This is a genomic window from Kitasatospora sp. NPDC057198 (assembly GCF_042670125.1).
Classification (GTDB): domain Bacteria; phylum Actinomycetota; class Actinomycetes; order Streptomycetales; family Streptomycetaceae; genus Kitasatospora.
In genome coordinates this window covers 1-55,798 of record NZ_JBHUWH010000004.1, presented here as the reverse complement: position 1 = coordinate 55,798, position 55,798 = coordinate 1, and the positions used below count along the sequence as shown (strand labels likewise).

The following is a 55,798-nucleotide window of genomic DNA, read 5'->3' as shown; positions in this document are numbered from 1 at the left end:
AGACCGTCGCGCTGATCGCCGGCGGCCACACCTTCGGCAAGACCCACGGCGCGGGCCCGGCCGACAACGTCGGCGACGACCCCGAGGGCGCGGCACTGGAGGAGCAGGGCCTCGGCTGGAAGAGCACGTACGGCTCCGGCAAGGGCGCCGACGCGATCACCTCCGGCCTGGAGGTCACCTGGACCGACACCCCCACCGCCTGGGACAACTCCTTCTTCGAGATCCTGTTCGGCCACGAGTGGGAGCTGACGAAGTCCCCGGCGGGCGCGCACCAGTGGAAGCCGAAGGACGGCGCCGGCGAGGGCACCGTGCCGGACGCCTTCGACCCGGCGAAGAAGCACGCCCCGCAGATGCTCACCACCGACCTGTCGCTGCGCTTCGACCCGGTGTACGAGCAGATCTCCCGCCGCTTCCTGAACGACCCGGCGGCCTTCGCGGACGCCTTCGCCCGCGCCTGGTTCAAGCTGACCCACCGCGACATGGGCCCGGTCGTCCGCTACCTCGGCCCCGAGGTGCCCACCGAGGAGCTGCTCTGGCAGGACCCGCTGCCGGCCGCCCAGGGCGAGCCGATCGACGCGGCGGACGTGGCGGCGCTCAAGGCGAAGCTGCTGGACTCCGGCCTGACCACCGCCCAGCTGGTGTCCACCGCGTGGGCCTCGGCGGCGTCCTTCCGCGGCAGTGACAAGCGCGGCGGCGCGAACGGCGCCCGCGTCCGGCTGGAGCCGCAGCGCGGCTGGGAGGCCAACGACCCGGAGCAGCTCGCGCAGGTGCTGCGGGTGCTGGAGGGCGTGCAGCAGGAGTTCAACGCGCGGGGCGGCCGGCAGGTCTCGCTGGCCGACCTGATCGTGCTCGGCGGCACCGCGGCGGTCGAGCGGGCCGCGAAGGAGGGCGGCGTCGAGGTCGAGGTGGGCTTCCGGCCGGGCCGGGTGGACGCCACCCAGGAGAAGACCGACGTCGAGTCCTTCGCCGCGCTGGAGCCGCAGGCCGACGGGTTCCGCAACTACCAGGGCAAGGGCACCCGGCTCCCCGCCGAGTACCTGCTGGTGGACAAGGCCAACCTGCTGAACCTGTCCGCCCCCGAGCTGACCGTGCTGGTCGGCGGCCTGCGGGTGCTGGGCGCCAACACCGGCGGCTCGCAGCACGGTGTGTTCACCGACCGCCCCGGCACCCTGTCCAACGACTTCTTCACCAACCTGCTGGACCTGGGCACCAGCTGGGCCCCGGTCGCCTCCGACAACACGGTCTACGAGGGCCGGGACGCCTCCGGCGCGGTCAAGTGGACCGGCACCCGGGCCGACCTGGTGTTCGGCTCCAACTCGGAGCTGCGGGCGCTGGCCGAGGTGTACGCCTCGGCCGACGCCGGGGAGAAGTTCGTCAAGGACTTCGCCGCCGCCTGGACGAAGGTCATGGAGCTGGACCGCTTCGACCTGGTGTGAGCGTGAAGCGCTGAGGAGGGCCCGGACTCGTGCGAGTCCGGGCCCTCCCGTTCCGCGGGGTCAGTGGCGCAGTTCCAGGGTGCAGCACTTGACGGCGCCGCCGGCCCGGAGCAGCTCGGTCAGGTCGACGCCGATCGGGGTGAAGCCGCGCTCGCGCAGCCGCTCGGCGAGGCCGACCGCGGCCTCCGGGAGGACCACGTTGGCGCCGTCGGAGACCGCGTTCAGGCCGAACACCCGGGCGTCGTCGGCGTCGGCGAGCAGCGCGTCCGGGTAGAGGCGCTCCAGGGTCGCCCGGGAGGCGGCGTCGAAGGCCGGCGGGTGGTACATCACCTCGGTGTCGCCGAGCACGGCGAGCGCGGTGTCCAGGTGGTAGTAGCGCGGGTCGACCAGCCGCAGGGTGACCACCTCGCGGCCGAGGAACTCCGCCGCCTCGGCGTGCGCGGCCGCCCCGGTGCGGAAACCGGTGCCGGCCAGGATCCGCTCCCCCGCCACCAGCAGGTCGCCCTCGCCCTCGTTGACGTGCTCGGCGTCCCTGACCTCCCAGCCGCGCTCGCGGAACCAGTCCGCGTACGCGGGGCCCTCGGCGGCCCGCTCGGGGTGCCGGAAGCGGGCGCCGAGCACCCGGCCGTCCAGCGTGGTGGCGCCGTTGGCGGCGAACACCATGTCCGGCAGGCCGGGCAGCGGGTCGATCAACTCCACGGTGTGGCCCAGGCGTTGGAACAGCGCGTAGAGCTGGTCCCACTGGGCGAGGGCGGTGCCGGTGTCGGTGGGCTTCGCCGGGTCCATCCACGGGTTGATGGAGTAGTCGACGGTGAAGTGCGCGGGCCGGCACATCAGGTAGTGGCGGGGGGTGGCGGTTCGCGGCGACACGGTGGTGTCTCCTTCCGGGCACGGAGAAGGGACTGACGGTCGGTCAGTCACCTTTCTGGGAGCGGGAGTTGGCGTCGGTCAGCTGCCGATGGACTGCGGGAAGGCGAAGAGTCCGTCCGGGTCGTGGCGGCGCTTGGTGGCGACCAGCCGCGGGTAGTTCGCACCGTAGTAGGCGCTGCGCCAGCTCCGCAGGTCCGGGTCGGTGAAGTTCAGGTAGGCGCCGCCGGTCGCGTGCGGGGCGATCAGGTGGTCGAGGCCGGCCAGGTGGGCCAGGTGCGGGGCCGGGTCCTCGCCGGGCAGCCAGGAGGTGTCCAGGCTGACCAGGTACTGGGCGTCGCGGTGCACGAAGGCGGTGGCCGCCGGGTCGACCCGGTTGATCGCGCCGCCCCAGCCGAACAGTGCCAGGCCGCAGCCGTCGCTGTTGCCGCTGGGCGGCGCGGCCGCGAGGTGCGCCAGGGCGGCGGCCAGCGCCTCGGGCGGCAGCGGACGGGCCGCGAAGTGGGTGCGGACGGCGAACGCCCCGCCGCTGGTCTCGTGCTGGAGGTGGTCCATCGCGTCCCAGAAGTCCCGGTCGGCGATCTCCGCGCGCAGCGGCGCACCGGCCGCGAACGCCGGGGCGAGCAGCTCGCGCAGCTCGGCGGCCGGGCCGAGGTGCAGGCCGACGGTGGAGACCAGGGTGCGGCCGCCGGTGCGGGCCACGCCGAGGCGGAGCGAGGTCTCCTCGGGGGCGGTGAGCATCAACTGCTGGACGGCGCAGAGGACTTCGAGGGCACGGGCACCCTCCCAGAGCAGCACGCAGGTGGACGCGGCGGGGGCCGCCACGGCCTGGAAGGTCAGCTCCAGGTTGATGCCGAAGTTGCCGCCGCCACCGCCCCGGCAGGCCCAGTACAGGTCCGCGTTCTGCTCGGCGTCGCAGGTCAGGACGGTGCCCGCGGCGGTGGCCAGGGTGGTAGAGCGCAGCGTGTCCGCCGTCAGGCCGAACCGGCGGGAGGTCGCGGCGGAGCCCCCGCCGAGCGCCAGGCCGGCGATCCCGACGCCCGCGCCGTTGCCCAGCGGCAGCGCGAGGCCGTACGGGCGCAGCGCCGCGTACAGCGCGCCGGTCAGGACGCCGCCGCCGACGGCGACCCGGGCGGTGGCGGGGTCGACGGCGATCGCGTCCAGCGCCCGCAGGTCCACCACCAGGCCGGAGTTGACGCAGTGCCCGGCGTACGAGTGCCCTCCCCCGCGCGGGACGATCGGCACCCCGTGGTCCCGCGCCCAGTCGACGGCCCGCAGCACGTCGGCGGCGTCGGCGGCGCGCAGCACGGCGGCGGGCGCGCGGTGCGCCCAGCGCTCGTTGAACGCGGCGGAGGAGTCGCGGAAGCCGCCGTCCCCGGGGCGCAGCAGCGGGCCGGTGGTGTGCTTGTCTAGCAGCGCCCAGTCGGCGGAGGGCGCGGGACCGGCGGAGGGCGCGGGACCGGCGGGGGGCACGGGGTCGGCGGGAGTCACGGGGTGACCTCTTCGATGGTGGAGGTGCCGGTGTCGGGGTGGGGGCCGTAGCGTTCCCAGGTCTCGTGGAGGCGGATGCGGCCGTCGGGGGTGAGGGCGGGGGTGTTGCGGGTGCGGCCGCAGACGACCTGGCCGTCGGTGAGGACGAAGGTGTAGCCCATGGCGAGGGTGCCGTCGGGCTGGCGGGTGCCGGCGGTCCAGCCGCGCTGGACGGTGCCGCCGGTGATCTCGCCCCAGACCAGGTCGCCCTGCTGGTGGTAGACGGCGACGGTGCGCCGGTCGCCGTCGGGGGCGTGGAAGCGGCGGCCCTCGTAGTCGAGGCGGTGGAGGTCGGCGGGGGTCATGCCTGCCACCAGATGGCGTAGTAGGCGAAGTCGGTGTCGTGCGGGTTGCCGACGGCGTGGTCGGTGTCGGCGGGGAGCAGGACGAGGTCTCCGGCGGCGACGGGGTGGCGCCGGCCGTCGGGGGTGCGGACCTCGCCGCGGCCGCTGATGCAGATGAAGAGCTCGCGTTCGGTGTGCTGGTGGGTGTCGGTGAGGTCGCCGGGGCGCAGGACGCACCAGGCGCCGTGGAAGGGGGCGGTCAGCTCGCCCCAGGGGTGCAGGAGTCGGAGGTCGAGGCCGTGGGCGCGTTCGAGGTGGTCGGGTTCCTGGCGGCGGATCACCAGGCCGGGCGGCGGGCCGGTTTCGGGCATGGCGGGGCTCCGTTCGAGGAGGGGGCGGTCGCGTCAGCGGGCGGCGGCGGCGTGGCCGAGGCCGGCGTCGCGGGCGAGGACGAGGGCCTGGGCCCGGTCGGCGACGCCGAGTTTGCCGAGGATGTTGGAGACGCGGTTGCTGACGGTCTTGGAGGCGAGGGCGAGTTCCCGGGCGATGACGGTGTTGGAGCGGCCGGCGGCGAGGTGTTCGAGGACTTCGCGTTCGCGGTCGCTGAGCTGCGGGAACGGGTAGCTGCGCGGGCGGTGGCCGGTGCCGATCAGGGTGCCGAGCCGGGCCGCGATGGTGCGGTCGAGGATGGCCTCGCCGGCGCCGACGGCGTGGATGCCGCGGACGATCTGGTCGGCGGTGGCGCGTTTGACCAGGTAGCCGCGGGCTCCGGCGTGGAAGGCGGCGGCGACGGCCTTGTCGTCGTCGAGGGTGCTGAACACCAGGACGCCGGTCTCGGGGGTGAGGCGGACGATCTGGCTGATCATCCGCATCCCGGTGCCCTCGTCCAACTGCGGGTCGAGGACCAGGACGGCGGGCCGGTGCCGGGAGGTGGCGGCGAGCACTTCGCCGGTGGTGCCGGCCTCGCCGACCACCGTGGCGTCCCCGCTGGCCTCGACCATGGAGCGGACGCCCTGCCGGACGGCGGGCTGGGCGTCGGCGAGCAGCACGGTCAGCGGCGTGGTGATCCCGTGCTGGTTCATCGTCCCCTCGCGGCGTGTGGTGGTGCGGCGGTGGTGCGGTGCTGTGCAGTGCGGTGCGGCGCTGTGCGACGCGGTGCGGCGCGCGGAATCGATCACCGGTAGTGATGATTCCGTTACCTCATCATGATCCGATCGATCCCCTGCCTCAAGTGTGCGATGTCATACAGAAGTTGGCAGATGTGACGGTTGAGCCGCCGCTTCCCGGGCTTTGCGCATGATCTCCTCGCGGCCGCGCCAGTGCGACCAGAACGCGCCGGTGTAGCCGAGGCCGCCCAGGCTGGTGAGGAACGGGTTGTCGGCGTAGTTGTTGTCGTGCTCGCTCATGCCCTCGACGGTGGGCAGCATGACCCGGTGGTGGTCGGCCGGGTCGATCAGCGCCCACAGGTCGGTGACGGCGCCGTGCCAGCGCTCGGCGGGGTCGGCGGCGCGGGCCGGGTCGGGCAGCAGGCCGGGCGAGAAGTAGCAGACCAGCCGGAAGTTGCCGTGCTCGTCGAACATGAACTGCCGCTCGTACTCGGCCGGGGAGGAGCACATCCGCAGCGGCTTGAGCACGATCGGGCCGTCGGCGGTGTTGGACTGCAGGCCGGGGACGGTGCGCACGCCCGCGCACTGCTCGGCGATGTCGATGCCCATCGGGGTGTACGGGAACAGCCGCAGGCCGAGCGAGAAGCCGGTGACGGTGGCGTCCAGCGCCATGAAGGCGTCCACGCAGGCGCGGACCGTCTCGGGGGTCTCGCCCGGCATGCCGAACAGCGCCTCGACCATGGTGAGGATGCCGCGTTCGTGGCACAGCCGGACCAGCCGCTCGGTGTCGGCGAAGGTGTAGTAGGTGCCGCCCTTCTCGGTGACCTTCCAGCCGCTGAGCACCTCGGGGCGGATGTGGTCGCTGCCGACGTTGACGCCCCGGCAGCCGGCCTCGGCCAGCAGGTCGGCGAACTCCTCGTCGAACGGGCTGGGTTGGCAGTAGACCCAGAGCCGCAGCCCGTTCAGCGGGTTGGCCGGGTCGGCGTGCCGGCGGCGGACGATCTCCCGCAGCAGGTTCTTGGCGTGCGCGATCGAGAGGTTGAACTCGCTGTCGGTGGTGTGCTGGTCGAGGATGCCCTGCGCCGCCAGCGACTCCATCTCGTCGACCACGGAGGCGAGTTCGCGCTGCCCGTAGCGGGTGCCCTTGGCGTCCGGTTCGACGCAGTGCGAGCAGCGGTAGGCGCAGCCGTTCTTGGTCAGGATGGAGCCGAGGCCGCCGCGCCGGTAGTACTCCAGGTTGTCGACCCGGCGCGGCACGCCGGAGCGCCGCCGGTACACCGAGAGCCGGTCGACCTGCCACACCCTGGGCTCGAACTGCCCGGTGGCCTCCGCGAGTTGGGGCTGTCCGTGGCGGACGGTGAGCACCGCGGGCGGGACCCGGACGGCGCCGCGGGCGGTGTTGCGGATCAGGCCGGGGATGCTGCCGGTGTCGCGGCCCTCGGCGACCGCGGCGGCCAGCTCGCAGAGGATCTTCTCGCCGGGGCCCTTCACGCCGTAGTCGATGCCGAAGTACTCGACCAGCGCGAACGGCATGGTGGAGAAGCCGATCCCGCCGCCGACCACGGGCGCGTCGGTGAGCCGCCGGATCTCGGTGATGATCTCCAGGTGCTCGCCGACGAACGGGCGCTGCTCGAAGGCGTACACGGTGTCGGTGTTGCGGACGGTCACCCCCACCAGCATCGGGGAGCGTTCGGCGAAGTACTCGTGCAGGCAGGTCTTCCAGTCGTCGCGGCGGAAGGTCAGGTCGAGCACCTCCACCTCGAAGCCGTCGTCCTCCAGTGCGGTGGTGAGCACGTCGAGGGCGTACGGGGCGATCGGCGGATGCACCTTGTTCGGGTTGACCAGCAGGACGAGTCTGCTCATCGGGGTTGCCTCCCTTGGGGGTTCGGGGTTGGTGGGGTCAGACCAGGCCGAGGCTGATGCCGAACTCGGGCTCGGAGCCCAGCAGGTAGGCCCCGGCGGACTGCAGGATGCGGTCCTGGGCGACCAGGTGCTGGGCGAGCACGGCGGTGTCGCGCAGCCAGCGGTCCATCGGCGAGCTGCGGTAGATCGACCAGGTCTGCAGCAGGTCGTAGGAGCGCGAGACGATCTCCCGGGAGCTGCGGAAGGCGTGCAGCCAGGACAGCGGGGAGGCGGCGCGCTCGACCGGGGCGAGGTCGTCCAGGGTGCCGCCGGCCGCCAGCACCTCCCACTGGCGGCGCATCGCGCCGTAGACGCCCTCCCGGGTGGCGTTGAACTGGCCCTCCAGCCGGGAGATCTCGGTCTGCACCCGCCAGCTGTCGGCCCAACTGCGGCCGGCCATCCGGTCGTAGCGGGTGCTCGCCACCTCGCGGACGTGGTCGAGGGCGGCCCGGGCCACGCCCAGCGGGACGCCGCACATCGCCCGGGTGAAGGAGTCCGGCTGGGTGAGCGGGCCGGGGCGGCCCTGCGGGGTGGCGAAGGTGTAGGTGTGCTCCTCGGGGACGAACACCCCGTCCATGGTGTAGTCGCAACTGCCGCTGCCGCGCAGGCCGGTGGTGTTCCAGTTGTCGATCACCCCGACCTGCTCGCGGCGCACCAGGAACTGCCGGGAGTCGTGCCGGTGCTTGCTGCCGGGCGCGGCCCAGGGCTCGCCGCCGTCGTAGATGAACGCGCCGGAGGTCACCCAGTCGGCGTGCTTGATCCCGGAGCCGAACGACCAGCGGCCGCTGAGCCGGAAGCCGCCGGGGACGCGCTCGGCCCGGCCGGAGGGCTGGAGCAGGCCGGCCACCACCAGGTCGAGGCGCGGAAAGACCTCCTTGGCCACGGTCCGGTCCAGGAAGTTGGCGTAGATGCCGGTGTTGGCGCCGATCACGGCGCACCAGGCGGCCGAGGCGTCGCCGTACGCGAGCGCCTCCACCACCTCGGTCTGCTCCATCGAGGTCAGGCCGGGGCCGCCCCACTCGGGGCCGAAGCACATGCCGAACACCCCGGTGGCGCGCAGCAGTTCGAGGACGTCGGCGGGCAGCGTGCGGTTGGCCTCGATCTCCGCGGCCTTCTCCCGCAGCAGCGGCGCCAACTCCCGGGCGCGGCGCAGGATCTCCGTCGTCATGCTGGTCATTTCTCCTTCTGCTGGGGGTGGTTGGCGGTGCTCAGTGGAGGCCGAGGCCGATCCGGACCTTCGGCGGGCGGCCGAGCAGGTAGGCGCCGACCGACTCCAGGACCACGTCGTGGCCGATCTGGCCCTGGCTCAGCACCGCGGTGTCGCGCAGCCAGCGGTCCATCGGGGAGTCGTGGTTGATCGACCAGGTCTGCAGGAGGTCGTAGAGCCGGTTCACCACCGAGCGGGCCACGTGCACGGCGTGCAGGCCGGACAGCGGGACGGCGCCGCGCTCGGTCGGGCTGAGGTCGTCCAGCGTGCCGCCGGCCGCCAGCACCTCCCACTGGCGGCGGGTCGCCCCGTACACGCCCTCCCGGGCGGCGTTGAACTCGGCCTCGCAGCTGGCCAGTTCGGTCTGCACCCGCCAGCTGTCGGCCCAACTGCGGCCGGCCATCCGGTCGTAGCGGGTGCTCGCCACCTCGCGGGCGTGGTCGAGCGCGGCCCGGGTGAGGCCGAGCGGGACGCCGGGCAGGGCGCGCATGAAGGAGTCGGACCAGGCCATCGGGTTGGGCGCGACCCGCGGTTCGAAGAAGGAGAAGGTGTGGCCCTCGGGGACGAACACGTCGGTGAGGGTGTAGTCGCTGCTGCCGGTGCCGCACAGGCCGGTGGTGTCCCAGTTGTCGACCGGCTCGGCGGCGGAGGCCCGGACGACGAACTGCATCGAGTCGTGCTCGTGCGGGCTGTCGGGGGCGGCCCAGGGCTTGCCGTCCTGGTAGACGAACGCGCCGGAGGTCAGCAGGTCGGCGTGCCGGACGCCGGAGCCGAACGGCCAGTGGCCGCTGAGCAGGTAGCCGCCGGGGACGCGCTCGGCCCGGCCGGCCGGGACCAGCGAGCCCGCGGTGATCAGGTCGGGGCCGGTGTAGAGGGCCCGGGTCGCCTCCGGGGTGAGGAAGTTGGTGATCGCGCCGCCCATCGCGCCGATCCCGGCGCACCAGCCGGCCGAGGCGTCGCCGTACGCGAGCGCCTCCACCACCTCCAGTTGCTCCGGCGAGGTCAGGCCGGGGCCGCCGGTCGCCGGGCCGTGGCCGATCCGGAACACGCCGGTGGCGCGCAGCAGTTCGGTGACGTCGGCGGGCAGCGTGCGGTTGTCCTCGATCTCGGCGGCCCGCTTGCGCAGGACGGGCGCCAGCTCGCGGGCGCGGCGCAGGATCTCGGCGCCGTCGAGCGGGGTGTCCAGCGGGGCGTCCAGCGGGCTGCCGCTCGGGGCGTCGTTCGGGGTGTCGGTGGTCATCGGTCCACATCCAGGAGTCCGGCGGGCATGGCGAAGGGGGCCTGCGGGTCGGCGGGCGCGACCTCGGAGGTGACGGTGCGGACCAGCGCGGCGGCGGCGGCCAGGCGCTGTTCGCAGGCGGTGACGCTGTCGGCCTCGCAGACCACGAAGGAGTGCCGGGCCAGGTAGCCGCCGGGCGGCAGCCGCAGCACGGTGCCGGGCGGGGCCATCGGGGCGGCGTGCAGCAGGCCGGGCGCGTCGCCGGGCGCGGGGAGGGTCAACTCCTCGAGCCGGCAGTCCTGTTCGGGGCAGCCGAAGCGGATCCCGGCGACTGCGGCGCGGGTCGGGGCGATCTCCGGGCGGCGGCCGGTGGCGACGTCGAACAGCACCTCGCCGGGCTCCAGGCCGGTGGCGATCCGCCCGAGCAGCGGGATCAGGTCGCCGCCGAGCCGGCCGTTGACCTCGACGATCAGCGGGCCGCGCGGGGTGAGCCGCAGCTCGGTGTGGGTGATGCCGTCCTCGACGCCGAGCGCCCGGTGCGCGTCGGCCAGGTGGGCCAGCAGGGCGGGGTCGGCGAGCAGCGGGTCGGCGGCGTCGACGACGTGGCCGACCTCCTCGAAGTACGGCTCGTCACTGCTGTACTTGCGGGCCAGGAACAGCGGCAGGTACTCGCCCTTGTGGACGGCGCCGTCCACGCTGATCTCCGGGCCGCCCGCGTACTCCTCGACGATCACGCTGGCCCGGTACGGCCCGGGGTCGACCTCGCTCGCGGAGAGCGCGGTGCGGAACGCCTCGTCGAGCTCGTGCTCGTCGGCGGCGAAGACCACGCCGATGCTGGCGCCCATGGCGCGCGGCTTGAGCACCACCGGGTAGCCGATCCGGGCGGCGGCGGCGCGGGCCTCGGCGAGGTCGGTGGTGAGCGCGAAGCCGGGCTGGCGCAGGCCGGCGGCGGTGAGCACGGTGCGGGTGCGCTCCTTGTCGCGCACGCCGCGCACGCCGCGTTCGGACAGGCCGGGGACGCCGAGTTCGGCGGCCAGCAGTCCGGCGTCCAGCACCAGCGGCTCGTCCCAGCAGAGCAGGCCGACGACGTGCTTGCGGGCGGCGATCTCCCGGACGGTGGCGTTCATGGTGGCGGTGTCGAAGACGTCGGCGACCACGATCTCGTCGAAGTACTCGCGCTGCCAGGTCGGCCGCAGGTTGTTGACCAGCAGTAGTTCCAGCCCGGCGGCGCGGGCCCGGCGGCTCATCGGGCCGACCAGGTACTCGCGGTACTCCTTCAGTCCGCTGCCGATCACCAGCAGGGTTCCCGGTGTTGGTTCCTGACGTTCCGTCATGATTCCTCCTCCGCTCGGGGGTCGATGTCGAACCGGACCAGCGCGGCGGCGGCGGCGGCGAGCCGGCGGGCCTCGGCGGGGGTGTCGGCCAGGGTGGTGACGATGCCGACCCGGTCCCAGGAGCTGCGCAGGCCGGCGGCGCGGTGGCCGGGGGCGATGCCGACGACGGCGAGTTGCACGCCCTCGGCGGCGGCGGCCGCGTCCAGGCCGTGCACGGCGGTGACGGTGCCGGGCCGGTCGGGGGCCAGGAAGGCGGCGGCGGTGGCGCGTTCGGCCTTGGCCGGCAGCGGGCCGGGGCTCTCGCCGCGCATCAGGGCGTAGTAGGCGCGGGTGAGGTCGACCGGGTAGGCGGCCTCGATCAGGTCGGTGATGGAGTCGCCGGGCAACCGTCCGGCGCACTCGACCAGCACCGGGACGCCGTCGGCGAGGATCCACTCGCAGTGCAGCACGCCGGTGCCGAAGCCGACCGCGGCGGCCAGCCGTTCGGTCTCGGCGGCCAGCAACTCGTGTGTCTCCACCGGGATTTCGGCCGGGACGGTGTGTCCGGCCTCGATCGGGTACCGGCCGGGGTAGAGCAGTTTGCCGGTGGTGTTGGCGAACACCGGGCGGCCGTCGGCGACCAGCATCTCGACGCTGAACTCCGGCCCGGAGACGTACCGTTCGGCCAGCATGGCGGGGGTGATCGGCCGGTCGGGGACGAACACGCCCTCGTCCTGGGCCTGTCCGAACGCCCAGGCGGCCTCGGCCTCCTCGGGGCCGCGGACCACCAGGGTGCCGACCGACGCCTGCCGGTTGGTGGGCTTGAGCACCGCCGGGCCGGGGTGCCGGGCCAGGAAGGCGGCCAGTTCGGCGGCGCTCGCGACCGGCTCGGAGGCCGGGTTGGCGATTCCGGCGGCGGCCGCGACCACCCGCAACTGGTGCTTGTCGCGCAGCAGTTGGGCGGCGCCCAGGCCGGCCCCGGGCAGCCCGTAGCGTTCGGCGAGCCGGGCCGCGAACGGCACCGCGTACTCGACGGCGGGGATCACCGCGACCGGGTCGAGCCCGGGGTGGGCGGCGAAGAACGCGTCGGCGCGGCCCGGCAGGTGGTACTCCCACTCGATCAACTCGCGGGCGTAGTCGATGCCTTCGACCGCCTCGGCGAGGTGCCGCTTGCGGGCGACGTCCGGCTCCTCGACGTAGACCACCGAGCCGGCCGGCTGGAAGGCGGCCAGCGCGGGCACCGCGAAGGCGACGTAGCCGACCACCAGCACGGGGCGCCCGCTCGCGCCCTGCCCGCCCGTGCCGTCCCCGCTCATGCCTTCCCTCCGACCGGCTCGACCAGGTCGTCGGCGGGGGCGGCCCCGGCGGCCCGCCGGTCCGCGTCCCGCTTGATGCCGTACACCGCGAGCGCGCCGGCCGCGGCGGCCGTCAGACCGGCCATCACCCAGAAGCCCTGGCCGAACCGCTCCCACAGGTAGACGCCGAACAGCGGGGCGACCGCCCCGGCCAGGCCGGTGACGGCGTGCATGGCGGCCAGGTAGCGGGCCTTGAGGTGGGACGGGAAGGTCGCCGGGTGGGCGAACATGCTGGGCGCCGCCGTCATCAGCCCGGCGACGTAGACCACCGCGCCGAGCAGCACGAACGCCCCGGAGTGCACCGCCAGCCCGTACACCGCCAGCCCGACCGCGTTCAGCCCGTGGCCCAGGCCGACCGCCAGGTAGGTGGGGATCCGGGTGATGTACGCGGTGATCTTCAGCTCGCAGGTGATCAGGATGACCGAGGAGGTGGCCAGCACCGCGCTGTACAGCCAGGTCGGGTAGCCGTCGTCGACGATCTCCAGCGGCAGCGAGACCGAGGACTGCACGTAGGTGAGCGTGCCGAGGGTGATCGCGGCCAGGTACGCCAGGTAGGCCCGGTCGCGGAGCATCGCCGCGTACGCGGCCCGGCCGGTCGCCCGGCGCTCGGTGCTGCTCACCGCCTCCGGTTCGGGCACGGCGTGCCGCGGCAGCAGCCGGTAGGCGAGGGCCGCGTAGAGCAGGGTGGTGGCGCCGTCGATCCAGAACAGCAGGTCCCAGTCGAGCAGGATCACCCCGGCGGCGATCAGCGGGGCGAGCGCGGCGCCGACGTTGAGGGCGATCCGCATCATCGAGAACGCCATCACGTGGTAGCGGTCCGGCATCAGGTCGCTGAGCAGCACCGACGCGGCGGGCCGGTACGCCTGGGCGAACAGTCCGGCCCCGGCGACGGCGAGCAGCAGCGGCGCCAGCAGCCCGGGGCGGGCCAGCAGCGGCAGCACGGCGACCAGCGGCGCCGAGCCGGCCATCGCGATCACGATGGTGGTGCGGGCGCCGAGCCGGTGGGTGGCCTCGCCGCCGAGCACGGTGCCGACGGCGGTGCCCAGGCTGTAGGCGCCGAGCGCGAGGCCCGCGGTGCCGTCCGACATGTTCTTGTGCGTCAGGTAGAGCACCAGGAAGGTCTGGACGAAGGCGCCGAGCTGGTTGACCAGGACGCCGCCGAGCAGGTACCGGACGGTGGCCGGGGTGGCCCGGAGCGTGTCGAGGACGCCGATGGGTGGCCTGTCGTCGTCGGTCATGCCGCCTCCTTCACTGCTTCGGCGATGCGCTCCGCGACCAGCGGAGCGGTGGAGAACCCGCTGCCGCCGCAGGCGGCGCGGGTCCACAGGCCCGGGGAGACCCGGGTGAGCAGCGGGCCGCCGGTGGCGGTGTCCGCGGTGTAGTGGCAGACCCGGACGCCGGCCACGGGGTAGCGCTCGAGGTCGGGCAGGATGCCCTCGGCGGCGAGCCGCTCCAGGTGGGGACGCTGGTCCTCGCCGCTGCTGTCGGTGTCCGCGACGGGGCGGCACACCGTGTCGGAGCTGAGCTTGAGCAGCGTCCCGGCGCCGGGCGGCAGCACCCAGCCGCGGCCCGCCCGGCCGAGGCCGCCGGCGGCGGGTGCCTCGTCCCAGCGGTCCGCGCGGTCGTCCCCGGCGGGGCGGCCCAGGTAGAGCATGGTCTGCCGGTACAGGGTGACCGGGCTGTCGGCGAGCCGCCGCGTCCACGGGCCGCCGGCCAGCAGGGCGAGGTCGCCGCGGAGCACCTCGCCGGTGTCCAGCACGATCCGGCCGGAGCCGGTGAACACCGAGCGGACGGTGCTGTGCAGGCGCAGCGCCACGCCGGGCCGGGCGGCCAGCCAGCGGGTGGCGGCGTGCAGCACCCGGTCGGCGAGCAGGACGCCGCCGGTGAGTTCGCGCACCCCGACGGTGCCGGGCGGCAGCCCCAGCGGCGGGAGGGCGTCCGCCGCGGGCAGGTCGACCGGGACGCCCGCCTTGTCGGCCTCGGCGAGCAGGTCGTCGAGCCGGTCGGCGGGGTGGGCGGTGAGCGTGCCGACCCGGCGGTACAGCGGGGTGCCGAACAGGGCCTCCAGGCCCTGCCAGTGGCGGTGCGCGTCGAGCCGGCGGGCGGTGCCGCCGGGGTCGCCGGGCAGCAGGGTGCGGATGGCGCGGTGCTGGTCGTGCGAGGTGGCGTCGGGGTTGGGCAGCGGGCCGCGCTCCAGGACGGTGACCCGGTGCCCGGCCCGCGCGCAGGCGACGGCGGTGAGCAGGCCGGTGACGCCCGCGCCGACCACCAGCACGTGCGCGGCGGCGCTGCCCGTCGCCCGTGCGGGGGCGGTCGGCGCGAGCCCGGTGGTGCTGCTCACCGTCCGCCGCCGCGGGCGCGGGTCGCCAGCCGGGGCAGCGGGCGGGGGGTGACGGTGGTGGCGGTGTGCTCGGCGGGGATGCCGGTGTCGGGCAGGGCCTCGGCGGCGAGGTCGACCAGCAGCGGGGCGGCGCAGCGCAGGAACAGGTCGAGTTCGTGCCAGAAGTCGCCCGCGTCGGTGTCGGTGACCTCCCAGCGGTCGAGCCGGCCGAGCTGTTCGGTGAGGGTGGCGGCGGCGGCGCTGAGGCTGAAGCGGCGCGGGCGCAGGGCGGCGGCGAAGCGTTCGGCGATCAGCGCGGCGGCGTGCCGGGAGCGGGCGCCGACCGGCAGCGGGCCGCGGTCGAGGTACGCCTCGGCCTTGGCGGCGACCCGGTTCCAGGGTTCGACCAGGCGCTGGCCGCAGACCCGGTCCATGGCGGCGCGGGTGAAGTTGGTGCGCTGGAAGTCGGGGCCGGTGGCGGCCAGGTAGTAGCGGGCGAGGTCGCGCGGGACTTCGGCGGTGAGCTGGCGTCCGGTGACGACGTGGCCGCGGCTGGTGGAGAACTTGTCGCTGTCGAGTTCGTAGAACTCGTTGGTGACGAAGTGCGCGGGCAGGGCGAGTCCGCCGAGGGCGAGCAGCATGGCGGTGCCGGCCAGCGCGAAGGCGAAGCTGGCGTCGGAGCCGAAGAAGTAGGCGACCTCGGGGCCGTTCTCCAGCGCCCAGTGCCGTTCCTCGTCGCCGGGGACTTCGCCGCGGGCCTCGGCGGCCAGCGCGACGGCGTGCAGGCTCCAGGCGACGGTCTCGGTGTCGGAGTACAGCACCTGACCGGGGGTCTCGGCGAACGGGGCGGGGATGCCCCAGTCGATAGGCAGGGTGATCGGGTAGTCGGGCAGCCGCCGGGCGGTCAACTCCTCGACGAGCTGGGCGAGTCGGGGCCGCATGGTGGGGGCGAGCCGGGCGAAGTAGCTGGCCAGGGCGGCCCGGTGCTCCTCCAGCGGGAGCACCAGGACCTCCTTCTCCCGCAGTTCGACCGGGAGTTCGGGGTGCCGGGTGGAGCGCGGGTCGATCAGTTCGCCGGAGGCGATCCAGTGGCCGCAGCTCTCGCACAGCCCGGCGCAGCCCTCGGCCAGGCAGACCGGGCAGCCGCCGCGGACGTAGGCGTCGGTGAGGTACTCGCCGGTGGCGGGCAGGTACGGGAACTTGACCTTGCGCAGCCTCAAGTGCCCTTCGACGTACAGCCGTTCGAAGAAGGTGCGGACGGTCTTGAGGTAGCGCTCGTCGAACCGGACGAAGCCGTCGGGGACGATCCCGGCCGCGGCGAGGGTGGCCTCGACCTGTTCGGCGGCGCGCTGCCGCAGCTCCTCGGGCTGTTCGCCGAGCCGGCGGGCGGTGGTGACGATGTAGTTCTGGGTGAAGTGGACGCCGGTGCCGAACAGGGTGTCGCGGCCGGTGGCGCGGGCGTAGCGGGCGCACACGTCGGCGGACAGGAACGGCCCGGCCAGGTGGCCCAGGTGCAGGTCGCCGTTGGCGGTGGGGCCGGGGGCGATCACCAGCAGCGCGGCCATCAGCGACCGCCCGCCGCGCCGGCGGCCAGGCCGTGCCGGGCCAGCAGGTCGCCGGTGATGTCGCGGGCCCGGTGGGCGAGCACGCTGATCAGCGAGTCGGCGATGCCGTGGGTGGCCTCGTTGACGCCCTGGAGGTACAGCGCGGCCTCGGTGCCGGCGCCCAGGTCGACCCGGTAGTCGCGGCTGACGGTGATCTCGGGCAGCCCGGCCTTCTCGGTCAACTCCCGTACCAGGGACGGCATCCGGCTGTCGTAGCCGGTGCCGAGCAGGACGAGGTCGCAGCGCTGCTCGGTGACCTTGCCGGTGCGCCGGTCGCGCAGGTCGAGGACGACCTCGCCGTCCTCCTCGCGGGCGGCGAGCACCTCGGTCATCGGGCGGACCTCGGCCCGGCCGGTGCCGATCATCTTCTCCCGGTACAGCAGCATGTACAGCTCGTCGAGGAACGGCGGGGCGAGCGCCGCGTAGTTGGTGAACCGCATCTCGTCGAGGAGCTGGGCCCGGGTCTCGGCGGGGGCGTCGAAGAACTCGTCGACGAAGGACGGGTAGAACAGCTCGTTGACGAACTTGCTGGTCTGGTAGTTCTGCAGGCCGATCGAGCGGACCAGCATGGTGACGGTGGAGTTCGGCAGGTTCTCGTACAGCGCCATGAACATCTCGGCGGCGCTCTGCGCGCCGCCGATCACCACGGCGCGCAGCGGGGCGTTCTTGTCGACGGTGCTGATCCGGCCGCGGAAGCGGGCGCTGTGGATGACCTTCTCGGCGGGCAGGTCGGCGAAGACCGCGGGGATGTGCATGTCGCGGCCGGCGCCGACGACCAGGTCGCGGCAGCGGATGGTGTCGCCGTCGGCGAGGGTGACCTGCCAGCCGACCAGCTTGCCGTCGGCGTCGTAGCGCGGCTCGGTGGCGGTGGCCTTGGCGTCGTAGCGGATCCGCACCTTCTCCAGCGAGCGGGCCACCCACTGCAGGTAGTCGGAGAACTCCCAGCGGTGCGGGTGGAAGGTGCCCAGGTTGATGAACTGGTCCAGACGGTCGTGCTGGTGCAGGAAGTTGAGGAACGAGAAGCGGCTGCGCGGGTCGCGCAGCGTCACCAGGTCCTTCAGGAAGGACACTTGGCTGCGGGCCCAGGGCATCAGCAGGTCGCGCTGCCACTTGATGTCCGGGGCCTGCTCCAACAGCAGGGTGTGCTCGGCCAGTTCGGCCGATCCGCTCTCCTCGATCGCGGCGGCGAGGGCCAGGTTCGCCGGTCCGGCGCCGATCGCCAGTACGCCCACCTCTAGGTCAGCCACGCTTTCCCCCTCGGGAACTCGGTTTCTTCCAGGGCCGGTTGTCGCGACGAGGAATCTAGGAAGCCGGTGTTCCCGGCCGGTAGGGCGTGCTTCCCGGCGGCGGGGGAATTTCCGGACGGGCTGCGTGCGAAGGGCCCCGGGGGAGGTTCCCCCGGGGCCCTTCCTGCCGTGCGGCCGCTACTTCTCGGTGATCCGCAGCACCCCGGTCTCGGTGCCCTGGTAGAGGGTGCCGTCGGGGGCGGTGGTGCCGGTCATCTGCAGCGGGTTGTAGAGCAGGCCGATGCCGAAGGAGCTCCCGGCGACCTTGGCGCCGGTGTTCGGGTCGATCACCGCGTGCGCGTAGGTGGCGAAGGTCTGGGCGCCCACCGGGTCGGTCGGGCCGCTGACGGTGACGGTGTAGATCAGGTCGTCGCCGAGCGAGAGCCGGGGCAGCGCGGCGGACTTGACGTCGCTCTCCCAGACGGTGCTGCAACCGGTGCCGGTCGCGTTCAGGTCGATCCGGGCCAGGCCGCCCTGGAAGGAGGCCGAGGACGGGACGCCGGCGGGCGCGCCCTCGGGCAGCGCCGGGTACGGGTAGCCGTAGGTGTTGGTGACGAAGACGCTGCGGCCGGAGGCGATCACCGCGTCCTCGGTGCCGCTGGCGGCCCACTTGGTGAGCACGGGCGTGGCGCAGACCGGGGCCGGCCCGGCGTCGACCCGGTAGACCAGCAGGTTCTCGTGCGGGGCGGCGTTGTCGGTGATGGTGACATACTCGGTGCCGTCGCCGGGGCCGAAGAAGCTGGGCGTGGCGCCGGTGCCCCAGCTGAGCTGGCCGGGCTTGCGGCCGGGGCCGCGGTCGTAGGGGGCGCGCCACTGCACGACGGGGGTGCCGTCGGCGGCCTGGCCGAGCAGGTAGAGGGCGTGGTCGGTGGCGACGGCGGTGTGGCCGGGAACGGTGGAGATGCTGTTGGCGACGCCCTCGCCGGTGGCCAGGGTGCGCACCGCGCCGGTGGTGGTGTCGGCGGTGCCGACGACGCCGCCGCCGGTGGCGAACCACACCTTGCCGTCCCAGCCCGGACTGAGACCGACGATGTTGTCGCCGGCCGGCACCGAGGCGGCCAGCGGGGTGCTCTCGTCGACGGTCAGCTGCCAGGCCCCGGAGCTGTTGCGGTGGTGGCCTATCCGCAGCAGGTTGTCGTCGCCGTCGACGCCGACCAGCCGGTCGTTCTGGTCCAGGTAGGCGTACACGCCGCCGAACAGGGCGCCCTTGGGGAGTTCCAGCGAGGCCAGGTCGTCGCCGTCGGCGGGGTCGAGCAGGTGCACGGTCGGGGTCCGGCCGAAGATCGTGGTGCACAGCGCGACCGGGTAGCCGTCCTGCCCGACGGTGACGGTGGGGCAGGCCGAGGCGAGCGCGGTGCGGCTCCAGTTGACGGCGCCGGTGCCGGGCCCCGCGTACGGGGTGGTGTCGCTGGAGGCGGAGTCGCCGTGCATGCCGGCGTTGCCGTTCGGGGCGGTGGCCGGGTTCTGCGGGGGCAGCGGCCCGAAGGCGGTGGCGGCGAGCGCCGCGGCCAGGGCGAGGGCGGGGAGCAGCGGCCGGGTGCGCATGGCGGGGTCCTGTTCCGGGAGGCGGAATCCTTCCGCGGCGAGCGGAAGGAAGGGACGCCGAACGGCAGGCGGCACCGGGGACGGGGAAGCGCGCGGGGCCGCTCGGCGGGAGTGCGTGAGCGGCCCTCGACGGGAGGGGTACGGGCCGCGTCAGCCGACGCGGCGACAACCCGTCGTGGTGGCACGGCCATGGTCGACATGGCGGCGGCTCACCAGCAGGGTCATGCCACGCACCTTAACGACCGCGCCCCGCGTTCCGCTGCCCCTTTCCCACTCCTCGGACGGAATTCCTGACCCGCTGTCACCACCCGGGCCGGGGCCCGGCGGCCGACGTGCGGTCAGTCGGCAGTCAACTCCTCGAGATCGGCGAGGAATTCGGAGGCGGTGACCGGGTCAAGGTCGCCGAGGCGCTCGCGGTACTCGTGGCTGTTCGGCCAGTAGCGCTCCAGCCTGTCGTCCAGCCAGACCGCCTCGATGGTCTGTTCGTCGTACTCGGCGGGGAGGCCGGTGTAGATGCCCGGCGCGATCTGGACCACCAGGTGGCGGCCGTTCGGGAGCGGCTTGTGGAACCACCATTCCAGGCCCGCGTCCTGCGGTTCGCCGCGCCGCCAGCCGCGCTTGGTCATCGCGAGTATCCGGCCCGCCTGGACGGTGTGCTCTTCGAACCGGTGCAGCCGGTGGCCGTCGGCCTCCTCCTCGGTCAACCTTGCTGTCGGGCGGCCGAGTTGGCGGAAGGGCTGGAGGATCTCGTAGTCCGCGAAGAGCTCCGCCCAGGCGGCCAGGTCGGCGGGCGCCAGGTGCAGCGGGTGGACGAGTCGGACGGTGGCGTCGCCGGGAAGGGCGAAGGGCTCGTCGCGGACGTCGGTGAGGCTGCGGTCCTCGGCGACCCGGAAGGCGGTGGTGCCGGCCGTCCAGACCAGGCGGCGCACCAGCTGGCCGAGCAATGGGTGGGAGACCAGCAGGTCGGTGAACTCGCCGGCGCTCCACGTCCGTTCGGCGACCATCGCGGCCTCCAGACGGGCGCTCTGGTCGGCGAACAGGGTGCGGGCCTCCTTCTTCAGCGCGGCGAAGCGCTTGCGCTCGGCGGGGGCGAGCTCCTGGTCGTCACGGGCGCCGGGCGCGGGCAGGTCCTTGCGCCGCTTGCCGTCGGCGTCCAGCACGTACGGGCGCAGCTCCTGGTCGAAGCCGACGGTGAAGGTCCGCGGGCCGTAGTCGATCACCGTGCTGCCGTCCGGGTCCAGGCCGAGGTCCGGTACCAGACGGTCGGCGAGCTGCTCGGCCGTCAGGCCCAGTGCCTCGGCGATCTCGGCGATCTTCTCCTGGGCGCGGCTCTTGAGCGCCTTGAACTTCACCCGCTGGGCGATGCCCTGGAGTTGCATCAACGCGGTGTCGGTGCCGATCGCGGCCAGCACGTCCAGGCCCTCCACCGCGCGGTGGTGGGCGTTCTGGCCCGGCCACTCGCGCAGCAGCGGCGCCAGTCGGCGGGCGGTGTCGTCGTCGCCGAACTCGCCGAGCGCGTACAGCGTCCAGCTGTCCGGCCCCGGCATCCCGCCCTGCCGCCACTCCTCCAGCAGCGCCCAGCAGAACTCCCGTACCGTGTCGGCCCGCAGCGCCGGTGCGACCAGCGCCAGGCCCGGGTACGGGTCGCGCAGCTTCCCCAACTGCAGCACGGTCAGCAGGTGGCGCACCGCCGGCTGGGGCAGGGCGCCGCTCCCGTCGGCCAGTTGGACCTGCGGCAGCACCTCCGGCCGCAGCCAGGAGGGGAGTTCGGGCAGCGTCGCGGGCAGCAAGGTCTCCAGCGGATCGGTGCCCAGCGCGTCCGCGACCACCGCCGCCGCCTGCTCGCCGTACCGCTCCGCCACCGCCGCCGTCAGCACCTCCGTCCCCTGCTGGGCGGCCACCAGTCGCAGCGCGTGCTCCGCCGCGGTCCGCTCCCGACCGGCCTTGCCGACCGCCGCCGGCACCAGCAGCAGCGCACCCGCCACCCCGTGCCGGGCGAACCACGAACGGGCCACCGAACGAACGGACTTGAGGCGCAGCAGGGCGTCCGCCATCACGCCCGCCGCGACCGCGCCGCGCACCGGCAGCAGCACCGGCGCGACCTGGGCCGGCCGGGCCACTGCCGCGCCGAGCACCAGCCGCAGCGCGGCCGGGCCGAACCTGGCCAGTACCGGTGCCAACTGCTCGCCGCAGGAGGCCAGTTCGCGCGGGTTCCAGGACTCCAGGTACGGCGCCATCAGCTCCGCCGGGGCGATGGCCAGCAGCCGGCAGCACTGGCCGGTCCAGCCGTTCTCCTCGGAGTTCCGCACCTTCTCCGCCCAGCCGATGTTCGCCGTGTACTCCCAGGAGCGGTAGGGGGTGGCCGCGAACGCCGCCGACTCGCCCTCCTCCCAGAGCAGTTGGACCTCCTGGTCGGCCACCTGGCCGGTCAGCACCCGCGGCCTGCCGACGGCCCGCCGCCGCGTCCACGGCGGGTCGACCAGCAGCGCGGGCAGCCGCTCCGGCGCCGCCTCGGGCAGCGGCTCCCGCGCCCCCGCCAGGCCCCGGACGTACGCGGAGCTCTCCTCGTCCAGGGTCGGCAGGATCTCCGGCAGCCGCGAACGCAGCACCGCCACGTGCCCGTCGAGCAGCTGCCGGACCGCCGCCGCGTCGGGGCCGCCGCGTCGCGCCGCCGCCGACAGGACCCGCACCGCCCGTACCGGGAAGCGCTCCACCATCGTCAGCAGCACCAGCCGGAAAGTCTTGTCGGCGACCCGGTCGACCAGCTCGACCATCGCCTCGTCGGTCGGGAACCGAGCCACGTACTCGGCGCACTCGCGTGCCCAGTCGTCGTCCCACCGGCACTGCTCCAGTGCCCCCGCGACCAGCGGCGCCGCGGCCGACCCCACCCCGTCGGTGACGGTGGCCACCAACTGGGGCTCCCAGTACGTCCACGCCCCGCGGTCCGCCGCGCCGAACCGCCGCGCCTGCTCGGCGCTGCCGAGCGCGGGCAGCAGCAGCGCGCGCAGCAGGCCGCCCGTCTCACGCGAGTGTCCGAACATCTCGGCCAGACACTCGTCGACCCACTCCGCCCGCTCCGGCACCAGGAACGCGGTGACCGCCCGGCGCAGCAGGGTGCCCCGCAGCTCGGCCAACTCCGCCACCACGGCGGCGTACTCGGGCTCCGGTGCGGCGGCCAGCGCCCGGCGGGCGGCCGCCAGCAGCCGGAGGTCGAACCTCGCATCGGAGAACTGCGGGGAGTCCAGGTCGCGGACGGTCACCCTGGCCCGCCCGTAGGACACCCGCAGCTCGGAGGTGTCCACCTCCCGGGAGACCAGCGCGGCCCGCACCGCGAGGCTCAGGCCGAAGCGCGCCACCCAGCCGGCGAACGACCGCTCGGCCCAGTCGGGATCGTCCCACTCCCGGACCATCGCGGTGACCGCCACCAGCCCCACCGGGTCCGGCGCCCCGGCCCGGTACGCCCTGACGGCGGCCACCACCCCGGGGTCGGACTCCGGGGCGGTCAGCACCTGCTCGATCGCCCGGTGCGGCCGGGTCATGTGGAGGTCCTCCGCCTCGGCCACCGCCGCCGCGTCCACCACCGGCCACCAGTCGGGCAGCGGCACCGGCACCCCGCCCCGGCGGCGGGGCAGCACGTGCTCGCGCCACGCCTCGGGCAGCACGAACGCGTCCTCGTCCGGGAACCCGGCGGCGGGGGCGGGCACGTCGGGGACGGGCACGGCGAGGCCGGGCACCTCGGGGGCGGGCACGGCGAGGCCGGGCACCTCGGGGGCGGGCACGTCGGCCTCCCGGTACTTCGCCGAACCGCCGTCGACCGACTCCCGGTGCTGCACTTCGCCCCTCCGACCCGAACCGGCCGACCACGAACCGGTCGACCGCCTGGCGGCACCCTAGCGAGCGGTCCGGACACCCCGGCCCGGGGAGGTCAGTGCATCCGCTGCGCGGTCGCGGCCTTCGCCAGCAGGGCCTCGGCCTCGGCGGTGCGGCCCTGGGCGGTGAGCAGGCGGGCCCGGTACTCCATGGCGTAGGCGTCGCCCAGTTCCTCGGCGCGGCGGAAGGCGTGCACGGCCCGGTCGAGGTCGCCGTTGTCGCGGAAGGCGACGCCGAGGGCGGTGATCGGGAACGCCTCGTCCTGGGCGAGGATGCCGGGCGCCCAGCGGTCCACCGTGGTCGCGTCACCGCGCTCCAGGCCCTGCCTGACCAGGCCCAGCATGGCGTCGGCGTCACCGAGGGCGGCGACCTGCTCCCAGACCACCTGGGCCCGGTGGGGGTCCCCGGCGGCCGAGTGGTACATGCCCAGGTTGTACCCGGCCACGGTGTTGCCGGCCGCCCAGGAGCGTTCCCACCAGTGCAGCGCGGCGGCCGGCTCGCCGTTCGAGTGGAACACCGCCCCCAGGTTGCTCATCGCGACGTCGTCCCCGGCCTCGGCGGCGGCCAGCATCTCGACCAGTTCGCCGTCCGGCGGCCGGTAGGACGCCCTCTCCACCAGCCGCGCCTCCACCTCGTCCTGCTGCCCGCGCCGCTTCCCGCGCGACCACCACCTGCCCACCGCCACCACTCCCACCTGTGCACGAACCCGCACCCGCACTCCATGACCCGGCGATGATGCCACCCCGCCTCGAACGCCTGCGCACCGGACGCCCGCGCACCGGGCCGGTTGGTTCCCCGGGGCCGGGGCGGGGCATGGCTTGGAGGGACACCGGCCTGCGGTGCGGTGCGGGACGGCTGACGGTTGACGGCTGACGGTTGGGGACGAGAGGGGCCGTGGTGGGTACGGAGTGGGCGAGCGACGCGGTGCTGTACCAGATCTACCCGCAGAGTTTCGCGGACGGGAACGGCGACGGGATCGGCGACTTCGCGGGGCTGACGGAGCGGCTGGAGTACCTGCGCTGGCTGGGGGTGGACGCGGTCTGGCTGAACCCGTGCTTCGCCTCCCCGTTCGGCGACGCGGGCTACGACGTGGCGGACTTCCTGACCACCGCGCCCCGCTACGGGACGCCGGAGGACCTGGCGAAGTTCACCGACGCGGCCCGCCGCCAGGGCATCCGGGTGCTGCTGGACCTGGTGGCGGGCCACACCTCGGACCGGCACCCGTGGTTCGTCCGCTCGGCCGCCGACCCGGACGACCACCGCTACGTGTGGGCGGACCGCCCGGCGCCCGGGTACGTGGCCTCGCCGGGCAGCCGACCGGGCTGGTACCGGCCGAACTTCTTCGACTTCCAGCCCGCGCTGAACTTCGGCTACGCCCGCACCGACCCGGCCGAGCCGTGGCGGCAGCCGGTGGACGCCGAGGGGCCGCGGGCCAACCGGGCGGCGCTGCGCGAGATCATGGCGCACTGGTTCGCGCTGGGCGTCTCGGGCTTCCGGGTGGACATGGCGTCCTCGCTGGTCAAGGACGACCCCGGGTTCGTGGAGACCGGGCGGCTGTGGCGCGAGACGCGGGCCTGGATGGACGCCCACCACCCCGACCAGGTCATTCTCGCCGAGTGGGGCGACCCGGCCCGCTCGGTGCCGATGGGCTTCCACGGGGACTTCTTCCTGCAGTTCGGCGGCCCGACCGACGGCGGGGCGCTGCGCTCGCTGTGGAACAACGGCGCGGGCACGGTGCACGAGGAGTGGCCGGCCGAGCCCTGCTACTTCGACGCCGAGGGGCGCGGTTCGATGCGCCCGTTCCTGGCCGAGTGGGAGCGTGCCGCGCAGGCGACGGCCGGGCACGGCTTCGCCTCGCTGCCGACCGCCAACCACGACTTCTCCCGGCTGGCCTGCGGCCCGCGCACCCGCGAGCAGTTGGCGGCGGCGTTCGCCTTCCAGCTGACCTGGCCGACCGTCCCGGCGATCTACTACGGCGATGAGATCGGCATGCGCTTCGTACCGGGCCTGCCGGACACCGAGGGCAGCGTGCTGGGCCCGCACTACAACCGGGCCGGTTCGCGCACCCCCATGCAGTGGGACGCGACGGCGGACGCCGGGTTCTCCGCCGCCCCCGCCGAGAGCTTCTACCTGCCGCTGGACCCGTCACCGGACCGCCCGGACGTCGCCTCCCAGCGCGCCGACGAGTCCTCGCTGCTGCACCAGGTACGGGAGTTGATCGCGCTGCGGCGCGCGCACCCGGGCCTGGGCGCGCACGCGCCGGTCGAACTGCTGCACACCGGCTACCCGTTGGCGTACCTGCGGGGCGAGCGCTACCTGGTGGTGGTCAACCCGCGCCGGACGCCCGCCTGCCTGCCGGTGGAGCGCGAACTGCCGGGACGGCTGCTGTACGGGCGGGGCGTGTCGCTGACCCACTCGGTGCTGCGCGCGGAGGGCTTCTCGTACGCCGTGTTCACCCACTGAGCCCCGCCGACTCCCCCTCCCCGCACAGCAGTTCGGCCGCGGCCGTGCGCAGGTAGAGCACGCTGCGGCCGGTGCGGTGGCGGGCGGCGAGGCCGGCGTCGTGCAGCGCGGACAGGTGGTGCGAGACGGTGGGCGCGGACAGGCCGGTGCGGGCCGCGAGTTCGGTGGTGGTGGCGGGCGCGTCGAGTTCGGCCAGCAGCCGGGCCCGGGCCCGCCCGAGCACCCGGGCCAGGCCGTCGGGGGCCTGCGCGGCGGACTCCCACAGCGTGGCGACGCCGCGCGGCGGGTAGACCAGGCCGGGCTGCCAGGGCGGGTTGAGCTGGGAGAACACCCCGGGCCAGGCGAACACGGTGGGCACCAGGACGAGTCCGCGCGCGCCGTCCAGCCGCCGGTGCGCCTCCAGGTGCCGGTGGCCGATCCGCAGCAGGTCGTGCTCCCAGCTCACCGACGGGTGCAGGTCGGCGAACAGCCCGGCGGGCCCGCCCGCCGCCAACTGCCGGGCCCGGCGCAGTACTTCCCCCTCGGCGAGGCGTTCGATCCGCCCCCAGTGCGGGGCGATCGCGGCCTGCCAGTACGCCCGCGCCTCGGCCGCCAGCCGCCGCGTCCCGGCCGCCGGATCCGCGTACAACTCGGCCACCAACGGCGGGAGTTCGCCACCGATCCGGTCCAGGTCGCGGCGCACCGCGGCCGGGTCGAGCGCGGTCAGCTCGGCCAGCTGCTCCTCCAGCGCGGGGCTGCTGCCGGCCGGCACCGGGGTGAGGAAGTCCGGCACGTACACCGTCGGCAGCCGGATCAGCTCGGAGAGCAACTCCCAGCTCACACCAGCGAGTTCGCGCCGGGCCCGGCGCACCCAGGGCAGGTGGACGGCCCGCCGCCCCGGATCCTTGAGCACCTCGACGCTGGTGGTCAGCTCGCACAGCGGCGACCGGGCGAACCTGGTCCGGGCCAGGTCCTGCGCGGAGAACTCCCAGGTCAGCATCGACTCCCCCTCGTCGCCCGGCCGGTGAGGATTCGAGCAGCGTCGAATCCATGGGCGGGAACGATCATCGCAGACAGCCTCGTGCCATGACCACCACCGCCCCCGCCCCGCTCCGGGACCGCCTCGGCCTGCCCGCCTCCGCGGGCCGCCACCGCCCGCTGATCGGCGCCCACCTGATCGACAGCCTCGGCACCGGACTCGTCCTCGCCTTCACCCTGGTGTTCTTCGCCCGCACCACCGCGCTCCCGCTCACCACCATCGGCGCCGCGGTCTCCACCGCCCGGCTGCTGGCCCTGCCCACCGCGCCCCTGGTCGGCCCGCTGATCGACCGCCACGGCGCCCGGACCGTCGCCGCCTGGGCCAACGCGCTCTCCGCCGCCGCCCACGCCGCCTTCCTGCTCGCCGACCGCACCTGGTCGATCGTGCTGGTCTGCCTGCTCGCCCAGGCCGGCCAGGCCGCGTACTGGACCGCCAGCACCGGCCTGGTCGTGCTGGCCGCCCCGCCCGGGGAACGCACCCGCTGGTTCGCCCTGGTGCAGACCCTGCGCAACGCCGGGCTCGGCCTGGGCGGCGCGGCCGGCGCCCTGCTGGTCGGCGACGGCGGGGCGGGCGGACTGCGACTGCTGGTCGCCCTGAACGCCGCCTCCTACCTGGCGGCGGCCCTGCTGCTGGCCCGCTGGCGGCCGGACCCCGTAGCCCCCACCGGGACGGGAGGCGAGGCGGGCACCGGGACGGATGCCGGGACGGACGGTACGGGGGCCGAGGCTGCGACGGGGGCCGACTCCCGCGGTGGCGGCTACCGGGCGGTGCTGGCCGACCGCCGCTACCTGCTGATGGTCGCGGTGAACCTGTCCTTCGTACTGGCCTCGATGGTGCTGAGCGTCCTGCTGGCCGTGCACGTGACCGCCGCCCTGCACCTGGACGCCGCGCTGGCCGGCGCGCTGCTGGTGCTCAACGGAGTCCAGGTGGTGCTCACCCAGAACCCGGTCTCCCGCCTCCTGGAGGGCCACCGCGCGACCCGCACCGCCGCCGCCGGCGCGCTGCTCAACGCGGCGGCGTTCGCCCTGTTCGCCGCCCTGCCCGCCGGCGGTCCGCGCTGGCTGGTGCTGCCCGGCCTGTTCGCGGCCATGCTGGTGTACAACCTGGCCGAGACCGTCGCCACCCCCGGCCGCGAGGAACTGAGCGTGGCCCTCGCCGACCCCGCCCGGCGCGGCCGCTACCTGGCCGTCAACCAGCTGTCCTGGAACATCGGCCAGGCCCTCGCCCCCGGCCTGCTCACCCTGCTCTTCGCCCACGGCCCGTCCTGGCCCTGGCTGTTCCTGCTCGCCGCCTCGCTCGCCGCCGTCCCCGGCCTGCTCCGGCTCGAACAGCCCTTCCGCGCAAGGCGGTTGACGCCCGCCAACAACGGTCGGTGATGACCGGCGATGACCGGAACGTGGTGACCGACTGTCGCCAGGACGCCGAGCAGGCGCACCGGGCGGCCCGGAAAATCGAGGGGCCGAGGGGCCCGGGGAACTGTCGGCAGACGAGCATGCACCACCAGGGGCTCGGGGAACGGCGAGTCGATGCTGCTGGTGGCCGGAGCCCATCGGAGGTTCGTGCTGCTGCGTGTCTGTGACAGAACCGGAAGCCGATGCGCGCTCCGGCAGTGAACCGTCAGCAGACCCGGGCTCGCCGTTCCCCGAGCCCCTGGCGGTGCTCTTCGCCGTTCCCCGAGCCCCTGGCGGTACTCTCCCGAGCCCTTGACTTCACTCTCCGTTACAGGCCGTCCCCCAGGAGCAGCACCGCCAGGGCGATCGCCGCCGCCGCGATGACGCCCAGGAAGGGGGCGCGGCTGCGTGGTGGGGCGAGGAGGGTGGTGAGGGCGGGCGGGGTGGTGACGGCGAGGACGGGCCAGCCGGGGGCGAGCAGGAGTGCGGTGGCGGTCGCGGCGAGGACCGCGACGGTGGCCGAGGCGCGGCGGCCGAGGCGTTGCGGGAGGCCGCGGATGCCGGCGGCGCGGTCCGCGGCCAGGTCGGGCAGCACGTTGGCGAAGTGCGCGGCGGTGCCGAGCAGCGCGCCCGCGGCGAGGACGGCCGGGGCGGGCCAGGGGCGGCCGGGCAGGGCGAGCGTGACGAAGGCGGGCAGCAGGGCGAAGGCCACCGCGTACGGGAGCCAGGACCAGGCGGTGGCCTTGAGGCGCAGGTTGTACGCCCAGCCGGCGGCCACCGCCGCGAGGTGCACGGTGGCCGCCGCGACGCCGCAGGCGGCCGACAGCAGGACGCAGCAGGCGACCGCCCAGCGGGTGGCGGCGACGACCTGACCATTCGTCAACTCATCCGCTGCGAGCGGCTTGTCGGGTCGTCCGGCGTCCGCGTCCCGGCGCCGGTCGATCAGGTCGTTGCTCCAGCCGATCGAGAGCTGTCCGGCGGCGACGGCGCCGGTGGTGAGGGCCGTGCCGAGCGCGCCGCGTCCGGCGGTGGCGGCCATCGCGGCGGTGATCGCGGTGACGGCGGCGGCGGGTGCGGGGTGGCAGGCCCGCAGCAGGGTGCCGATCCGGGCCCGGTGTTCCACTGCTGCGCTGCTCACACCGGCCAGGCTAGGGGGTCGGCGCCCGGATCGCCGGACGGGACATGGACGTATCGTCAAGATCCTTGGTGGAAGCGGTAGTTCGTGGCGCCATCCGGAGTGCCGCCACTACGATCTCGTTGCCCCGTCGCCGATCCGCCCGAAGGATCCGATCGTGACCTTCCACCCCTTCGACGTCTCCGTGCCGTTCGTGCTGCTGCTCGGACTCGTCGCCCGGCTGCTCTCCTTCGCGCTGCTGCGCCGGTCCCAGCGCGCCTTCCGGGAACGGTCGTTGGCCGTGGTCGCGGGCTCGGCCGGGCCGGTGCCGGGGGCGGTGGTGACGGAGTTGGTCGCCTGTGCGGTGTTCGGGGTGCTGCTGACGGTGCTGATGCTCTTCATGGTCGGCATCGGTCAGGGGCTGCGGCTGCCGGCGGCCTTCGCCTCCCCGTCCGAGCTGCAGGATTCGCTGGACCTGAGCACGGGCGTCGCGCGGGCCGAGCTGTGGCTGGTGGCGGCGCTGGTGCTGGGCCTGTGGCTGTTCCTGGGCCGACTGGTCCGGCGCCGGCTGCTGACGGTCGGGATGCCGGGGGTGGTGGCCGCGGACGAGCGGATCCGCCGCCGGGGCCGGGTCCGGTTCTGGCTGCTGCTGGTGCTCGGGGTGGCGGTGCTGCCGCTGGGCGTGGTGCTGGCGGGGGTGGCGTTCCAGGCGGTCGCGCTGGTCTCCGCCCGTCGGCTGCCCGCGCTGACCGGGCCGGCCGCGGTGATCGTGTTCCCGCCGCGTCCCGCGCCGGTGCCCGCCGCCGCCCCGACCGTACCGGCCACCGCGCCCGTGCCCTCGCCCTCAGCCTCCCCCTCCCCCGTCCCGGCTCCTGCGGCGAACCGCGTCCCCGCCGCCGTGCCGCACCAGCCGCTGAACGGGCACGAGCCGCGCAGCATCGGCGGGTACCGGCTGCTGGGCCGGATCGGCGCGGGCGGGATGGGCACCGTGTACCTGGCGCAGCGGGAGGGGGCGGCCACCCAGGTCGCGCTGAAGACGATCAACCTGGACCTGCTGGACGACCCCGACCTGCTGCGCCGCTTCCGGCGGGAGGCCGAGGTGCTGGCGATGGTGCCGGGCGCGTACACCGCCCGGGTGCTGGACACCGGGGTGGACGCGGGCCGTCCGTTCCTGGCGATGGAACTGCTGGACGGACGGCCGCTGGACGCGCATCTGCGCGAACTCGGGCCACTGCGCTCGCCGGAGGCGCTGCGCGCGCTGGCGCTGGCACTGGCCGTGGCGCTCTCGGGCGTGCACCGGCTCGGGCTGGTCCACCGGGATCTCAAGCCCGCCAATGTCATGCTCACCTCGGCGGGGCCGCGACTGCTGGACTTCGGCATCGCCGCGCTGGTCGACGGCACCCGGCTGACCATGACCGGCGCCAACCCCGGCACGCTCACCTACATGGCGCCCGAGCAGTTCGGCGACGAGCTGGTCGGCACCGCCGCGGACGTCTGGGCCTGGGCCTGCTGCGTGGTGTGCGCGGCGCACGGCGCCAGCCCGTTCGCGGCGACCAGCACCGGCGGGGTGATCCGCCGCATCGTCGACACCGGCCCGGAGCCGTCCGCGCTGGCGGCCGTCCGCGCGCTCGACCCGGCGCTGGCCGCCGTCGTCACCCGGGCCCTCACCCCCGAACCGGCCGACCGCCCCGCCGACGGCGCGGCCCTGCTCGCGCTGCTCACCGACGCCCCGCAGGAGGACCTCCGTGAGGAGATCACCCGCGGCTGGAACACCCTGCGGCTGTGACCTGCCCCGGTGCGACCGGCCCTCTGGTACGACTGGTCGCATGATCGAACCGCCCACCGCGGCCGCCGCGTACTTCGTCATCCTGGTCGAACCGACCACCGGCCCCAGTCTGCCGGTCACCGACCACCTGCTCTCCGTCTCCGACTGCCTGACCGACCGCTACCCCTCCGACGACGCCGACCACCGCTGGTTCGCCTCCCCCGCCGAGGCCCTCGCCGCCTGCGAGGGCCCGCTGCCCCCGGACGCCCGGCTCTGCTCGCTGCGCCTGCCCGCCGACTCGGCGGCCGTCCTCACCGCCGCACTCCGCGCCGGGAACACCTACGAGCCCGTCCTGCTCCCCGACCACCCGCTGCCGCCCGCCCCGGACGGGCGGATCCTCGGCTGGGAGGTGCTCGGCCACGACATCGGCCTCATGCACACCTGGCTCTGCAACGACCTGTACGAGGACGCCGTCCGCGACCTCGCCGTCACCACCACCCCGTACGGCCTGCTCCCCGACCACCCCACCGCGGCCCGGGTCGCCGCCTGGGCCAACGCCCGCACCGACACCAAGCCGGTCACCTGGTTCGCGGCGGCGCTGGCGGTGCACGACTGACGGGGCGCGACTGACGGTGGCGGCTCCTAGGGTGCGGAAAGCACCGAGCCCCTCCCCCGCCCTGGAGAACCCCATGGGAGCCAAGACCGCCCTGCTCGCCCACGCCGACGGCGCCGTCCCCGACCTGCTCCGGCAGGTGGCGGGCACCGTCCCCGACCGGGAGCGGACGGACGCGCTCGTGGCACGGCTGTACCCGGGCTGGGCGGTCGAACCGGGTGACGAGCCGCGCGCGCTGTCCTGGTCGGTCTACCCGCCGGAAGGGCTTTCCTGCGCCGGTAGTTGGCCCGACCTGGACGTGCTGTGCGACCAGCGGTTCATGGTCGACCGCCCCTCCGAACTGCCCGCCGGGCTGATCGCGACCGCCCCGGGCCGCCGGACGGTGCTGCACGCGATGCACAGCGTGGTCGACTGGCTGGCCTTCGCCGTCTGGGAGGACGGGAAGCTGGTCCGCTCGCTGAGCCTCGCCCCGGACCACGGCGTGATCGAGGACCTCGGCGACCCCCTCCCCTTCGAACTCCCCTACTGGGCGGGCGAACACCCGGTCGAGCCGTGGCCGGACGACGACGAGGAGCCCTACCCGCTGCCGTTCCACCCGCTGGAGCTCGGCGAGGACGCCCTGCGTGCCCTGTTCGGCTTCGTCATCGAGGGCCGCGTCACCTCCGAGGACCTGGATGCGGACCGGGTGCCCCTGCTCGACTACCGGCTCGGCGACCCGGACACGGCCCGGCAGGCTGCGGCAGAGGCGGCGGAGGCGGCCGTCCGGGCCGCGGTCGCCCGGATGAGCCGGCCGAAGTCCTACCGGATCGGCCCGGACGGGCAGCTGGTCCGGACGGATCTCCTCCCCTGACCGACCCTGCCGGACCCTGACGTCCCCTGACGTCCCCTGACGCACCGTCACCTCCGGGGACGCGCCCGGACGGGCGAATTGCCCGATTCCGCCGGGTTTTTCCCTATCCTGGGCCGGTGACGCGGATCGCGGCTGTGCACGGAGTCCTCCCGACCCACCGCTACAGGCAGCGGGAGGTGGTCGGAGCGGTGGCGGCGCTGCGCCCGAACCGGCCTGAGGACGGGGGCGGGGACAGGGACGGGCGTGCCCGGGCCCTCGCGGAGCGGTTCGCGGCGGGCGCGGGCGTGGAGTTCCGGCACCTGGCGTTCCCGCTGGAGCGGTACCCGGAGCTGGACGGTTTCGGCCGGGCCAACGACGCCTGGCTGGAGGCCGCGGCCGAACTCGCCGAGCGGGCCGCCGCCGGCGTCCTGGCCGACGCGCAACTCCCCCCGGAGCAGGTCGACTTCGTCGTCTCCACCACCGTCACCGGCATCGCCGCGCCCTCCCTGGAGGCCCGGCTGGCGCCCCGGCTGGGCCTGCGTCCGGACGTCCGGCGGCTGCCGCTGTTCGGGCTGGGCTGCGCGGGCGGCGCGGCGGGCATCGCGGCGCTGGACGACCTGCTGGCGGGCCGTCCGGACGGGGTGGCGCTGCTGCTGGCCACCGAGTTGTGCTCGCTGACGCTCCAGCGCGCCGACACCTCGGCGGCGAACCTGCTGGCCACGGCCCTGTTCGGGGACGGCGCGGGCGCGCTGCTCGCGGTCGGTGACGCGGTGGAGTGCTCCGGCCCGGAGGTGGTGGCGACCCGCAGCCGGCTGTACCCGGGCACCGAGCGGCTGCTCGGCTGGGAGGTCGGCGACTCGGGCTTCCGGATCCTGCTGGGCGCCGAACTGCCGGAGTTAGTACGGCTGTTCGTGGGCGAGGAGGTGTCGTCCTTCCTGGCCGCGCACGACCTGAAGCCGGGCGACCTGACGGCCTGGGTCTGCCACCCGGGCGGGCCGCGGGTGTTGGACGCACTACAGGAGGAACTCGCCCTGCCCGAAGCCGCGTTGGCCCATAGCCGGGCCTCGCTGGCCCGCTGCGGCAACCTCTCCTCGGCGTCCGTGCTGCACATCCTGCGGGACGTGCTGGCGGCCGACCCGCCACCGCCGCCCGGCTCGTACGGGCTGGTGCTGGCGCTCGGGCCCGGCTTCGCCTCCGAACTCGTCCTCCTGCGCTGGTAGTCGCCGATGAACAGCGAAACCGCCTCCACCGCCTACACCGTCCTGATCGCACTGGTCGCCGTGGAGCGGCTGGCCGAACTGCTGGTCGCCCGCCGCAACGCGGCCTGGAGCCTGGCCCGGGGCGGGGTCGAGTACGGGCGCGGGCACTACCCGGCGATGGTGGCGCTGCACACCGCGCTGCTGCTCGGCTGCCTGCTCGAAGTACGTTATGCGCACCGGCCGTTCGTCCCGGCGCTGGGCTGGCCGATGCTGGCACTGGCACTGGGCGCGCAGGGCCTGCGCTGGTGGTGCATCCGGACGCTGGGGCCGCGCTGGAACACCCGGGTGATCGTGGTGCCGGGCCTGCCGCTGGTGAGCGGCGGCCCGTACCGGTGGCTGCGGCACCCCAACTACCTGGCGGTGGTGGTGGAGGGCTTCGCGCTGCCGCTGGTGCACACGGCCTGGGTGACGGCGTTGTGCTTCGGCGCGCTGAACGCCTGGCTGCTGGCGACCCGGCTGCGCTGCGAGGACGCCGCACTGACCCGCTGCCGGGCCGCGACGTGACCGACCCGCTGCCGGACCACGGCGTGACCGCCTTGCCGCCGGGCCGCGACGTGACCGACCCGCCGCCGGAGCACCGCATGACCGACCTACTGGTGGTCGGCGGCGGCCCGGCCGGGCTGGCCGCCGCGATCCACGCCGTCCGGGCGGGCCTGTCCGCCACCGTGCTGGAACCGCGCGCCACGCCGGTGGACAAGGCGTGCGGCGAGGGCCTGATGCCGGGCGCGGTACGGGCGTTGGAGCGCCTGGGGGTCGAGGTCGGGGGCCGCCCGTTCGCGGGCATCCGCTACCTGTCGGCGGACGGCGCCCGCACCGCGGAGGCCCGGTTCCGCACCGGCCACGGCCTGGGCGTGCGCCGCACCGAGCTGCACGCCGCGCTGGCCGCCCGAGCCGAGCAGCTCGGCGTCCAGCGCCTGGCCGTCCGCGCCGACGGGCTGGAGCTCACCGAACGGGCCGTCCGAGCGGGCGGGTTGACCGCCCGGCACCTGATCGCGGCGGACGGCCTGCACTCCCCCGTCCGGCGCGCCCTGGGCCTGCACCGGCCCGGCCCCGACCGGTACCCGGCCCGGCACGGGCAGCGGCGGCACTTCGCGGTGCGCCCGTGGAGCGACCTGGTCGAGGTGCACTGGTCGCGGCACGCGGAGGCGTACGTGACGCCGGTCGCGGACGGGACGGTCGGGGTCGCCGTACTGGGCACCGAGCGGCTCCCGTACGACCGCCAACTCGCCGCCTTCCCGGCTCTGTTGGAGCGGCTGGGCGACGCACCGGGCGGCCCGGTGCGCGGCGCGGGGCCGCTGCGGCAGCGGGCGGGCGCCCGGGTGCACGGCCGGGTGCTGCTGGTCGGCGACGCGGCGGGCTACCTGGACGCCCTCACCGGTGAGGGGGTCGCGCTGGCGCTGGCCTCCGCCGAGGCCGCCGTCCGCTGCCTGGCCGCCGGGCGCCCCGCCGGCTACGAGCGGGCCTGGCGGCGGGCCACCCGCTCCTACCGCCTGCTGACCGCCGCCCTGCTGGCCGCCCGCCACCACCCCCGGCTGGGCCCGCGCATCGTCCCGCTGGCGGCCGCGCTGCCCCCGCTCTTCGGCGCCGCGGTCAACCTGCTGGCCCGCTGAGCCGCGAGTCCGGCGGCGCCGCCGCCCTCACGGCGTCAGCCCGTCGGGGCACCGGGCCGGGAGTGCGGCACCATCGGCTGCGGGCCGGGTGACAGCACGAGCCGCGGCTCCGGTCGGACCGGGCCCGGCGCGGCCGGGCGCAGCCGCCAGCGGCCGGCCACGGTGGCCAGCGCGAGCACCGCCTCGGCCCGTCCGAAGCGGTCACCCGGGCACTTGGTCGCGCCGAACCCGAAGGGCAGGTAGCCGCCCCGGGGCGGGCCGCCGTCCGCGAACCGGTCCGGGTCGAACTCCCCCGGCCGGGGGAAGAGTTCGGGGCGGCGCTGGAGCAGGTACAGGCAGCAGACCACCAGCGCCCCGGCGGGCAGCCGGGCCCCGGCGAGTTCGGTGGGGCGGGTGGTGGTGCGGCTGATCGCCCAGGCGGGCGGGTAGAGCCGCAGCGCCTCGTCGATCACCCGTGCGGTGTGGGGCAGTTGGGGCAGGTCCTCCCAGCGGGCGGGCCGCCCGGCCAGTACGGCGTCCACTTCGGCGTGCAACTTCCGTTCCGCCTCCGGGTGTTCGGCGACCAGCCGGAGCGACCAGGCCAGCGCCGCGGAGGTGGTCTCGGCGCCGGCCAGCACCAGGGTGGCGACCTGGTCGGCGAGTTCGCGTTCGGCCAGCGGCCGCCCGTCCTCGTCGCGGGCCGCCAGCAGCAGCGCCAGCACGTCGCCGCGGTCGATCCCGCGGGCCCGGTGGTCGGCGACGATCGCGGCCACCCCGGCGTGCCAGGTGGCCAGCGCCCGGCGGTAGGTGCGCCGCGCCGGGGTGGGCAGCAGGTCGGCGGCGGGCAGCACGACCCGCAGGTAGAGGCCGCGCAGCAGCACGTCCAGGGCCGCCCGCAGGTCCTCGGCGGCCCGCGGGTGGAGCCCGGCGGAGAACAGGGTGCGGACGGCGACGGCGGTGGTGAGCCGGAACGCCTCCCGGGTGACGTCGACGGCCCGCCCCTCCCGCCACCGGGCGAGCAGCGCGGTGGTCTCGGCGGTCATCGCCTCCGCGTAGTGCGGCAGCAGCGCGGGCCGGAAGGCGGGCTGCACGATCCGGCGCAGCCGCGGGTGGTCGGCGTGCGGGCAGGACGCGAGGCCGTTCCCGAGGAAGGTCCGGATCTTGGCGTACAGCGGCCCGGTGCGGTCGTACCCCGCCCGGTCGGTGAGCACCCGGTGGACCGTCTCCGGCCCGCTGACCACGTACATCTCGCGCGGCCCGACCCGGATCCGGACCGGGTCGCCGTGCGCGGGCAGCGTGTCGAGGAAGGCGAGCGGCCGGGAGAGCAGCGCGGGCAGGTGGCCGAGCAGCGGCAGCCCGCCGGGGGCGAGGACGGGTCGGGTGGCGTGCACGGACGACCACGATACGTGGCGGGCCCGGTACCGCGGGTGACATCAACGGGACGTCGCGGGCGGGGCGCGGGACACTGGAGTCATGAGCGAGTCCGGAGACATATTCCACCCGCCGGTCGTGGTCCGCCCGCCGACCCGCGGGGCGCGGCCGTACCGGCGGGTGGAGATCTACGGACGGACGGTCGGCCGGGCGACCGGGCCCGGGGACGTGGTGGAGCTGATCCGGCACGCGGGCGTCGCCGAGCCGGACCTGGACGATCCGGACCTGGTGGCCTGGCGCGGCGGCGACCGCACGGTGTGGACGCACGGCTGAGCGCTCAGACCGCCCGGCGGTAGAGCCGGACGCCGAGCGGGGCGAAGACCGCGACGATGCCGACGTCCCAGGCCAGGGCCTGCCAGACCTGGGTGCCGAGCGGGCCGCCGATCATCAGGGTGCGGACCGCCCCGGCGGTGATGGTGACGGGCTGGTGGTTGGCGAAGACCTGGAGCCAGCCGGGCATGGTCGCGGTGGGGACGAACGCGGAGGACGCGAAGACCAGCGGGGCGAGGACGGGGAACGCGGCGGCGGTCGCGGTCTCCGGGTCGCCGACGGCGAGGCCGACCACGGCGAACACCCAGGACATCGCGAACCCGAAGGCCAGCACCAGCAGCCCGCCCGCCAGGAACGCCCACACCCCGTTGTGGATCCGGAAGCCGACCAGGAAGCCGACGCCGGTCATCAGCGCGACCACGAACACGTTCCGGACCAGGTCGGCGGTGGTGCGCCCGGAGAGCACCGCGGAGCGGGCCATCGGCAGCGAGCGGAACCGCTCCATCAGCCCGGTCTGCAGGTCGCCGGCCAGGCCGATCGCGGTGTTGACCGCGCCGAACACCACGACCTGCACGAACACGCCGGGCATCAGGTAGTCGACGTACGAGACGCCGTGCAGCGCCGCGCCGACCACCCCGCCGAACACGTAGCGGAACATCAGCACGAAGACGATCGGCTGCACCGTGGAGAAGATCAGCAGCCGGGGCACCCGGCGCAGCGCGATCAGGTTGCGCCCGGCGACGGCCAGCCCGTCCCGGACGGGGGCGAGCAGGCGGTCGGCGAGCGGCTGTTCCAGCGGGACGGTGGTCATGGCTGCGGGCTTTCGGTGCGGTGGCCGGTGAGGGCGAGGTAGACGTCGTCCAGGCTGGACTCGCGGACGGCGACGGTGCGCGGGGCGAGCCGTTCGGCCTCCAGGGCGTGCAGGACGTCCATCAGCGGCGGCGAGCCGTCCGGGCTGGGCAGCCGCAGCAGCGCGCCGTCGCGTTCGGGGCGCTGCCGCAGGCGCTCGGCGAGCAGGTCGGCGGCGCGGACGGCCCGCGGGTCCTCGCCCATGCCGAGTTCCAGGACGGTGGTGCCGAGCCGGGCCTTGAGGTTGTGCGGGGTGTCGTCGGCGACGATCCGGCCCTCGGCGAGGACGGCGACGCGCTGGGCGAGCCGGTCGGCCTCCTCCAGGTACTGGGTGGTGAGCAGGACGGTGGTGCCCTCGGCGACGAGTTCCCGGATCAGCTCCCACAGCGCGGTGCGGCTCTGCGGGTCGAGGCCGGTGGTGGGCTCGTCGAGGAACAGCACGGGCGGCGCGGGGACGAGCGCGGCGGCGACGTCGAGGCGGCGGCGCATGCCGCCGGAGTAGGTGCGCACCGGGCGGTCGGCGGCGGCCGCCAGGTCGAAGCGGTCGAGCAGTTCGGCGGCGCGCGGCTCGCGGCGGCGCCGGGGCAGCTGGGTGAGGCGGCCGATCAGCCGGAGGTTCTCCCGGGCGGTCAGGTTGGGGTCGACGGCGGCGTACTGCCCGGCGAGCCCGATCAGCCGGCGGACGGCGGCGGGGTGGGCGGCGACGTCGGTGCCGAGCACCTCGGCCCGGCCGGCGGTGGGCCGGAGGACGGTGGTGAGGATCCGGATCGTGGTGGTCTTCCCGGCGCCGTTCGGGCCGAGCAGGCCGAACACGGTGCCGGGCGGGACGGCGAAGTCGACGCCGTCCAGGGCGGTGAGGTCCTTGAAGCGCTTGCCGAGGCCCTCGACCCGGATCGCGGGCCGGGCGCCGGCGGGCTCGGTGGTCACGGGCTCGGTGCTCATGGGCGTGCCCCCTCGGGCGGGCGGTGCCCCTCCAGTGTCCGCCCGCCGGTGCCGGGTGGGCCTTCCGGGGCAACCGGGTCCCCCCTGGTGCGGAGCGGCCCGGCTCTGGAGTGGCCGGGCGGCGGGCGGCGGGAGTGGATGGTCTCCAGTGCCGCGCCGTCCCCTGGAGCCCCGATGCCCCGTACCCGTCGTGCCGCCGCCGCCGCGGTGCTGTCGCTGTCCGCCCTGTCCGCCGCGGCCTGCGCGGCGCCCGCCGACCTGAACGCCCCGCCCGCGGCGGACTCCCCCTCCGTGGCGGCGCCGTCCGCGAGCGCCGGCCCGTCGGTGTCGACGTTCGCGTCCTCGACCGGCACCCGGGTGGCGCTGGCGAGCGTGGGCAGCCTGGGCCCGGTCCTGGTGGACGCGCAGGGCCGCACCCTGTACCTGTACGGCGCCGACAACTCGGTGCACGCGAGCTGCCTGGACGAGTGCGCGAAGTCCTGGCCGCCGGTGACCACCCCGGGGTTCCCGCAGGCCGGGCCGGGCGTGGACGACGGGCTGCTGGGCGCGGCGGCGCTGCCGGACGGGACGGCCCAGGTGCTCTACAAGGGCCACCCGCTGTACCGGTACGCGGGCGACCGCGGGCCGGGCGAGGCCACCGGGCACACGGTGGCGGACCCGCACGGCACCTTCTACGCGGTGACCTCGCTGGGCGACCCGGTGGGCGTCGACATCGCGACGCTGCGCGGGGCGGGCGGCGCGGTGCCGAGCGGCGGCGCTTCGGCCGGCGCGTCGGCGGGGGCCTCGGCGGGCGCTTCGGCCCCCGCTTCGGCTGCCGCGTCGGCCCCCGCTTCGACTCCGGCGGACCCGGCCGAACCGGCGACCCCGGCGGACCCGGCGGCCCCTGCGGACCCCGGTGCCCAGGCCACCGTGCAGGCCCCGGCGTCCGGGCCCGCCGTCCAGGCCCCCGTCGAGGTGCCGGTGCAGGTGCCCCCGGCCCAGGCCCCCGCCCAGGCGCCCGCAGCCGGGGACCCGGCGGCCGACGACGGCGCGCAGGAGGGCTGAGGTGGCCGGGCCCCGCCCCGGCGGCTCGCCGGTCGTCCCGCTGCTGGCGGTGCTCGCGCCGGTGGCGGTCTCGCTGGGGCTGCTGTGGTTCGGGCGGGCGCACGTGCCCGATCCGGGGCGGAGCCTGTTCGGGGAGTCCGGCGAGGACGCGCTGCGGCTGAAGTCCTGGCTGGGTTCGGCGCTGTTCGGGCTGGCGCTGGCGCAGGTGGTGCTGGCGCTGGCGATGTACCGGCGCGGCCCGGCGGCCCGCCGGGTGCGGGTGGGGCACCGGGTGGGCGGCTGGCTGGCGTTCGCGCTGTCGCTGCCGATCGCCCAGCACTGCCTGCTGGCGTACGGGGTGCGGTTCACCGACGTCCGGGTGGGCCTGCACTCGGCGGCGGGGTGCTTCCTGTACGGGGCGTTCGCGGCGAAGGTGCTGCTGGTGCGGCACGGCGGGCTGCGCGGCTGGGTGCTGCCGGTGGCGGGCGGGGCGCTGTTCTGCGCGGTGGGGGTGCTGTGGTGGTCGGCGGCGCTGTGGTTCCTGAACGGGTACGCGGCGCCGGGGTTCTGAGGGCCCGGCGGGCGGGGTCACCGGGCCGGGCCCCGCCGGTTGTGGGCGGGCCGGGCCGGTGTTCGAGTGGGGGCAGCAGCGGTGGCCGACCCTCGCCGCCGCTCGGCCACGGCGCCCCGGCCGGGGCGCCCGAGGAGGAGTCCCCCCGATGTCCCAGCACGTGCCCTTCACCACGAACACCGCGGGCGTCCCGGTCGAGAGCGACGAGCACTCGCTGACCGCGGGCCCGGTCGGCCCGGTCCTGCTGCACGACCACTACCTGATCGAGAAGATGGCCCAGTTCAACCGGGAGCGGGTGCCGGAACGGGTCGTGCACGCCAAGGGCAGCGGCGCGTACGGCTCCTTCGAGGTGACGCACGACGTCAGCCGGTTCACCCGGGCGGACCTGTTCCAGCCGGGCAAGCGGTGCGACGTGCTGGCCCGGTTCTCCACCGTGGCGGGCGAGACGGGCTCGCCGGACACCTGGCGCGACCCGCGCGGCTTCGCGCTGAAGTTCTACACCGAGCAGGGCAACTACGACCTGGTCGGCAACAACACGCCGGTGTTCTTCGTCCGGGACCCGATCAAGTTCCAGGACTTCATCCGCTCGCAGAAGCGCCGCCCGGACAACGGGCTGCGCGACCACGACATGCAGTGGGACTTCTGGACGCTCTCGCCCGAGTCGGCGCACCAGGTGACCTGGCTGATGGGCGACCGCGGCATCCCGCGGACCTGGCGGCACATGGACGGCTTCTCCTCGCACACCTACCAGTGGGTGAACGCGGCCGGGGAGCGGTTCTGGGTGAAGTACCGCTTCCGGACCGACCAGGGCATCGAGTTCCTCACCCAGGCGGAGGCGGACCGGCTGGCGGGCGCGGACGGCGACTTCCACCGGCGCGACCTGTTCGAGGCGATCGAGCGCGGCGAGCACCCGTCCTGGACGCTGCACGTCCAGGTGATGCCGTTCGACGAGGCGTGGGACTACCGGTTCAACCCGTTCGACCTGACCAAGGTGTGGCCGTACGGCGACTACCCGCTGATCGAGGTCGGCCGGCTGACCCTGAACCGCAACCCGGAGGACCACTTCGTCCACATCGAGCAGGCCGCGTTCGAGCCGTCCAACCTGGTGCCCGGCATCGGGGTGTCGCCGGACAAGATGCTGCTGGGCCGGATCTTCTCCTACCCCGACACCCACCGGTACCGGATCGGGCCGAACTACGACCAGCTGCCGCCGAACCGGGCGCACGTGCCGGTGCACTCGTACAGCAAGGACGGCCCGATGCGCTTCGACGCGGCCCGCACCGCCCGGCCGTACGCGCCGAACTCGTACGGCGGGCCGGCCGCCGACCCGTCGCTGTGGGGCGGGGAGCTCGGCTGGGACGTCGCGGGGCGGATGGTGCGCGAGGCGTACCCCCTGCACCGGGAGGACGACGACTGGGGGCAGGCCGGGACGCTGGTGCGGGACGTGCTGGACGACGCGGCGCGCGACCGGCTGGTGGCCAACATCGCCGGGCACCTGCAGGACGGGGTGTCCGCGCCGGTGCTGGAGCGCGCCCTGCAGTACTGGCGCAACGTGGACCGGGCCCTGGGCGACCGGGTGGCCGCCGCCGTGGCCCGCTGAGGCCGCCCCCGTGGCCCGCTGAGGCCGTTGCCGTGGCCCGCTGGGGCCGCCGCCGCTCGCGCCGCTCCCCGGGGCACCGTTCCGGGGGGCGGCGGGCTGCCGCTCGTTGACAAGCGCCGCCGCCGGGCCGATCCTAAGCAAGCGCTTAGTCAGCACGTCCCGACCCCTGCGAGGTGCCCCCGATGACCACCGCCGCTCCGCCCGGAATCGACCTGGAGAGGCTGCGCGCCCACCTGGACGCCGCCCTGCCCGCGCCCGTCGCGGGGCCGCTGACGGCCCGGCTCTTCGAGGGCGGCCGGTCGAACCTCACCTACCTGGTCGAGGACGGCGCCTCCCGCTGGGTGCTGCGCCGCCCGCCGCTCGGGCACGTGCTGGCCACCGCGCACGACATGGGCCGCGAGTACCGGGTGCTGGGCGCCCTGGCGGGCACCGCCGTCCCCGTCCCCCGGCCGGTGCTGCTGGTCGAGGACACCGCGGTGATCGGCGCGCCGTTCTACCTGATGGAGTACGTCCCCGGCACCGCCCACCGGGACGCGAAGGCGCTGGCCGCCCTCGGCGAACCGCGGGTGCACGCCCTGGGGTTGCGCCTGGTGGACACCCTGGTCGCCCTGCACGCACTCGACCCGGACGCGGTCGGCCTGGCCGGTTTCGGCCGCCCCGAAGGCTTCCTGGAACGCCAACTGCGCCGCTGGGGAAAGCAGTTGGACGCCTCCCGGAGCCGCGAACTGCCGGGCGCGGACGACCTGCACCGCCGCCTCGCCGAGACCCTGCCCGCCTCCCCCGCCCCCGCCCTGGTGCACGGCGACTACCGGCTGGACAACGTCCTGGTCGACGCCGGGGACCGGATCGCGGCCGTCCTGGACTGGGAGATGTCCACCGTCGGTGACCCGCTCACCGACCTGGGCCTGCTGGTGATGTACACCGAACTCGCCCGCCGCTTCGACGGGTTGCTCCCCGGCGCGGCCCTCGCCCCCGGCTTCCCGCCCACCGCCGAACTGGTCCGCCGCTACGCGGACGCCTCCGGCCGGGACGTCTCCGGCCTCAACTGGTACGTCGCCTTCGCCTCCTTCAAGCTGGCGGTCGTCCTCGAGGGCATCCACTACCGCTACACCCGGGGCGGCACCGTCGGCGCGGGCTTCGACCGGGTCGGCGAACTCGTGCCGCTGTTCGTGGAGTTCGGCCTCGAAGCGCTGGAGGGATGACCGATGGACTTCGCCCACGACGCCCGGACCACCGAGCTGATCGCCGAACTCACCGCCTTCATGGACGAGTTCGTCTACCCCGCCGAACCGGTACTGGCCGCCCAGCTCGCCGACCCGACCCGCGAGGCGTGGTCGGTCCCGCCGGTGGTCGGCGAGTTGCGGGCCGCCGCGAAGGCCCGCGGCCTGTGGAACCTTTTCTTCACAGAAAAGCACAGCCTTCCGGGGGAGCCGGGCGCCGGCCTGACCAACCTCCAGTACGCCCCGCTGGCCGAACTCACCGGCCGCTCCGTCCTGTTGGCACCGCCCGCGCTCAACTGCGCGGCCCCCGACACCGGGAACATGGAACTGCTCGCCCAGTTCGGCACCCCCGCCCAGCGCGAACGCTGGCTGCGGCCGCTGCTCGACGGCGAGATCCGCTCCGCCTTCGCGATGACCGAACCGGACGTCGCCTCCTCGGACGCCACCAACATCACCACCCGGATCGAGCGGGACGGCGACGAGTACGTGGTCAACGGCCGCAAGTGGTACATCACCGGCGCGATGAACCCGGACTGCAAGGTCCTGATCGTGATGGGCAAGACCGACCCCGCCGCCGAGACCCACCGCCAGCAGTCCATGGTCCTCGTCCCGCGCGACACCCCGGGCGTGCAGGTGCTGCGCGGCATGCGGGTGTTCGGCTACCCCGACGACGACCACGGCGGCCACGCCGAGATCCTCTTCGAGGACGTCCGCGTCCCCGCCGCCAACCTGATCGGCGAGGAGGGCGGCGGCTTCGCCATCGCCCAGGCCCGCCTCGGCCCCGGCCGCGTCCACCACTGCATGCGCGCCCTCGGCATCGCCGAACGCGCCCTCGAACTGACCTGCCGCCGGGTCGCCTCCCGGGTGGCGTTCGGCCGTCCGCTCGCCGACCAGGGCGTCGTCCAGGACTGGATCGCCGAAGCACGCGTCCGGATCGAACAGGCCCGGCTGCTGGTGCTGAAGACCGCCTGGCTGATGGACACCGTCGGCAACCGCGGCGCCCACACCGAGATCCAGGCCATCAAGATCGCCGTCCCGTCCACCGTCGAGTGGATCCTCGACAAGGCCGTCCAGGCCCACGGCGCGGCCGGCGTCAGCCAGGACACCCCCCTCGCCCAACTCTGGGCCGGCAACCGCACCCTGCGCCTGGCGGACGGGCCCGACGAGGTCCACAAGCGCTCACTCGCCCGCCGCGAGCTGCGCAAGTACCGCTGAGCCGGGGGAGCGAGAACGGCGGGAGGCGCAATCAGGGGCCCGGGGAACGGCGGGGCCGTGCTGCTGACGGCCGGAGCCCATCGAAGTGTCCGTGCTGCTGCGTGTCTTGAACAGAACCGAAAGCCGATGCGCTGGGCGGCAGTGAACCGCCAGCAGACCGGGCCTCGCCGTTCCCCGAGCCCCTGATTTCGCCTCTCGTCGTTCTTCGCGCAGTCGGTACCGCTCTCGTTCCCGCTGTTCCTCGGCGCCGTCGTCGGGTTCCTGCTCTGGTTCCGGCGCAGCCGCCTGAACGCCGAGTTCCTCGCCCCGGGCAGCTGGCGGTACTCGGCCGGGTTCGCCGTCGGCGCCTGGTTCGTCCCGCTGGTGATGTGGTGGATCCCGCGCCGGATCGCCCTGGACATCTGGCGCGCGAGCCCGCCCGCGACCGGGGCGTGGGTGGTCGACGCCTGGTGGGCGGCGTGGGTCGGCAACGCGTTCTGCACCGTGCTCGCCCAGCAGTTCGGGGAGCGCTTCTACGGGTACACGCTGCTGGGCCAGGCGGGCTACGTCGCGGCCGCCGTCCTGGTGGTCGTGATGATCCGTCAGGTGTCCGCCCGCCAGGAGGCGGCGTTCCGGGCGTCCCGGCCAGTCGCCGTCTGACGGGCCGGCCCGGCCGGGGTCACATCGGCTGGGGTTCCAGGTCGAGGTCGACGCACCGCCGCTCGTCGAGCGCGCGGCGGTACGGGTGGTCCGGGCCGTACGCGTCCAGCGCCGTACGGGCCGCCGCGCGCAGGGCGGTCGCCTCCGGGCCGGGCCCGAGGGCGGCCGCGAGGCCCGCGGCGGCGGCCACCGTGTCGAGGTGGGCCGGGCCGTAGCGCGCGTCGAGGCCGCGGTGGGCCGTCCGGGCGAGCCCGATCGCCTCGGCCGAACCGCCTTCCGCCGCGAGCGAGTTGGCGAGGTTGAGGGTGGCGGCCAGGGTGACCGGGTGGTCGGCGCCGAGCACCTCGGCAAGGCCGTCCGCCGCCTCCCGTCCGCAGCGGACCGCCTCGGCGTGGTCGCCGCAGGCCCGGTGGTGCAGGCCGAGGTTGTTCCGGCAGACCAGGACGTGGGTGTGGCCCTCGTCGAGCAGGCGGCGGTACCCCTGGTGGGCGTCCTCGGCGACGTCCAGCGCGGCCTGGTGGCGGCCGGCGGCGGCGAAGTCGGCGGCCAGGCCGAGCAGGCAGGCCAGCACGTCGAGGTGGTCGGTGCCGAGGAGCTGCCGGTAGCGCCGGTAGGTCCGGCCGGCGAGCTCGGCGGCCTCCGCGCCGCGGCCGGTGCGGCGCAGCGAGACCGCGAGCGAGTTGGCCCAGCGGAGTTCCTCCGGCAGGTCGGCGTCGGCGAGTTCGGCGAAGACCGTGCCGATCTCCCGGAGCAGGGCGACCGCGCCTGCGTGGTCGCCGAGTTCGCGCAGGTCGCGGGCGAGGTTGCAGGAGGAGGAGATGGTGTAGGGGTGGCGTCGGCCGAGGACGGTGGCGCGGCGTTCGGCGGTGCTCCGGTCGAGGTCGCGGGCGGTGGCGGGGTCTCCGGTCATCCGGTGGCCGATGGCGAGGTTGTTGGCGGCGGTGAGGCTGCGCGGGTCGTACGGGCCGAAGAGTTCGACGAGCCGGGCGTGGGTGTCCCGGTCGATGGCGAGGGCTTCCCGGAAGCGGTTGAGGTGGCGCAGGTCGGAGGCCATCGAGGTGGCGGTCATCAGGGCGTGGGGGTGGTCCGCGCCGAGGAGTTCGCGCTGCCCGGCCAGCACGTCCCGGTTCAGGGCCAGGGCTTCGCCGTAATGTCCTTGGGAGCGCAGGACGTTGGCGAGTTGCTGGCGCAGCGTCAGGATCTGGCGGTGCCACTGGAACAGGTCGTCGGGGTCGTCCTCGTACTCGGCGCGCAGCGTCCAGCTGGCTTCGAGCTGCCGGCCGAGTCGCAGGGCCCGGTCGAGGTCGACGCGCTTCCACAGGTAGCGGACCCGGTCGATGAGCAGTTCGCGGACTTCGTGCTCGTCGCAGTCCTGCGCCCTGGAGGGTCCGAGGTGGGGCCAGATCCGGGCCAAGGCGGGCCAGTTGGCGGGGTCGTCGGTGTCGCCGCGGGCCGGGCGGGCGGCGGCCAGGACGCGGTGCACCTGGTGCATGGTCCCGCTGAGCTCCTCGTCCGTCATGCCGTCCAGCACCACGGCCCGGACCAGGCGGTGCATCTGCACGGTGTCGGCGGCGGCGTCGAAACGGACCAGGGCGTAGCGGGTGAGCAGGCCGAGCAGCGCTTCGACCCGGGCCTGGTGGGGAGGTTCCTCGCCGTACTGCCCGAGGACGGAGTACACCTCCCGGCTGTGCAGGAAGTGCTGCACGGGGATCGGCTCGGGCCCGAAGGTGGCGCACAGGCGCAGCAGCCACAGGGCGACGGGCGACTGCTCGCGCAGCCGGTCGATGGAGACCTGCCAGGTCGCGTCGAGCGCCCGCCAGGTCCCGGCGGGGCGGTCGGGTGCGGACCGGATGCCCTCGAGGGCGCGGATGGCACCGGATTCGAGCTTGCGGATGTAGGTGTCGACCGGGATGCCGGTGCTGTCCAGCCAGGCGGCGGCGACCTCGACGGCGAGCGGGAGGTCGCCGACGGCCTCGGCGACCCGTTCGGCCTCGGGGCGGGCCAGGCCGGCGACCCGGCGGGTAAGGTGATCGACGGATTCGGCGCGGTCGAACACGTCGACGTTCAGGACCTCGGCGGCACCGTTCCAGCCCTGGTTGCGGGAGGTGACCAGGACGTGGCCGGGGCCGTCGGGCAGGAAGCGGCGCACCGCCTCCGGGTCGTCGGCGTTGTCGAAGATCAGCAGCCAGTGCGGCGTGGGCTCGCCGCGTTCGAGGCGCTCCCGGACGGCCAGGGCGGCCTGGGTGGCCTCCTCCACGGTGTCGCCGACCCGGAGGCCGAAGCCCCGGGCGAGGTCGGCGAGGCTGACCACGACGTTCTCGCCCTGTTCGGCGTCGATCCACCACACCAGCTCGTAGTGCGACATGTAGCGGTGTGCGTACTCCAGCGCCAGCTGGGTCTTGCCGACGCCGCCGAGGCCGTACAGGGCCTGCGGCGGGGGCAGCACCACCGTGGTGCCGTCGGCGAGTTGGGCCCGCAGGTTCTCCAGTGTGCCGCTCCGGCCGGTGAAGGAGCGGTTGCGCTGCGGGACGTCCCAGTACCGGGGCCGTCCGCCGGGGAACCGCGGTGCGCCGGGCGGCCGTTCGGGGGCCTCGCCGGTGCGGCCGAGGGCGTGCAGCAGGGCGGTGGCGGCGGTGGGTTCGTCCCGGCCGACCAGGTCGACGGTGTGCGGGTGCGGGGTGTCGGCGATCCGGACCAGGACCAGCCGGTCGGTCCCGTCGGCCACGGTCGGCGGGCCGGCCGCCGAGACCAGGGCGAGGACGGGCCGTCCGGTGGGGTCGGCCGGCGGCGGGGCGACCCGGTAGCCGGCGGCGTGCAGCAGGGCGGTGGCCCAGTCGGACCAGGCGCGGTCCTCGGGGCGGGCGGCCAGGTGGACGGTGCGTCGGGTGACCAGCAGCAGGGGCGCGCCGCCGGAGAGGACGAAGCGTCGCGGGGTCTGGTCCGGGAGTTGGGCGCGGACCCGCTGCTCGACGTAGCGGAACAGGTCGTCGGTGCTGATCAGGCCGTCGCCGTCGTGGTCGGCGGCGCCGCGCAGTCCTTCGACCACGGCGGCCGTGAACACCGACGGGCGGTGCGCCTCGCGGCTGCGGTACTCGCTCTCGTGGCTGTACTGGAGCGCGGTGGAGGAGGTGATGACGTGCTGGGCGCGGCCGACGAACTGGGCGGCGATGTCGATGCTCGGGGTCTCGCCGCGGGTGCGCATGCCTTTGGCGAACGCCCCGCTGTAGCAGCAGTCGAACAGGGCCACGATCCGGTTGCAGGGGCTGTCCTCCATCTGGTCGGCGACGAACTCGGCGCTGACGGCGGTGGCTTCGAGCAGCGCGGGGTCGGTGTCCGAGGTGACGAAGTGCAGGCGGTTGCGGCGGTCCTTGCGGCCGTGTCCGGAGACGTGGAGCAGCAGCAGGTCGTCCCGGGCGGCCTGCTTGTAGAAGCGCTGGACGGCGGCCCGGCAGGTGGCGGCGTCGGCGTCGCGCAGCACCTCGGTGGTGAAGCCGCCGACCTCCTTCAGCACCCGTTCGAGCGCTTCGGCGTCGGCCGTCGCGCCGGGCAGTTCGGCGAAGCCGTCCCGGTAGTGCTGGTTGGTGACGATCAGCGCGCGGTCAGCCATCGGCGCGCTCGGTGCGCTCGATCGGGTCCACAGCGGGGGCGGTGCGTTCGAGGAAGGCGGCGACGGCTTCGCGCTGGGTCTGCCGGGATGCCTGGGTGATCGTCAACTCGTTTTCGCCGAGCTTGAGTTCGACGGTGCCGGAGTTCCGGCGGGCCAGCCAGTCCTGGAGCAGGGCGATCAGGGCGCGCAGGGTGGTGGCGCCGCCGGTGACGGCGACGATCAGCTGGGTGTACGAGGTCAGGTCGCCGGCCCGGGTGCCCTCGGGCGGTGCGCCGAGGGGGCGGTGGGTGACCTCGCCGACGGCGTGGAGCTCCTCCAGCAGGTACTCCATGTCGGTTTCCACGGTGTGCTCGTGCTCCGGGTCGGCGAAGTGCAGTTCGACGTCGACGCGCATCCGGTCCCCCCGGTGGTGGCAGTCCCCCGCTGATCGTGGTCAGCCTTGCACACCCCAGGCTTCCCACGACCCGCGTCCGGCAAATCCCGTCGCGCCCCCTATTACGAACTGCCGTGCGGAGGACGGCCAGTGACGGTAGGTCAGAGACCGCCGCCGAGGGTGACGCCGCCGTCGACCACCAGGGTCTGGCCGGTGATCCAGGCGGCGTCCTCGGAGAGCAGGAAGGCGACGGCTCCGGCGACGTCCTCGGGGAGGCCGAGGCGGCCGAGGGGGTAGGCGCGGGCCACCTTCTCCTCGCGGCCCTCGTAGAGGGCTTCGGCGAACTTGGTCTTGACCACGGCGGGGGCCACCGCGTTGACCCGGACGGCGGGGCCGAGTTCGGAGGCGAGCTCCATGGTGAGGCGGATCAGCGCGGCCTTGGAGACGCCGTACATGCCGATGCCGTTGGAGGCCCGGATGCCCGCGATGGAGGCGACGTTGACCACCGCGCCGCCGTGCTCGGCCATCCAGGCGGCGTGGGCGCGGCGGGTCCAGGCCAGCGGGGCCAGCACGTTGACGGCGAGGATCTTCGCGGCGGCGGCCGGGTCGGTGTCCAGCAGCGGGCCGTAGACCGGGTTGATGCCGGTGTTGTTGACCAGCAGGTCGAGGCGGCCGTAGGTCTCCATGACGCGGGCGACGGTCTCTTCCTGGTGCGCGGCGTCGTCGGACTTCCCGGCGACGGCGATCGCGTGGCCGGGGCCGCCGAGCGCCGCCGCGGCCTCGGCCAGGGTCTCCTCGGTGCGGGCGGTGAGACAGACCTTCGCCCCGCGCCGGACCAGTTCCCGGGCGATGCCGAACCCGATGCCCCGGCTCGCGCCGGTGACCACGGCCACCTTGCCCTCGAACGACACAGCCATCCTCGTACCCCGCACCTCTCGAACCGATGTGACTAAGCGCTTGCTTAGCATCTTTGCGGCGGGCCACACTGTCAACAGCCCGACCCGCCGGGCCGCGCCGGAGCCGTCTGGAAGGATTGGGCCATGACCGACCCAGCGACCGCCGCGCTCTGGCCCGGGGACGGGGAGCGCACCGAGGCCGCCCGGCGGCTGCTGCTGGCCGCCGTGGACTCCTTCGCCCGCCGCGGCTACCACGCCACCACCACCCGGGACATCGCCACCGCCGCCGGGATGAGCCCCGCCGCGCTGTACATCCACTACCCGTCGAAGGCCGCGCTGCTCGCCGAGATCTCCCGCACCGGCCACCGGGCCACCCTGGAGCTGGTGGAGCGGGCCGAGGCCGCCGGGGCGGACCCGGTGGAGCGGATGCGCGCCCTGGCCGAGTCCTTCACCGTCTGGCACGCCCGCGGCCACACCGTCGGCCGGATCGTGAACAACGAGCTGCACGCGCTGCCCGAGGAGGACTTCGCGGCCGTCGCCGAGCTGCGGATCCGGATCGAGGAGACGGTGCTGCGGATCATCGCGGACGGGGCGGCGGCGGGCCTGTTCCGCGTCCCGGACCAGCGGACCGCGGCCCGCGCCGTGACCTCGCTCGGCATCGACGTCTCGCGCTGGTACACCGAGCGCAGCAGCGAGTCGCCGGAGGAACTGGGGCGGCGCTACGGGCAGTTGGTGCTGCGGATGCTGGGCGCGCCGGACGCGCGGATCGGCGACTGAACGACACCCCGGCACTGGACCTCCAGCCTCCTTCTTGATTAGGTTAGCCTTACCTAATCAAGAAGGAGGCTCCCCGTGCTGCCCCAGCCCGCCCGCCGCCCGTCCACCGCCGAACGCGCCCGCACCCTGCTGGAGTTCGCCTCCTCCGCCGTACTGGACGTCCGCGGCGCCGACCTCACCGCCCGCCCCGGCCTGCCCCCGCAGGTCGCCTGCGCGCCGCGGCCGGACGGCTCGGTGGCGGTACTGGTCGGCCGCGAGTCGGCGCTGCACCGGATCACCGCGCTCGCCCGCGGCCCGCTCACCGCCGAACTCGACTGCGTGGACGTCGCCCCCGTCGCCGTCCCGCACCGCGTCCGCGGCCGGATCCGGGCCGACGGCCTGCTCTCCCGCGCCCCCGGCGAGAGCGCCGCCGCGCTCTTCCCGCACCACCACGGCCACGACGGCGTCCTGCTCCGACTGGAGCTCGAACACCTGGCGCTGGACGACCTGTGGGGCTCCGAGTGCTGCCTCGACCCGGACGAGGTGGCCGCCGCAGCCCCCGACCCGGTCGCCGCCGAGGAGGCCGGACTGCTCCAGCACCTGGCCGCCGCGCACGCCGACCAGCTGCTGCTGCTCGGCACCCACGCCCTGGAGCACCACCGCCCCACCGCCGACCCGCTGCGCGGAGTCCGCCCGATCGCCCTCGACCGCCACGGCCTGCGCGTCCGCCTGCTCCTCGGCGGCGGCACCCTGGACGCCCGCTTCGACTTCCACCACCCGGTCAGCCACCCGGACGACCTCCCCGAGGCGATGCACCGGCTGTTCTCCCCTGTGGGACGCTGAGCGGAGAGCACCGTCAGGGGCTCGGGGAACGGCGAGAGCCCCCGTCAGGGGCTCGGGGAACGGCGAGCCCGGGTCTGCGAGAGGTGCACTGCCGGAGCGCGCATCGGCTTCCGGTTCCCTTGAAGACACGCAGCAGCACGAACCTCCGACGGGCTCCGGCCACCAGCGGCACGGCCCCGCCGTTCCCCGGGCCCCTGGACTCAGACGGCCGGGCCCAGGATCGAGAAGTGGCCGCCCTCCGCGTCGGCGAGGCGGGCGACGCGGCCGTACGGGGAGTCGGCGGGGCCGTCCAGGACGCGGCCGCCGAGGGCGGTGGCGCGCCGGGCGGTGGCGTCGGTGTCGGCGACGGCGAAGAACACCTCCCAGTGCGGGGCGAGGTCCCGCGCGGCGCGCAGGGCGGCGACGCTGCGGTCCTCGGAGCGCAGGACGACGCGCTCGTGCTCGTAGCGGACCTCGAAGCGGGCCGGGTCGCGGTCGTCCCAGCGGAACACCTCGCCGTAGAACAGCGCGGCCGCGAACGGGTCGGCGGTGCGCAGTTCGATCCAGGAGGGGGCGCCGGGGCGGGCGGTCCAGGGGGCCTCGCCGGGGTCGGCGTCGACGGGTTCGCCCTGCCAGATGCCGAAGGTAGCGCCGAAGGGGTCGGCAGCCAGCGCGACCCGGCCGGCGTCGAAGGCGAGCGGGCCGACGGCGAGGGTGCCGCCGCGTTCGCGGACGCCGTCGGCGGCGCGGTCGGCGTTCTCGGCGCCGAAGTAGGTGGTCCAGGCGACCGGGCGCTCCCAGTCGGAGCTGAGCGCGCTCAGCCCGGCGACCTCGACGCCGTCGACGACCGCGCGCAGGTACGGGCCCCAGCGGTCCGGGCCGGGGACGAACTCCCAGCCCAGCAGCGGGCCGTAGAAGCCCTGCGCGGTCGGGAGGTCACGTGCGGTCAGGCCGACCCAGCACGGCACCGCGGGCACGCAGCGCACCGTGGCCGTTCGCTCCACCATCCCGCGGGCTCCCTTCGACGCTCCGCCGGCCGGACGGCCGGACCCGCCCCAGCCTAGGCCGAGGGCCGCGCCGGATCGTGGTCCGCCTCGCGGGCGAATCCCGGCCGGAGCGGGGCGGCGACCGGCGCGGGTCCCCCGATCGGACGCGTACGGGTGCCATCGTCGGGCAGGACGGTTAGGTCCTGTCCGGTCGGTCTTGTCGGATCGGCGCGCGGCGTCAAGCGCCCGGCAAGATCGGCCGGACAGGGCCTACGTGGGAGCACCGCTGTGGGAAGGACGTGAGGCATGGACACCGGGATCGTGATCGTCGGGGCGAGCCTGGCCGGGGCGAAGGCCGCCGAGGCGCTGCGCGCGGAGGGCTACCGGGGGCCGGTCACCCTGGTCGGCGACGAGGCGGAGCGGCCGTACGAGCGGCCGCCGCTGTCCAAGGGGTACCTGCTGGGCAAGGAGGAGAAGGAGAAGGTCTACGTCCACCCGGCCGACTGGTACGAGCAGCACGAGGTGGTGCTGCGGCTGGGCACGGCGGCCACCGCGGTCGACCCGGCGGGGCACACCGTGACGCTGGAGGGCGGCGAGCGGCTGCCGTTCTCGAAGCTGCTGCTGGCGACCGGTTCGGCGCCGCGCACGCTGCCGGTGCCGGGCGGCGACGGGGACTTCGTGCGGACGCTGCGCCGGCTCGGCGACAGCGAGCAGCTGCGGGCCGCGTTCCGCCCCGGCGCCCGGGTGGTGGTGGTCGGCGCGGGCTGGATCGGCCTGGAGGCGGCGGCCGCGGCCCGCACCGCCGGGGCGGAGGTGACGGTGCTGGAGGCGGCCGAGCTGCCGCTGCTGCGGGTGCTGGGCCGGGAGGCCGCGCAGGTCTTCGCCGACCTGCACCGGGCGCACGGCGTCGACCTGCGCTTCGGCGTGCGGGTGGAGGAGCTGCGGGCGGACGGGGTGCGGCTGGGCGACGGCAGCACCGTCCCGGCGGACGTGCTGCTGGTGGGCGTCGGCATCTCGCCGAACACGGCGCTGGCCGAGCACGCGGGCCTGACCGTCGACAACGGGGTGCGCACCGACCAGCACCTGGCCACCTCGCACCCGGACGTGTTCGCGGCGGGCGACGTGGCGAACGCCTTCCACCCGCTGTTCGGCAAGCCGATCCGGGTCGAGCACTGGGCGAACGCGCTGAACCAGCCCGCGGTGGCGGCCGCCTCGATGCTCGGCAAGGCGGCCGTGTACGACCGCGTCCCGTACTTCTTCACCGACCAGTACGACCTGGGCATGGAGTACACCGGCTACGCGGAGCCCGGCGGCTACGACCGGGTGGTGTTCCGGGGCGACGTCGCCGGGCGGGAGTTCATCGCGTTCTGGCTCTCCGGCGGGAAGGTGCTGGCCGGGATGAACGTCAACGTATGGGACGTCACCGACCCGATCCGCGAACTGGTCCGCTCCGGGCGGGCGGTGGACGCGGAGCGGCTGGCCGACCCGGCGGTGCCGCTGGACGAGCTCTGACGGCCGCGGCGGGCGCGGTCAGGTCACGTTCCGCCACATCAGCGGGGCCATCGGGTCGCCGGTGGGGCGGGTCGTCTCGTCGTGCGCCTTGGTGAGCAGTTGCATGGCGAGGTCGTTGAGGGCGCGGGCCCCGGCGACCTCCTCGCCGACCCGCAGCTGCGGGCGGTCGGCGCGGTGCCGGGTCGCGCTCCCGTGCCCGCGCACTTCCGTGCCGTCGGAGAGGCGGACCAGCGCGGCGGCCCTGGTGTGGTCGCCGTCCTCCTGGAACTCCATCTCGATGTGCCATCCGACCAGCGTCCTCATCATGGCCGCCACCTCCCGGGTGCGTGCAGGGTGTTCGGTCCGGTCCGGTCCCTTCCAGGGTGCGACGCCGGGGGCGGGGCGGCCAGGCGGGGGCCGGACAGGGGCCGGACGGCGGCCGGGCGGCGGCCGGGCGGGGCCGGTCTCAGCAGCGGCTGAGGCCGGTCCGCTCGACGTCGATCGGGGGTTCGCCGACGGTCTCGGCGGCCGGTTCGGGCTGCTCGGCCGGTTCGGGGCGCTCGCACGCCTCGCGGCCGGTCCCGGTGTGCACCACCCGGACCGGGTGGCGGGGGTCCTCCTGGTGGACGACCTGCTGCGGTCGGCCGCAGCGCGGGCAGAGCAGGGGCATCTGGTTCATCAGCGCTGTCCACGCGCCCCGCGGCGGGCAGCTCCCCGGGCCCGCGTGGGCCTCCTCACTACTTCCAGTGTGCCTCGGGCGCCGCGGGGACGGTGACCAGCACCGACGCCCCGGAGCGGACCTCGAAGCGGGCGATCGCCGACGGGGGCAGCCCGCTGCCGCCCGTGGTGCGCAGCCCGGTGGTGGCGCCGTAGCCGGTGGGCGGGACGGTCCAGCTGGTGACGGTCTGCCGGGTGCCGTCGGTGCCGACGGCCACCAGTTCGCAGGTCTGCGGGCCGGGGACGCGGCCCAGGTCGAGGGTGATCCGGCTGCCCCAGGCGGCGGGGTCGACGCCGACCGTGGCGGACACCCCGGTGGCCGGGTCGGTGGCGCTGAACTGCTGGGCTACGGAGGCCACTTGGCCGCTGTCGACGACCGCCCAGGTGATCGCCGGACCGCCCAGGGCGAGGATCGCCGCGACGGCGGCCAGCACCAGCCGCCGCACCTTGGCGCGCCGCCGCTCGGCGGAGACCCGGCCGAGCAGCCGCTCCTCGCCGCCGGGCTGCGCGGGTCCCACCGGTTCCGGGGGCGCGTCGGCGGCGAGTTCGGCGAGCAGCGCGGTGGTCGGGGCGAGTTCGGCCGCCTCGGCGGTGCAGCGCGGGCAGTGCGCGAGGTGCTCGGCGAAGCGGGCCGCGCGCTCGGGTTCGAGCACGCCGAGCAGGTGCGCGCCGAGATCGGCGTGCGGGTCCTCGTACGGGCCCTCGTACGGGCCCTCGTACGGGCCGTCGTACGGGCCGTCGTGCGGTTCGCGGGGTGCGGTCATGGGGTCACGCCCCGTTCCTCCAGGGCGAGCCGCAGGGCTCGCAGGGCGTAGTGCAGGCGGGAGCGGACGGTGCCGGGCGGGACGCCGAGGACGGCGGCGGCCTCGGTGGCGGTGCGGCCGCGCAGGTAGGTCTCGGTGATCGCGGCGCGGTGCGCGGCGGACAGCGCGCCGAGCGCGTCGGTGAGCGTCATCAGCCGCAGGGCGCGGTCGAGTTCGTCCTCGGCGGCGGGGGCGGCCGGGTCCGGGAGGCGGTCGAGGGCGCTCTCCGGCACCTCGCGGGGGCGGGCGCGTTCGCCGCGGCGGCCGTCGATGACGATCCGGCGGGCGACGGTGGCCAGCCAGGGCCGCAGGCTGCCGCGGTCCGGGTCGAGCCGGTCGAGGTGGCGCCAGGCGCGCACCAGGGTCTCCTGGACGACGTCCTCGGCGCGCTGCCGGTCGCCGCCGACCAGGTGCAGCACCATGCCGTACAGCGGGCCGGCGTGCTCCCGGTACAGCGCGCGCATCAGCCGGTCCTCGGCGGCGGGACGTCCGGTGCGGCGGGGGGCGGTGTCGCGGGGGCCGGGGGTGCGCGGGGGCTCGGCCACGGCGCCATCCTCGCGCGCGGGGCGCGCGGCGGCGATCGGGCGCGGCGGGTCCGGCGGGTCCGGCGGGTCCGGCGGGTCCGGCGGGCGGGGGGCGCGGGACGGGCCGGGGGTCTCAAGTCCCGGGCGGCTCGTGTCGATAACCGTGACGGGGGTGCGG

General features: G+C 75.0%; 49 protein-coding genes (1 of these 49 cut by a window edge). 19 read left to right on the top strand and 30 right to left on the bottom strand.

The features are described from left to right. A protein-coding gene (katG, locus tag ACFUEL_RS01120) for a catalase/peroxidase HPI (RefSeq protein ID WP_380233770.1) crosses the window boundary here: on the top strand, window positions 1–1,436 show its 3' portion. 787 nt of this gene lie to the left of the window's left edge; only the last 1,436 of its 2,223 coding nucleotides appear in the window; its start codon lies beyond the left edge, outside the window; it ends in the stop codon at window positions 1,434–1,436. 60 nt (window positions 1,437–1,496) lie between these two features. On the opposite strand, the gene ddaH is transcribed toward katG, so the two are convergent. From ddaH to ACFUEL_RS01035, 17 genes are all read right to left on the bottom strand, one after another. Further along, window positions 1,497–2,306, bottom strand: coding sequence for a dimethylargininase (gene ddaH / locus ACFUEL_RS01115; protein WP_380233769.1), 810 nt, complete (start codon window positions 2,304–2,306; stop codon window positions 1,497–1,499). Window positions 2,307–2,384: 78 nt separating this feature from the next. Beyond that, the gene (locus ACFUEL_RS01110) at window positions 2,385–3,794 is read right to left on the bottom strand and encodes an FAD-binding oxidoreductase (RefSeq protein WP_380233768.1); all 1,410 of its coding nucleotides are present in this window, start codon (window positions 3,792–3,794) and stop codon (window positions 2,385–2,387) included. Continuing rightward, entirely contained in the window at window positions 3,791–4,138 is a 348-nt protein-coding gene (locus ACFUEL_RS01105) for a hypothetical protein (protein ID WP_380233767.1), read from the bottom strand. The genes ACFUEL_RS01110 and ACFUEL_RS01105 overlap by 4 nt, the downstream gene beginning before the upstream one ends. Beyond that, window positions 4,135–4,488, bottom strand: coding sequence for a cupin domain-containing protein (locus tag ACFUEL_RS01100; protein ID WP_380233766.1), 354 nt, complete (start codon window positions 4,486–4,488; stop codon window positions 4,135–4,137). The genes ACFUEL_RS01105 and ACFUEL_RS01100 overlap by 4 nt, the downstream gene beginning before the upstream one ends. Before the next feature lie 33 nt (window positions 4,489–4,521). Next, window positions 4,522–5,295 (bottom strand): response regulator, encoded by a 774-nt coding sequence (locus tag ACFUEL_RS01095; RefSeq protein ID WP_380233765.1) that lies wholly within the window; start codon window positions 5,293–5,295, stop codon window positions 4,522–4,524. A 63-nt stretch (window positions 5,296–5,358) separates the two neighbouring features. After that, window positions 5,359–7,086, bottom strand: a complete 1,728-nt coding sequence (gene tsrT / locus ACFUEL_RS01090) for a tryptophan 2-C-methyltransferase (protein WP_380233764.1) — start codon at window positions 7,084–7,086, stop codon at window positions 5,359–5,361. Window positions 7,087–7,123: 37 nt separating this feature from the next. Further along, window positions 7,124–8,293, bottom strand: a complete 1,170-nt coding sequence (locus tag ACFUEL_RS01085; RefSeq protein WP_380233763.1) for an acyl-CoA dehydrogenase family protein — start codon at window positions 8,291–8,293, stop codon at window positions 7,124–7,126. Between the two features lie 40 nt (window positions 8,294–8,333). Continuing rightward, window positions 8,334–9,572, bottom strand: a complete 1,239-nt coding sequence (locus tag ACFUEL_RS01080) for an acyl-CoA dehydrogenase family protein (RefSeq protein WP_380233762.1) — start codon at window positions 9,570–9,572, stop codon at window positions 8,334–8,336. Beyond that, on the bottom strand, window positions 9,569–10,885 hold the full coding sequence (locus ACFUEL_RS01075) for an acetyl-CoA carboxylase biotin carboxylase subunit family protein (RefSeq protein ID WP_380233761.1): 1,317 nt from the start codon (window positions 10,883–10,885) through the stop codon (window positions 9,569–9,571). The genes ACFUEL_RS01080 and ACFUEL_RS01075 overlap by 4 nt, the downstream gene beginning before the upstream one ends. Beyond that, the gene (locus tag ACFUEL_RS01070) at window positions 10,882–12,180 is read right to left on the bottom strand and encodes an ATP-grasp domain-containing protein (RefSeq protein WP_380233760.1); all 1,299 of its coding nucleotides are present in this window, start codon (window positions 12,178–12,180) and stop codon (window positions 10,882–10,884) included. Before ACFUEL_RS01070 ends, ACFUEL_RS01075 begins: the two co-directional genes overlap by 4 nt. Next, window positions 12,177–13,457, bottom strand: a complete 1,281-nt coding sequence (locus ACFUEL_RS01065) for an MFS transporter (RefSeq protein ID WP_380233759.1) — start codon at window positions 13,455–13,457, stop codon at window positions 12,177–12,179. The genes ACFUEL_RS01070 and ACFUEL_RS01065 overlap by 4 nt, the downstream gene beginning before the upstream one ends. After that, complete coding sequence (locus ACFUEL_RS01060; RefSeq protein WP_380233758.1) at window positions 13,454–14,560, bottom strand: NAD(P)/FAD-dependent oxidoreductase; 1,107 nt, start codon at window positions 14,558–14,560, stop codon at window positions 13,454–13,456. The genes ACFUEL_RS01065 and ACFUEL_RS01060 overlap by 4 nt, the downstream gene beginning before the upstream one ends. Beyond that, window positions 14,557–16,104 carry a class I tRNA ligase family protein gene (locus tag ACFUEL_RS01055; protein ID WP_380233756.1) on the bottom strand — a complete coding sequence of 516 codons (1,548 nt, stop codon included), beginning with the start codon at window positions 16,102–16,104 and terminating at the stop codon, window positions 14,557–14,559. Before ACFUEL_RS01055 ends, ACFUEL_RS01060 begins: the two co-directional genes overlap by 4 nt. Continuing rightward, the gene (locus tag ACFUEL_RS01050; RefSeq protein ID WP_380233755.1) at window positions 16,104–17,390 is read right to left on the bottom strand and encodes a SidA/IucD/PvdA family monooxygenase; all 1,287 of its coding nucleotides are present in this window, start codon (window positions 17,388–17,390) and stop codon (window positions 16,104–16,106) included. The genes ACFUEL_RS01055 and ACFUEL_RS01050 overlap by 1 nt, the downstream gene beginning before the upstream one ends. Window positions 17,391–17,567: 177 nt before the next feature. Continuing rightward, a complete protein-coding gene (locus ACFUEL_RS01045; protein ID WP_380233754.1) occupies window positions 17,568–18,974 on the bottom strand; it encodes a hypothetical protein in 1,407 nt (468 codons plus the stop codon). 338 nt (window positions 18,975–19,312) lie between these two features. After that, a complete protein-coding gene (locus ACFUEL_RS01040) occupies window positions 19,313–22,807 on the bottom strand; it encodes a DUF4132 domain-containing protein (RefSeq protein WP_380233753.1) in 3,495 nt (1,164 codons plus the stop codon). A gap of 92 nt (window positions 22,808–22,899) precedes the next feature. After that, window positions 22,900–23,529 carry a tetratricopeptide repeat protein gene (locus ACFUEL_RS01035; RefSeq protein ID WP_380233752.1) on the bottom strand — a complete coding sequence of 210 codons (630 nt, stop codon included), beginning with the start codon at window positions 23,527–23,529 and terminating at the stop codon, window positions 22,900–22,902. 209 nt (window positions 23,530–23,738) lie between these two features. Between ACFUEL_RS01035 and ACFUEL_RS01030 the strand changes: the two genes are divergently transcribed. Next, window positions 23,739–25,307: an alpha-amylase family glycosyl hydrolase gene (locus tag ACFUEL_RS01030; protein ID WP_380233750.1), complete on the top strand. Its 1,569-nt coding sequence runs from the start codon at window positions 23,739–23,741 to the stop codon at window positions 25,305–25,307. Here ACFUEL_RS01030 and ACFUEL_RS01025 read toward each other — a convergent pair. After that, complete coding sequence (locus ACFUEL_RS01025) at window positions 25,297–26,286, bottom strand: DUF5937 family protein (RefSeq protein ID WP_380233749.1); 990 nt, start codon at window positions 26,284–26,286, stop codon at window positions 25,297–25,299. The two genes, ACFUEL_RS01030 and ACFUEL_RS01025, sit on opposite strands and share 11 nt — an antisense overlap. 86 nt (window positions 26,287–26,372) lie before the next feature. On the opposite strand from ACFUEL_RS01025, the gene ACFUEL_RS01020 reads away from it, so the two are divergent. Further along, complete coding sequence (locus ACFUEL_RS01020; RefSeq protein ID WP_380233748.1) at window positions 26,373–27,701, top strand: MFS transporter; 1,329 nt, start codon at window positions 26,373–26,375, stop codon at window positions 27,699–27,701. 343 nt (window positions 27,702–28,044) lie between these two features. On the opposite strand, the gene ACFUEL_RS01015 is transcribed toward ACFUEL_RS01020, so the two are convergent. Beyond that, entirely contained in the window at window positions 28,045–28,854 is an 810-nt protein-coding gene (locus ACFUEL_RS01015) for a UbiA family prenyltransferase (protein WP_380233747.1), read from the bottom strand. A gap of 154 nt (window positions 28,855–29,008) precedes the next feature. Between ACFUEL_RS01015 and ACFUEL_RS01010 the strand changes: the two genes are divergently transcribed. The 6 genes from ACFUEL_RS01010 (at window position 29,009) to ACFUEL_RS00985 (ending at window position 34,906) form a co-directional block, all read left to right on the top strand. Further along, window positions 29,009–30,616 (top strand): serine/threonine-protein kinase, encoded by a 1,608-nt coding sequence (locus tag ACFUEL_RS01010; RefSeq protein WP_380233746.1) that lies wholly within the window; start codon window positions 29,009–29,011, stop codon window positions 30,614–30,616. A gap of 40 nt (window positions 30,617–30,656) precedes the next feature. Next, entirely contained in the window at window positions 30,657–31,211 is a 555-nt protein-coding gene (locus ACFUEL_RS01005) for a hypothetical protein (protein WP_380233745.1), read from the top strand. 73 nt (window positions 31,212–31,284) lie between these two features. Beyond that, complete coding sequence (locus ACFUEL_RS01000; RefSeq protein WP_380233744.1) at window positions 31,285–32,058, top strand: DUF6928 family protein; 774 nt, start codon at window positions 31,285–31,287, stop codon at window positions 32,056–32,058. Between the two features lie 116 nt (window positions 32,059–32,174). Further along, window positions 32,175–33,257 carry a type III polyketide synthase gene (locus tag ACFUEL_RS00995; RefSeq protein WP_380233743.1) on the top strand — a complete coding sequence of 361 codons (1,083 nt, stop codon included), beginning with the start codon at window positions 32,175–32,177 and terminating at the stop codon, window positions 33,255–33,257. Window positions 33,258–33,263: 6 nt separating this feature from the next. After that, entirely contained in the window at window positions 33,264–33,800 is a 537-nt protein-coding gene (locus ACFUEL_RS00990; RefSeq protein WP_380233742.1) for an isoprenylcysteine carboxyl methyltransferase family protein, read from the top strand. 77 nt (window positions 33,801–33,877) lie between these two features. Beyond that, the gene (locus ACFUEL_RS00985) at window positions 33,878–34,906 is read left to right on the top strand and encodes an NAD(P)/FAD-dependent oxidoreductase (RefSeq protein ID WP_380233741.1); all 1,029 of its coding nucleotides are present in this window, start codon (window positions 33,878–33,880) and stop codon (window positions 34,904–34,906) included. 35 nt (window positions 34,907–34,941) lie between these two features. On the opposite strand, the gene ACFUEL_RS00980 is transcribed toward ACFUEL_RS00985, so the two are convergent. Next, window positions 34,942–36,276 carry a cytochrome P450 gene (locus ACFUEL_RS00980; protein ID WP_380233740.1) on the bottom strand — a complete coding sequence of 445 codons (1,335 nt, stop codon included), beginning with the start codon at window positions 36,274–36,276 and terminating at the stop codon, window positions 34,942–34,944. A gap of 82 nt (window positions 36,277–36,358) precedes the next feature. On the opposite strand from ACFUEL_RS00980, the gene ACFUEL_RS00975 reads away from it, so the two are divergent. Next, entirely contained in the window at window positions 36,359–36,589 is a 231-nt protein-coding gene (locus tag ACFUEL_RS00975; RefSeq protein WP_380233739.1) for a hypothetical protein, read from the top strand. A 4-nt stretch (window positions 36,590–36,593) separates the two neighbouring features. On the opposite strand, the gene ACFUEL_RS00970 is transcribed toward ACFUEL_RS00975, so the two are convergent. Continuing rightward, window positions 36,594–37,397 (bottom strand): ABC transporter permease, encoded by an 804-nt coding sequence (locus ACFUEL_RS00970; protein ID WP_380233738.1) that lies wholly within the window; start codon window positions 37,395–37,397, stop codon window positions 36,594–36,596. Next, on the bottom strand, window positions 37,394–38,377 hold the full coding sequence (locus ACFUEL_RS00965) for an ATP-binding cassette domain-containing protein (protein ID WP_380233737.1): 984 nt from the start codon (window positions 38,375–38,377) through the stop codon (window positions 37,394–37,396). The genes ACFUEL_RS00970 and ACFUEL_RS00965 overlap by 4 nt, the downstream gene beginning before the upstream one ends. A gap of 174 nt (window positions 38,378–38,551) precedes the next feature. Between ACFUEL_RS00965 and ACFUEL_RS00960 the strand changes: the two genes are divergently transcribed. The 6 genes from ACFUEL_RS00960 (at window position 38,552) to ACFUEL_RS00935 (ending at window position 44,645) form a co-directional block, all read left to right on the top strand. Beyond that, a complete protein-coding gene (locus ACFUEL_RS00960) occupies window positions 38,552–39,421 on the top strand; it encodes a hypothetical protein (RefSeq protein ID WP_380233736.1) in 870 nt (289 codons plus the stop codon). A 1-nt stretch (window position 39,422) separates the two neighbouring features. Further along, window positions 39,423–39,971 (top strand): DUF6529 family protein, encoded by a 549-nt coding sequence (locus ACFUEL_RS00955; protein WP_380233735.1) that lies wholly within the window; start codon window positions 39,423–39,425, stop codon window positions 39,969–39,971. 148 nt (window positions 39,972–40,119) lie between these two features. Further along, entirely contained in the window at window positions 40,120–41,571 is a 1,452-nt protein-coding gene (locus ACFUEL_RS00950) for a catalase (protein WP_380233734.1), read from the top strand. Between the two features lie 182 nt (window positions 41,572–41,753). Further along, window positions 41,754–42,773, top strand: coding sequence for a phosphotransferase family protein (locus ACFUEL_RS00945; protein WP_380233733.1), 1,020 nt, complete (start codon window positions 41,754–41,756; stop codon window positions 42,771–42,773). Between the two features lie 3 nt (window positions 42,774–42,776). Beyond that, entirely contained in the window at window positions 42,777–44,006 is a 1,230-nt protein-coding gene (locus tag ACFUEL_RS00940) for an acyl-CoA dehydrogenase family protein (RefSeq protein ID WP_380233732.1), read from the top strand. A 234-nt stretch (window positions 44,007–44,240) separates the two neighbouring features. Next, the gene (locus ACFUEL_RS00935; protein ID WP_380233779.1) at window positions 44,241–44,645 is read left to right on the top strand and encodes a DUF4328 domain-containing protein; all 405 of its coding nucleotides are present in this window, start codon (window positions 44,241–44,243) and stop codon (window positions 44,643–44,645) included. Window positions 44,646–44,664: 19 nt separating this feature from the next. Here the strand turns inward: ACFUEL_RS00935 and fxsT are convergent, their stop codons facing one another. The 3 genes from fxsT to ACFUEL_RS00920 form a co-directional block, all read right to left on the bottom strand. Beyond that, window positions 44,665–48,252, bottom strand: a complete 3,588-nt coding sequence (fxsT, locus tag ACFUEL_RS00930; protein WP_380233731.1) for an FxSxx-COOH system tetratricopeptide repeat protein — start codon at window positions 48,250–48,252, stop codon at window positions 44,665–44,667. After that, complete coding sequence (locus tag ACFUEL_RS00925) at window positions 48,245–48,646, bottom strand: hypothetical protein (protein ID WP_380233730.1); 402 nt, start codon at window positions 48,644–48,646, stop codon at window positions 48,245–48,247. The genes fxsT and ACFUEL_RS00925 overlap by 8 nt, the downstream gene beginning before the upstream one ends. A 140-nt stretch (window positions 48,647–48,786) precedes the next feature. Beyond that, window positions 48,787–49,542 (bottom strand): SDR family oxidoreductase, encoded by a 756-nt coding sequence (locus ACFUEL_RS00920; protein ID WP_380233729.1) that lies wholly within the window; start codon window positions 49,540–49,542, stop codon window positions 48,787–48,789. 123 nt (window positions 49,543–49,665) lie between these two features. On the opposite strand from ACFUEL_RS00920, the gene ACFUEL_RS00915 reads away from it, so the two are divergent. Next, complete coding sequence (locus ACFUEL_RS00915; protein WP_380233728.1) at window positions 49,666–50,298, top strand: TetR/AcrR family transcriptional regulator; 633 nt, start codon at window positions 49,666–49,668, stop codon at window positions 50,296–50,298. A gap of 75 nt (window positions 50,299–50,373) precedes the next feature. Next, window positions 50,374–51,120 (top strand): DUF2470 domain-containing protein, encoded by a 747-nt coding sequence (locus ACFUEL_RS00910; RefSeq protein ID WP_380233727.1) that lies wholly within the window; start codon window positions 50,374–50,376, stop codon window positions 51,118–51,120. Window positions 51,121–51,320: 200 nt separating this feature from the next. Here ACFUEL_RS00910 and ACFUEL_RS00905 read toward each other — a convergent pair whose 3' ends face one another. Continuing rightward, window positions 51,321–52,106 (bottom strand): VOC family protein, encoded by a 786-nt coding sequence (locus tag ACFUEL_RS00905; protein ID WP_380233726.1) that lies wholly within the window; start codon window positions 52,104–52,106, stop codon window positions 51,321–51,323. 285 nt (window positions 52,107–52,391) lie between these two features. Between ACFUEL_RS00905 and ACFUEL_RS00900 the strand changes: the two genes are divergently transcribed. Continuing rightward, window positions 52,392–53,597 (top strand): NAD(P)/FAD-dependent oxidoreductase, encoded by a 1,206-nt coding sequence (locus tag ACFUEL_RS00900; RefSeq protein WP_380233725.1) that lies wholly within the window; start codon window positions 52,392–52,394, stop codon window positions 53,595–53,597. An 18-nt stretch (window positions 53,598–53,615) separates the two neighbouring features. Here the strand turns inward: ACFUEL_RS00900 and ACFUEL_RS00895 are convergent, their stop codons facing one another. The 4 genes from ACFUEL_RS00895 to ACFUEL_RS00880 form a co-directional block, all read right to left on the bottom strand. Then, complete coding sequence (locus tag ACFUEL_RS00895; RefSeq protein ID WP_380233724.1) at window positions 53,616–53,903, bottom strand: DUF1876 domain-containing protein; 288 nt, start codon at window positions 53,901–53,903, stop codon at window positions 53,616–53,618. 139 nt (window positions 53,904–54,042) lie between these two features. After that, a complete protein-coding gene (locus tag ACFUEL_RS00890; RefSeq protein WP_380233723.1) occupies window positions 54,043–54,255 on the bottom strand; it encodes a hypothetical protein in 213 nt (70 codons plus the stop codon). Window positions 54,256–54,313: 58 nt separating this feature from the next. After that, entirely contained in the window at window positions 54,314–55,057 is a 744-nt protein-coding gene (locus ACFUEL_RS00885; protein WP_380233721.1) for an anti-sigma factor family protein, read from the bottom strand. Then, window positions 55,054–55,560: a sigma-70 family RNA polymerase sigma factor gene (locus ACFUEL_RS00880; RefSeq protein ID WP_380233778.1), complete on the bottom strand. Its 507-nt coding sequence runs from the start codon at window positions 55,558–55,560 to the stop codon at window positions 55,054–55,056. Before ACFUEL_RS00880 ends, ACFUEL_RS00885 begins: the two co-directional genes overlap by 4 nt. Window positions 55,561–55,798: the final 238 nt, after the last annotated feature.

Excerpts from the sequence above, each read along its gene's own strand:
- ACFUEL_RS01105 (WP_380233767.1), bottom strand. The coding sequence starts at position 4,138 with ATGACCCCCGCCGACCTCCACCGCCTCGACTACGAGGGCCGCCGCTTC.
- ACFUEL_RS01100 (WP_380233766.1), bottom strand. The coding sequence starts at position 4,488 with ATGCCCGAAACCGGCCCGCCGCCCGGCCTGGTGATCCGCCGCCAGGAA.
- tsrT (WP_380233764.1), bottom strand. The coding sequence starts at position 7,086 with ATGAGCAGACTCGTCCTGCTGGTCAACCCGAACAAGGTGCATCCGCCG.
- ACFUEL_RS01085 (WP_380233763.1), bottom strand. The coding sequence starts at position 8,293 with ATGACGACGGAGATCCTGCGCCGCGCCCGGGAGTTGGCGCCGCTGCTG.
- ACFUEL_RS01080 (WP_380233762.1), bottom strand. The coding sequence starts at position 9,572 with ATGACCACCGACACCCCGAACGACGCCCCGAGCGGCAGCCCGCTGGAC.
- ACFUEL_RS01075 (WP_380233761.1), bottom strand. The coding sequence starts at position 10,885 with ATGACGGAACGTCAGGAACCAACACCGGGAACCCTGCTGGTGATCGGC.
- ACFUEL_RS01070 (WP_380233760.1), bottom strand. The coding sequence starts at position 12,180 with ATGAGCGGGGACGGCACGGGCGGGCAGGGCGCGAGCGGGCGCCCCGTG.
- ACFUEL_RS01065 (WP_380233759.1), bottom strand. The coding sequence starts at position 13,457 with ATGACCGACGACGACAGGCCACCCATCGGCGTCCTCGACACGCTCCGG.
- ACFUEL_RS01055 (WP_380233756.1), bottom strand. The coding sequence starts at position 16,104 with ATGGCCGCGCTGCTGGTGATCGCCCCCGGCCCCACCGCCAACGGCGAC.
- ACFUEL_RS01045 (WP_380233754.1), bottom strand. The coding sequence starts at position 18,974 with ATGCGCACCCGGCCGCTGCTCCCCGCCCTCGCCCTGGCCGCGGCGCTC.
- ACFUEL_RS01025 (WP_380233749.1), bottom strand. The coding sequence starts at position 26,286 with ATGCTGACCTGGGAGTTCTCCGCGCAGGACCTGGCCCGGACCAGGTTC.
- ACFUEL_RS01020 (WP_380233748.1), top strand. The coding sequence starts at position 26,373 with ATGACCACCACCGCCCCCGCCCCGCTCCGGGACCGCCTCGGCCTGCCC.
- ACFUEL_RS01005 (WP_380233745.1), top strand. The coding sequence starts at position 30,657 with ATGATCGAACCGCCCACCGCGGCCGCCGCGTACTTCGTCATCCTGGTC.
- ACFUEL_RS01000 (WP_380233744.1), top strand. The coding sequence starts at position 31,285 with ATGGGAGCCAAGACCGCCCTGCTCGCCCACGCCGACGGCGCCGTCCCC.
- ACFUEL_RS00990 (WP_380233742.1), top strand. The coding sequence starts at position 33,264 with ATGAACAGCGAAACCGCCTCCACCGCCTACACCGTCCTGATCGCACTG.
- ACFUEL_RS00985 (WP_380233741.1), top strand. The coding sequence starts at position 33,878 with ATGACCGACCTACTGGTGGTCGGCGGCGGCCCGGCCGGGCTGGCCGCC.
- ACFUEL_RS00975 (WP_380233739.1), top strand. The coding sequence starts at position 36,359 with ATGAGCGAGTCCGGAGACATATTCCACCCGCCGGTCGTGGTCCGCCCG.
- ACFUEL_RS00970 (WP_380233738.1), bottom strand. The coding sequence starts at position 37,397 with ATGACCACCGTCCCGCTGGAACAGCCGCTCGCCGACCGCCTGCTCGCC.
- ACFUEL_RS00965 (WP_380233737.1), bottom strand. The coding sequence starts at position 38,377 with ATGAGCACCGAGCCCGTGACCACCGAGCCCGCCGGCGCCCGGCCCGCG.
- ACFUEL_RS00960 (WP_380233736.1), top strand. The coding sequence starts at position 38,552 with ATGCCCCGTACCCGTCGTGCCGCCGCCGCCGCGGTGCTGTCGCTGTCC.
- ACFUEL_RS00950 (WP_380233734.1), top strand. The coding sequence starts at position 40,120 with ATGTCCCAGCACGTGCCCTTCACCACGAACACCGCGGGCGTCCCGGTC.
- ACFUEL_RS00945 (WP_380233733.1), top strand. The coding sequence starts at position 41,754 with ATGACCACCGCCGCTCCGCCCGGAATCGACCTGGAGAGGCTGCGCGCC.
- ACFUEL_RS00940 (WP_380233732.1), top strand. The coding sequence starts at position 42,777 with ATGGACTTCGCCCACGACGCCCGGACCACCGAGCTGATCGCCGAACTC.
- fxsT (WP_380233731.1), bottom strand. The coding sequence starts at position 48,252 with ATGGCTGACCGCGCGCTGATCGTCACCAACCAGCACTACCGGGACGGC.
- ACFUEL_RS00925 (WP_380233730.1), bottom strand. The coding sequence starts at position 48,646 with ATGCGCGTCGACGTCGAACTGCACTTCGCCGACCCGGAGCACGAGCAC.
- ACFUEL_RS00920 (WP_380233729.1), bottom strand. The coding sequence starts at position 49,542 with ATGGCTGTGTCGTTCGAGGGCAAGGTGGCCGTGGTCACCGGCGCGAGC.
- ACFUEL_RS00915 (WP_380233728.1), top strand. The coding sequence starts at position 49,666 with ATGACCGACCCAGCGACCGCCGCGCTCTGGCCCGGGGACGGGGAGCGC.
- ACFUEL_RS00905 (WP_380233726.1), bottom strand. The coding sequence starts at position 52,106 with ATGGTGGAGCGAACGGCCACGGTGCGCTGCGTGCCCGCGGTGCCGTGC.
- ACFUEL_RS00900 (WP_380233725.1), top strand. The coding sequence starts at position 52,392 with ATGGACACCGGGATCGTGATCGTCGGGGCGAGCCTGGCCGGGGCGAAG.
- ACFUEL_RS00895 (WP_380233724.1), bottom strand. The coding sequence starts at position 53,903 with ATGATGAGGACGCTGGTCGGATGGCACATCGAGATGGAGTTCCAGGAG.
- ACFUEL_RS00890 (WP_380233723.1), bottom strand. The coding sequence starts at position 54,255 with ATGAACCAGATGCCCCTGCTCTGCCCGCGCTGCGGCCGACCGCAGCAG.
- ACFUEL_RS00885 (WP_380233721.1), bottom strand. The coding sequence starts at position 55,057 with ATGACCGCACCCCGCGAACCGCACGACGGCCCGTACGACGGCCCGTAC.
- ACFUEL_RS00880 (WP_380233778.1), bottom strand. The coding sequence starts at position 55,560 with ATGCGCGCGCTGTACCGGGAGCACGCCGGCCCGCTGTACGGCATGGTG.